At 70.8% G+C, this 55,105-nt stretch carries 62 protein-coding genes and 1 pseudogene (1 of these 63 cut by a window edge); 25 read left to right on the top strand and 38 right to left on the bottom strand.

Features of this window, described 5'->3' with window-relative positions:
- A partial coding sequence (locus Vse01_RS18140; protein WP_204019254.1) for a glycoside hydrolase occupies positions 1 to 1,282 on the top strand: 1,282 nt, incomplete at its 5' end.
- A gap of 87 nt (positions 1,283 to 1,369) precedes the next feature.
- On the opposite strand, the gene Vse01_RS18145 is transcribed toward Vse01_RS18140, so the two are convergent.
- The 3 genes from Vse01_RS18145 to Vse01_RS18155 all read right to left on the bottom strand — a co-directional run bounded on the left by Vse01_RS18145 (position 1,370) and on the right by Vse01_RS18155 (position 4,966).
- Entirely contained in the window at positions 1,370 to 1,864 is a 495-nt protein-coding gene (locus Vse01_RS18145; protein ID WP_093408627.1) for a YcxB family protein, read from the bottom strand.
- 37 nt (positions 1,865 to 1,901) lie between these two features.
- Positions 1,902 to 4,220 (bottom strand): ABC transporter permease, encoded by a 2,319-nt coding sequence (locus Vse01_RS18150; RefSeq protein WP_170863559.1) that lies wholly within the window; start codon positions 4,218 to 4,220, stop codon positions 1,902 to 1,904.
- A gap of 62 nt (positions 4,221 to 4,282) precedes the next feature.
- Positions 4,283 to 4,966 (bottom strand): ABC transporter ATP-binding protein, encoded by a 684-nt coding sequence (locus Vse01_RS18155; protein ID WP_198413231.1) that lies wholly within the window; start codon positions 4,964 to 4,966, stop codon positions 4,283 to 4,285.
- A gap of 205 nt (positions 4,967 to 5,171) precedes the next feature.
- Here Vse01_RS18155 and Vse01_RS18160 point away from each other — a divergent pair, with 205 nt between their 5' ends.
- From Vse01_RS18160 to Vse01_RS18190, 7 genes are all read left to right on the top strand, one after another.
- Positions 5,172 to 6,152, top strand: a complete 981-nt coding sequence (locus tag Vse01_RS18160; RefSeq protein WP_093408632.1) for a threonine ammonia-lyase — start codon at positions 5,172 to 5,174, stop codon at positions 6,150 to 6,152.
- Positions 6,153 to 6,267: 115 nt separating this feature from the next.
- Positions 6,268 to 6,714: a DUF305 domain-containing protein gene (locus tag Vse01_RS18165; RefSeq protein WP_093408634.1), complete on the top strand. Its 447-nt coding sequence runs from the start codon at positions 6,268 to 6,270 to the stop codon at positions 6,712 to 6,714.
- A 205-nt stretch (positions 6,715 to 6,919) separates the two neighbouring features.
- Positions 6,920 to 7,696: a cytochrome bc1 complex diheme cytochrome c subunit gene (qcrC, locus tag Vse01_RS18170; protein WP_093408637.1), complete on the top strand. Its 777-nt coding sequence runs from the start codon at positions 6,920 to 6,922 to the stop codon at positions 7,694 to 7,696.
- Complete coding sequence (gene qcrA / locus Vse01_RS18175) at positions 7,693 to 8,781, top strand: cytochrome bc1 complex Rieske iron-sulfur subunit (protein ID WP_093408639.1); 1,089 nt, start codon at positions 7,693 to 7,695, stop codon at positions 8,779 to 8,781. Before qcrC ends, qcrA begins: the two co-directional genes overlap by 4 nt.
- Positions 8,782 to 8,984: 203 nt before the next feature.
- Complete coding sequence (locus Vse01_RS18180) at positions 8,985 to 9,674, top strand: hypothetical protein (protein ID WP_093408642.1); 690 nt, start codon at positions 8,985 to 8,987, stop codon at positions 9,672 to 9,674.
- Positions 9,675 to 9,850: 176 nt separating this feature from the next.
- Positions 9,851 to 10,729 carry a mechanosensitive ion channel domain-containing protein gene (locus Vse01_RS18185; RefSeq protein WP_170863560.1) on the top strand — a complete coding sequence of 293 codons (879 nt, stop codon included), beginning with the start codon at positions 9,851 to 9,853 and terminating at the stop codon, positions 10,727 to 10,729.
- A gap of 93 nt (positions 10,730 to 10,822) precedes the next feature.
- Positions 10,823 to 11,194 (top strand): DUF1330 domain-containing protein, encoded by a 372-nt coding sequence (locus Vse01_RS18190; protein ID WP_093408647.1) that lies wholly within the window; start codon positions 10,823 to 10,825, stop codon positions 11,192 to 11,194.
- Positions 11,195 to 11,200: 6 nt separating this feature from the next.
- Here the strand turns inward: Vse01_RS18190 and Vse01_RS18195 are convergent, their stop codons facing one another.
- From Vse01_RS18195 to Vse01_RS18205, 3 genes are all read right to left on the bottom strand, one after another.
- Positions 11,201 to 11,980 (bottom strand): formate/nitrite transporter family protein, encoded by a 780-nt coding sequence (locus tag Vse01_RS18195; RefSeq protein WP_093408650.1) that lies wholly within the window; start codon positions 11,978 to 11,980, stop codon positions 11,201 to 11,203.
- 120 nt (positions 11,981 to 12,100) lie between these two features.
- Positions 12,101 to 12,325, bottom strand: coding sequence for a hypothetical protein (locus tag Vse01_RS18200; protein WP_093408652.1), 225 nt, complete (start codon positions 12,323 to 12,325; stop codon positions 12,101 to 12,103).
- Positions 12,298 to 12,933, bottom strand: a complete 636-nt coding sequence (locus tag Vse01_RS18205) for a low temperature requirement protein A (RefSeq protein WP_170863561.1) — start codon at positions 12,931 to 12,933, stop codon at positions 12,298 to 12,300. The genes Vse01_RS18200 and Vse01_RS18205 overlap by 28 nt, the downstream gene beginning before the upstream one ends.
- A 159-nt stretch (positions 12,934 to 13,092) precedes the next feature.
- Here Vse01_RS18205 and Vse01_RS18210 point away from each other — a divergent pair, with 159 nt between their 5' ends.
- On the top strand, positions 13,093 to 13,644 hold the full coding sequence (locus tag Vse01_RS18210; protein ID WP_170863562.1) for a hypothetical protein: 552 nt from the start codon (positions 13,093 to 13,095) through the stop codon (positions 13,642 to 13,644).
- 56 nt (positions 13,645 to 13,700) lie between these two features.
- Here Vse01_RS18210 and Vse01_RS18215 read toward each other — a convergent pair whose 3' ends face one another.
- The 13 genes from Vse01_RS18215 to Vse01_RS18275 form a co-directional block, all read right to left on the bottom strand.
- Complete coding sequence (locus Vse01_RS18215; protein ID WP_170863563.1) at positions 13,701 to 14,897, bottom strand: MFS transporter; 1,197 nt, start codon at positions 14,895 to 14,897, stop codon at positions 13,701 to 13,703.
- A gap of 229 nt (positions 14,898 to 15,126) precedes the next feature.
- Positions 15,127 to 15,564 carry a RidA family protein gene (locus tag Vse01_RS18220; protein ID WP_198413232.1) on the bottom strand — a complete coding sequence of 146 codons (438 nt, stop codon included), beginning with the start codon at positions 15,562 to 15,564 and terminating at the stop codon, positions 15,127 to 15,129.
- Complete coding sequence (locus tag Vse01_RS18225) at positions 15,561 to 16,292, bottom strand: 2-keto-4-pentenoate hydratase (protein ID WP_093408661.1); 732 nt, start codon at positions 16,290 to 16,292, stop codon at positions 15,561 to 15,563. The genes Vse01_RS18220 and Vse01_RS18225 overlap by 4 nt, the downstream gene beginning before the upstream one ends.
- A complete protein-coding gene (dmpG, locus tag Vse01_RS18230) occupies positions 16,289 to 17,320 on the bottom strand; it encodes a 4-hydroxy-2-oxovalerate aldolase (protein ID WP_093408664.1) in 1,032 nt (343 codons plus the stop codon). The genes Vse01_RS18225 and dmpG overlap by 4 nt, the downstream gene beginning before the upstream one ends.
- A complete protein-coding gene (locus Vse01_RS18235) occupies positions 17,317 to 18,252 on the bottom strand; it encodes an acetaldehyde dehydrogenase (acetylating) (RefSeq protein ID WP_093408666.1) in 936 nt (311 codons plus the stop codon). The genes dmpG and Vse01_RS18235 overlap by 4 nt, the downstream gene beginning before the upstream one ends.
- Positions 18,249 to 19,043, bottom strand: a complete 795-nt coding sequence (locus tag Vse01_RS18240) for a 2-keto-4-pentenoate hydratase (RefSeq protein ID WP_093408669.1) — start codon at positions 19,041 to 19,043, stop codon at positions 18,249 to 18,251. The genes Vse01_RS18235 and Vse01_RS18240 overlap by 4 nt, the downstream gene beginning before the upstream one ends.
- Entirely contained in the window at positions 19,040 to 20,551 is a 1,512-nt protein-coding gene (locus Vse01_RS18245) for a 2-hydroxymuconic semialdehyde dehydrogenase (protein ID WP_093408671.1), read from the bottom strand. Before Vse01_RS18245 ends, Vse01_RS18240 begins: the two co-directional genes overlap by 4 nt.
- A gap of 16 nt (positions 20,552 to 20,567) precedes the next feature.
- A complete protein-coding gene (locus tag Vse01_RS18250) occupies positions 20,568 to 20,843 on the bottom strand; it encodes a EutN/CcmL family microcompartment protein (protein ID WP_093408674.1) in 276 nt (91 codons plus the stop codon).
- The gene (locus tag Vse01_RS18255; RefSeq protein WP_093408676.1) at positions 20,843 to 21,169 is read right to left on the bottom strand and encodes a BMC domain-containing protein; all 327 of its coding nucleotides are present in this window, start codon (positions 21,167 to 21,169) and stop codon (positions 20,843 to 20,845) included. Before Vse01_RS18255 ends, Vse01_RS18250 begins: the two co-directional genes overlap by 1 nt.
- Positions 21,170 to 21,193: 24 nt before the next feature.
- Positions 21,194 to 21,484 (bottom strand): BMC domain-containing protein, encoded by a 291-nt coding sequence (locus Vse01_RS18260; RefSeq protein ID WP_093408679.1) that lies wholly within the window; start codon positions 21,482 to 21,484, stop codon positions 21,194 to 21,196.
- 10 nt (positions 21,485 to 21,494) lie between these two features.
- A complete protein-coding gene (locus Vse01_RS18265; RefSeq protein WP_093408681.1) occupies positions 21,495 to 22,334 on the bottom strand; it encodes a DODA-type extradiol aromatic ring-opening family dioxygenase in 840 nt (279 codons plus the stop codon).
- Complete coding sequence (locus Vse01_RS18270; protein WP_093409051.1) at positions 22,327 to 23,307, bottom strand: DODA-type extradiol aromatic ring-opening family dioxygenase; 981 nt, start codon at positions 23,305 to 23,307, stop codon at positions 22,327 to 22,329. The genes Vse01_RS18265 and Vse01_RS18270 overlap by 8 nt, the downstream gene beginning before the upstream one ends.
- Entirely contained in the window at positions 23,304 to 25,322 is a 2,019-nt protein-coding gene (locus tag Vse01_RS18275; RefSeq protein ID WP_093408684.1) for a hydantoinase B/oxoprolinase family protein, read from the bottom strand. Before Vse01_RS18275 ends, Vse01_RS18270 begins: the two co-directional genes overlap by 4 nt.
- Before the next feature lie 105 nt (positions 25,323 to 25,427).
- On the opposite strand from Vse01_RS18275, the gene Vse01_RS18280 reads away from it, so the two are divergent.
- Positions 25,428 to 26,252 (top strand): IclR family transcriptional regulator, encoded by an 825-nt coding sequence (locus Vse01_RS18280; RefSeq protein ID WP_232511381.1) that lies wholly within the window; start codon positions 25,428 to 25,430, stop codon positions 26,250 to 26,252.
- 5 nt (positions 26,253 to 26,257) lie between these two features.
- Here Vse01_RS18280 and Vse01_RS18285 read toward each other — a convergent pair whose 3' ends face one another.
- From Vse01_RS18285 to Vse01_RS18320, 8 genes are all read right to left on the bottom strand, one after another.
- On the bottom strand, positions 26,258 to 27,877 hold the full coding sequence (locus Vse01_RS18285; protein ID WP_093408689.1) for a thiamine pyrophosphate-binding protein: 1,620 nt from the start codon (positions 27,875 to 27,877) through the stop codon (positions 26,258 to 26,260).
- Entirely contained in the window at positions 27,874 to 28,623 is a 750-nt protein-coding gene (locus Vse01_RS18290) for an enoyl-CoA hydratase/isomerase family protein (RefSeq protein WP_232511382.1), read from the bottom strand. Before Vse01_RS18290 ends, Vse01_RS18285 begins: the two co-directional genes overlap by 4 nt.
- Complete coding sequence (purB, locus tag Vse01_RS18295) at positions 28,620 to 29,978, bottom strand: adenylosuccinate lyase (protein WP_093408692.1); 1,359 nt, start codon at positions 29,976 to 29,978, stop codon at positions 28,620 to 28,622. The genes Vse01_RS18290 and purB overlap by 4 nt, the downstream gene beginning before the upstream one ends.
- A complete protein-coding gene (locus Vse01_RS18300) occupies positions 29,978 to 31,540 on the bottom strand; it encodes a class I adenylate-forming enzyme family protein (protein ID WP_093408694.1) in 1,563 nt (520 codons plus the stop codon). The genes purB and Vse01_RS18300 overlap by 1 nt, the downstream gene beginning before the upstream one ends.
- A gap of 4 nt (positions 31,541 to 31,544) precedes the next feature.
- Complete coding sequence (locus Vse01_RS18305; protein ID WP_093408697.1) at positions 31,545 to 33,554, bottom strand: hydantoinase/oxoprolinase family protein; 2,010 nt, start codon at positions 33,552 to 33,554, stop codon at positions 31,545 to 31,547.
- Between the two features lie 74 nt (positions 33,555 to 33,628).
- The gene (locus Vse01_RS18310; protein WP_093408699.1) at positions 33,629 to 34,459 is read right to left on the bottom strand and encodes an ABC transporter permease; all 831 of its coding nucleotides are present in this window, start codon (positions 34,457 to 34,459) and stop codon (positions 33,629 to 33,631) included.
- On the bottom strand, positions 34,456 to 35,313 hold the full coding sequence (locus Vse01_RS18315) for an ABC transporter ATP-binding protein (RefSeq protein WP_093408702.1): 858 nt from the start codon (positions 35,311 to 35,313) through the stop codon (positions 34,456 to 34,458). The genes Vse01_RS18310 and Vse01_RS18315 overlap by 4 nt, the downstream gene beginning before the upstream one ends.
- Entirely contained in the window at positions 35,310 to 36,269 is a 960-nt protein-coding gene (locus tag Vse01_RS18320) for an ABC transporter substrate-binding protein (protein ID WP_093408704.1), read from the bottom strand. Before Vse01_RS18320 ends, Vse01_RS18315 begins: the two co-directional genes overlap by 4 nt.
- Before the next feature lie 271 nt (positions 36,270 to 36,540).
- On the opposite strand from Vse01_RS18320, the gene Vse01_RS18325 reads away from it, so the two are divergent.
- Entirely contained in the window at positions 36,541 to 37,386 is an 846-nt protein-coding gene (locus Vse01_RS18325; RefSeq protein WP_093408707.1) for a MaoC/PaaZ C-terminal domain-containing protein, read from the top strand.
- 36 nt (positions 37,387 to 37,422) lie between these two features.
- Here Vse01_RS18325 and Vse01_RS18330 read toward each other — a convergent pair whose 3' ends face one another.
- Positions 37,423 to 38,466: a zinc-binding dehydrogenase gene (locus Vse01_RS18330; RefSeq protein ID WP_232511383.1), complete on the bottom strand. Its 1,044-nt coding sequence runs from the start codon at positions 38,464 to 38,466 to the stop codon at positions 37,423 to 37,425.
- A gap of 83 nt (positions 38,467 to 38,549) precedes the next feature.
- Between Vse01_RS18330 and Vse01_RS18335 the strand changes: the two genes are divergently transcribed.
- Positions 38,550 to 39,143, top strand: coding sequence for a TetR/AcrR family transcriptional regulator (locus Vse01_RS18335; protein ID WP_093408712.1), 594 nt, complete (start codon positions 38,550 to 38,552; stop codon positions 39,141 to 39,143).
- Positions 39,140 to 39,895, top strand: a complete 756-nt coding sequence (locus Vse01_RS18340) for an alpha/beta fold hydrolase (protein WP_093408715.1) — start codon at positions 39,140 to 39,142, stop codon at positions 39,893 to 39,895. Before Vse01_RS18335 ends, Vse01_RS18340 begins: the two co-directional genes overlap by 4 nt.
- Before the next feature lie 8 nt (positions 39,896 to 39,903).
- Here Vse01_RS18340 and Vse01_RS18345 read toward each other — a convergent pair whose 3' ends face one another.
- The 3 genes from Vse01_RS18345 to Vse01_RS18355 form a co-directional block, all read right to left on the bottom strand.
- Positions 39,904 to 40,194, bottom strand: coding sequence for a DUF427 domain-containing protein (locus tag Vse01_RS18345; RefSeq protein ID WP_093408718.1), 291 nt, complete (start codon positions 40,192 to 40,194; stop codon positions 39,904 to 39,906).
- Between the two features lie 30 nt (positions 40,195 to 40,224).
- Positions 40,225 to 40,728 (bottom strand): metallophosphoesterase family protein, encoded by a 504-nt coding sequence (locus tag Vse01_RS18350; RefSeq protein WP_093408720.1) that lies wholly within the window; start codon positions 40,726 to 40,728, stop codon positions 40,225 to 40,227.
- 64 nt (positions 40,729 to 40,792) lie between these two features.
- Positions 40,793 to 41,374: a TetR/AcrR family transcriptional regulator gene (locus tag Vse01_RS18355; RefSeq protein WP_093408723.1), complete on the bottom strand. Its 582-nt coding sequence runs from the start codon at positions 41,372 to 41,374 to the stop codon at positions 40,793 to 40,795.
- Positions 41,375 to 41,439: 65 nt separating this feature from the next.
- Here Vse01_RS18355 and Vse01_RS18360 point away from each other — a divergent pair, with 65 nt between their 5' ends.
- The 4 genes from Vse01_RS18360 (at position 41,440) to Vse01_RS18375 (ending at position 45,409) form a co-directional block, all read left to right on the top strand.
- Positions 41,440 to 42,453: a glycoside hydrolase family 113 protein gene (locus Vse01_RS18360; protein WP_093408725.1), complete on the top strand. Its 1,014-nt coding sequence runs from the start codon at positions 41,440 to 41,442 to the stop codon at positions 42,451 to 42,453.
- 60 nt (positions 42,454 to 42,513) lie between these two features.
- Positions 42,514 to 43,629, top strand: coding sequence for a MerR family transcriptional regulator (locus Vse01_RS18365; RefSeq protein ID WP_093408728.1), 1,116 nt, complete (start codon positions 42,514 to 42,516; stop codon positions 43,627 to 43,629).
- Positions 43,630 to 43,709: 80 nt separating this feature from the next.
- Complete coding sequence (locus Vse01_RS18370) at positions 43,710 to 44,804, top strand: winged helix DNA-binding domain-containing protein (protein WP_093408730.1); 1,095 nt, start codon at positions 43,710 to 43,712, stop codon at positions 44,802 to 44,804.
- A gap of 197 nt (positions 44,805 to 45,001) precedes the next feature.
- Positions 45,002 to 45,409 (top strand): nitroreductase family deazaflavin-dependent oxidoreductase, encoded by a 408-nt coding sequence (locus Vse01_RS18375; RefSeq protein WP_093408733.1) that lies wholly within the window; start codon positions 45,002 to 45,004, stop codon positions 45,407 to 45,409.
- 58 nt (positions 45,410 to 45,467) lie between these two features.
- Here the strand turns inward: Vse01_RS18375 and Vse01_RS18380 are convergent, their stop codons facing one another.
- From Vse01_RS18380 to Vse01_RS18390, 3 genes are read right to left on the bottom strand one after another with little or no spacing between them, the layout of a single operon-like run.
- Positions 45,468 to 45,980, bottom strand: coding sequence for a hypothetical protein (locus Vse01_RS18380; protein ID WP_093408735.1), 513 nt, complete (start codon positions 45,978 to 45,980; stop codon positions 45,468 to 45,470).
- Between the two features lie 60 nt (positions 45,981 to 46,040).
- The gene (locus tag Vse01_RS18385) at positions 46,041 to 46,571 is read right to left on the bottom strand and encodes a GNAT family N-acetyltransferase (protein ID WP_093408738.1); all 531 of its coding nucleotides are present in this window, start codon (positions 46,569 to 46,571) and stop codon (positions 46,041 to 46,043) included.
- Between the two features lie 50 nt (positions 46,572 to 46,621).
- Entirely contained in the window at positions 46,622 to 47,572 is a 951-nt protein-coding gene (locus Vse01_RS18390; RefSeq protein WP_093408740.1) for an aminoglycoside phosphotransferase family protein, read from the bottom strand.
- 125 nt (positions 47,573 to 47,697) lie between these two features.
- On the opposite strand from Vse01_RS18390, the gene Vse01_RS18395 reads away from it, so the two are divergent.
- Positions 47,698 to 47,850 carry a hypothetical protein gene (locus tag Vse01_RS18395; RefSeq protein ID WP_170863564.1) on the top strand — a complete coding sequence of 51 codons (153 nt, stop codon included), beginning with the start codon at positions 47,698 to 47,700 and terminating at the stop codon, positions 47,848 to 47,850.
- A 25-nt stretch (positions 47,851 to 47,875) separates the two neighbouring features.
- On the top strand, positions 47,876 to 48,268 hold the full coding sequence (locus Vse01_RS18400) for a VOC family protein (protein WP_373870684.1): 393 nt from the start codon (positions 47,876 to 47,878) through the stop codon (positions 48,266 to 48,268).
- A gap of 70 nt (positions 48,269 to 48,338) precedes the next feature.
- Here Vse01_RS18400 and Vse01_RS18405 read toward each other — a convergent pair whose 3' ends face one another.
- Both Vse01_RS18405 and Vse01_RS18410 read right to left on the bottom strand, forming a co-directional pair.
- Positions 48,339 to 48,566: a hypothetical protein gene (locus Vse01_RS18405; RefSeq protein WP_093408745.1), complete on the bottom strand. Its 228-nt coding sequence runs from the start codon at positions 48,564 to 48,566 to the stop codon at positions 48,339 to 48,341.
- A gap of 115 nt (positions 48,567 to 48,681) precedes the next feature.
- Positions 48,682 to 49,113, bottom strand: a complete 432-nt coding sequence (locus Vse01_RS18410; protein ID WP_232511384.1) for a GNAT family N-acetyltransferase — start codon at positions 49,111 to 49,113, stop codon at positions 48,682 to 48,684.
- A 59-nt stretch (positions 49,114 to 49,172) separates the two neighbouring features.
- On the opposite strand from Vse01_RS18410, the gene Vse01_RS18415 reads away from it, so the two are divergent.
- The 5 genes from Vse01_RS18415 to Vse01_RS18435 all read left to right on the top strand — a co-directional run bounded on the left by Vse01_RS18415 (position 49,173) and on the right by Vse01_RS18435 (position 53,813).
- The gene (locus tag Vse01_RS18415; protein ID WP_093408750.1) at positions 49,173 to 49,670 is read left to right on the top strand and encodes a DinB family protein; all 498 of its coding nucleotides are present in this window, start codon (positions 49,173 to 49,175) and stop codon (positions 49,668 to 49,670) included.
- An 86-nt stretch (positions 49,671 to 49,756) separates the two neighbouring features.
- Positions 49,757 to 51,334, top strand: coding sequence for a phenylacetate--CoA ligase family protein (locus Vse01_RS18420; protein WP_093408753.1), 1,578 nt, complete (start codon positions 49,757 to 49,759; stop codon positions 51,332 to 51,334).
- Positions 51,335 to 51,336: 2 nt separating this feature from the next.
- Positions 51,337 to 51,777, top strand: a complete 441-nt coding sequence (locus Vse01_RS18425; protein WP_093408755.1) for a DUF4188 domain-containing protein — start codon at positions 51,337 to 51,339, stop codon at positions 51,775 to 51,777.
- The gene (locus Vse01_RS18430; protein WP_093408758.1) at positions 51,774 to 52,847 is read left to right on the top strand and encodes a GNAT family N-acetyltransferase; all 1,074 of its coding nucleotides are present in this window, start codon (positions 51,774 to 51,776) and stop codon (positions 52,845 to 52,847) included. Before Vse01_RS18425 ends, Vse01_RS18430 begins: the two co-directional genes overlap by 4 nt.
- Positions 52,848 to 53,813, top strand: a complete 966-nt coding sequence (locus tag Vse01_RS18435) for a nitroreductase family protein (RefSeq protein ID WP_093408760.1) — start codon at positions 52,848 to 52,850, stop codon at positions 53,811 to 53,813.
- 6 nt (positions 53,814 to 53,819) lie between these two features.
- Here the strand turns inward: Vse01_RS18435 and Vse01_RS29710 are convergent.
- Positions 53,820 to 53,936: pseudogene (locus tag Vse01_RS29710) on the bottom strand (DUF8817 family protein); the annotation flags it as partial.
- A gap of 20 nt (positions 53,937 to 53,956) precedes the next feature.
- Between Vse01_RS29710 and Vse01_RS18440 the strand changes: the two are divergent.
- Positions 53,957 to 54,523, top strand: coding sequence for a histidine phosphatase family protein (locus tag Vse01_RS18440; RefSeq protein ID WP_093408762.1), 567 nt, complete (start codon positions 53,957 to 53,959; stop codon positions 54,521 to 54,523).
- A 96-nt stretch (positions 54,524 to 54,619) separates the two neighbouring features.
- Here the strand turns inward: Vse01_RS18440 and Vse01_RS18445 are convergent, their stop codons facing one another.
- Positions 54,620 to 55,105, bottom strand: the 3' portion of a protein-coding gene (locus Vse01_RS18445; RefSeq protein WP_093409058.1) for an S-methyl-5'-thioadenosine phosphorylase. The gene runs 318 nt beyond the window's last position; only the last 486 of its 804 coding nucleotides appear in the window; its start codon lies off the right edge, out of view; it ends in the stop codon at positions 54,620 to 54,622.

Below are 55,105 nucleotides of genomic sequence, written 5' to 3' on the forward strand. Positions count from 1 at the left end.
GCCACCCACCACCACCCCACCGCCGTCGCCGACCACGCCGCCGCCGACCGGGCCGGCGGACATCACGGTAAACACCGCCACCCGCCACCAGACGATCGACGGATTCGGGGCCGCCACCTCGATCTGGGGCAACGGCACCTGGTCGACGGCCGAGACCCAGACGCTTGTCGGGTTGGGCCCCAACCAGCTGGGCCTGTCGATCGTCCGTACCGGCATCTCGCCGGAGTCCGGCGAGTGGCCGGTCCACGTGAACGCCTTGCGGACAGCCAAGTCGTACGGATCCGATGTGAAGATCCTCGCCTCGCCGTGGACCGCACCGGCGGCATGGAAGACGAACAACAGCCGGACCAACGGCGGCAAGCTGAGAACCGACTACTACGACGACTACGCGAACCATCTGAACAGCTACGTCCAGTCGATGCGCAACCAGGGCATCACGATCGACGTCACCTCGGTGCAGAACGAGCCGGACTGGCACCCCGACTACGACTCGATGGACTGGAGCGGCACCGAGCTGCGCAACTTCGTACGCGACCACGGGACGCGGGTGCAGAACACCAGGCTGATGGTCGCTGAGGCGGTGAACCTGAACTACACCTACACCGATCCGACCCTCAACGACGCGACCGCCCGCAACAACATCGGCTACATCGGTGGCCACCTGTACGGCACCGAAGCGTCCGGTCGGCTGCGCTCCTACCCCCTGGCCGACCAGCACAACAAGCCGGTGTGGATGACCGAGTGGAACCTGCACGAGGCCGACGGCAACGGTTCCAACATCTGGGGCAACCCCAGTAACCAGACGGTCTGGAACGAGACCCTCGACGACATCATGCGTACGGTGCACAGGTCGATGGAAGCCAACTGGTCCGCCTACGTGTGGTGGTACGGCAAGCGCTACTACTCCTTCATCGGCGACGGCGAGTCCGCGTTCGGCACCACCGCCGGTGCCCCGCTCAAGCGCGGGTACGCCTTCTCGCAGTACGCCAAGTACGTCCGTCCCGGCTACCAGCGGGTCGCCCTCACGAAGAGCAGCAAGGCCGCGCCGCTGGAGGTCACCGCCTACACCGGTGGTGGAAAGACCACGCTGGTGATCCTGAACCGCTCGACCAGCGCGGTCAACAATGCGGTGATCCAGGTGCCGCAGAACGTCTCCCGGGCCGAGCACTACCTGACCTCGCAGAACGCCAACGCGGCCAGTCAGCCGGTGACCGTCAACGGCGGGCAGGTCTCCGTCAACGTCGGCGCCCGCAGCATCTCCACGGTCGTGCTCACCCCCTGACAGTGCTGAACCTGCCCGGGGCGTGCGGAGATGGCGCGCGCCCCGGGCGGCCACCCGGCCCGGTCGCCCGCGACCCCACAGATCAGGTCACGTCCGAAGCAGCCCACGTCCGGCCATGTAGGCGCGCAGTGTCTCCGCGTCCTCGGCGGACATCAGGCGGCGCGGGATCACCGTCGCCGGCATCCGCCCCACGTACACGATCCAGAACTCAGGGGTGGCCCGCACCTGGGTCACCCCGTCCCAGGCGATGCCGCCGGACTCCGACCCACTGCGCATCATGATGTTGTCATCGGTGATGTCGTAACCGCCCTCGACGGCATAGCCGCTGGAGCGACGGCGGGCCCGCCACCGCAGCCACGGCCAGTACAGCATCGCCAGCAGACCACCCAAACCCAGCGTCATCCACACCGACAGCGTCTGCGCGCCCCACCCGAACCCCCGCGAGACGACAAAACCAATCACACCGACCGCCACCAGCACCGCGCCGATCAGGCGGTACCTCCGCGCCTGAGCACCGCTGAGCGCAGCGGCCACCCGGCCCGGATAGGCGGGATCGGCGGGTACGTCGAAACGGATCTGCACGCCAGCACGATAGTGCCTTCGCCGGTCCGGCACCGGTTCACTGGTAGGTGAGCGTCTCCCGCACGGTGAGCCGAGCCGCTCGGTGCGCCGCGACCAGCGACGCGGCGGCCGCTGCAACGATGGAGAGCAACAGCCAGCCGACGAGTCCGCCCGGTGAGAGTCGCAGCGGCAACGGCAGCCCGAAGGAGATCCGGCCGAGCAGTTCGCCCACCAGGATGGACAGCGGCACTCCAAGGGAGATGGCCACGAGCGAGCCGAGCAGACCGGTGACAGTGCCTTCGAGGACGACCATGCGGCGGATGACTGTGGGACGGGCACCGATGGCCTGCATGATGCCGTACTCGCGGGTGCGTTGGGTGACGGTGATGCTCATCGTGGCGGCCAGCCCGAGGATGCCGACGGCCGCCATCAGCGCGGCGAGTGCGAGCAGGGTGCCGATGAAGATGGCCACGTGCTCGTCGATCGCCGTGCGCAGGTCCTCGGTGAGCATCGACTCGCCGACCGTCAGCCCCGCGCTGGTGAGCGCCCCTTCCACCGCGCCGGTGACCGCCGCGGTGTCTCCGGCGGTGACGATGTGCAGCATGTTGGCGGTCCCCGGGTCCACGAACCGGGTGACGCTCTGCGGGCTCGTGTACGCCGTGGCGGGTCCGCCGGCCTCCGCGACAGTGCCGACGAGCCGCCACCGCCCGACCACTCCGTCGACGGCCAGGTGCACCTCGTCGCCGACGCGCGGATCGCCGAGCCGAGACACGGCGCTCTGGTTCAGCACGACGCCGTCGGTGTCTGCTGCCTGTAGCCAGCGACCGGCGGTGACCTCGAAGTCCACCATGCGGGTGGGCACCGGCAGCGCGGCGAGCAGGAACCGGCCGTGTCCGTCGTCGGGGTAGGTGCGCTCCACCTCGATCTGCCCGTCCGCGCTGGCCGGAGTCGCCGGTAGTGACACGAACGGTTCGACCGCGATCACGCCGTCGACGACGCTCGCGGCCCTGGTGATGGTGTCGACCGACGCCGGTGCGGCGAGCCGCAGTTGCGCGTCGTACGCACGGCGGGCCATGCCGTCGTCGACCCAGCTCCGCCAGGCGGCAGAACTGTTGAGCCCGCTGGTGAACATCGCCCCGCCCGCGGCCAGCAGTGCCAGGGTCAGCGCCAGCCGGCCTCGGCGGCGCAGCAGATTACGCAGGGCGAGGGCGCTGAGCCGGCCACCGCGCAGCCGGGTCAGCCACCGGTCGCCGCGCCGAGTTCCCACTCTCGTCCCGGCGCCATGCTCGTCGAGTGCGGACCGTACGGTGATCCGGGCCGCCCGGACGAGCGGTACGAGCGCGACCGCCAGCGGCACCACGAGTCCGACGGCAAAGAACGCCGCCGGTGCCCACCACGGCGTCGCCCGGTTGGTGATCTCGACGTTGAGCATCTCGGCCACCAGCCCGGTCAGCCCGTAACCGGCCAGCAGTGCCGGGACGACGGCCAGCACGGTGGCGGTCGCGGCGATCGCGGCAACCGCCCCCAGGTAGACCCGCAGCAGTTGGCCGGTGGTGGCGCCGACGGTCTTCATGATGCCGATCTGACGGGTCTGTGCCGCCAGCATCGCGCCGAGTGTCGCCGCCACCAGGACTCCGGCGAGAACCAGGGCCGCGATGGCGAAGGCCAGGAACATGCCGGTGATCGTCTCGGACTGGCTGTGGTGCGGATGCTGGTACGGAGGTACCTGGATCAGATGCACCTCGCGGCCCTGGTTGGTCAGCCATGCCGCGACGCCGGTCGCGGTCGCCGCCACAGTTGCCTCGTCCCGTTCGGCAGTGACGATACGCAGCTCGTCGGCCGAAGCGGTGAAACCGAGACGAGCCAGCCCAGCCGGGGTGAGGTAGCCGTAGCCGACGCTCTCCTGCCCGGCCGGGGCCAACGCGGCGTCGTACACGGTGCCGGCGATCCGCACCTCCGTCGTCGCGCCGGAGGGTCCGGCAACCGCCAGGCGGTCGCCGACTGCCGCGTCCAGGACCGGCCCCGCGGTACGTTCCATGAGCAGTTCACCGTCGGCTGGCGGCCAGGCACCGGACTCCATGCGCAGCTTCGCCACCCGCATCGGATCGTCCGGCGCGATGACGAACAGCAGCATGCGACGCCACTGGTCACCGACCCGGACCCGGGTCAGGACGGTCTGACGCGCCACGGCGTCCGTGACACCGGGTCGGGCGCGAACCTGGGCGAGCAGGGCGGCATCGACGCCGCCTTCGACCTCCAGAGTCGCGCTCGCCGGGTTGGTGCCGGCATAGACCGCCTCGGCCTCACGGACGATCACCGTACGGGCGATGAGCAGCGCACCCACACCGGACATCGCCACCGTGATCGCCAGAATCATGACCGCTACCCGGCCCCGAGCAGCGGACAGGTCCCGCCACATCTTGACCGTGCGTGGCCGCATCACGCTGAGACCGCCACGTCCTCCGCCACCCGTCCGTCGACGAGCGTGACCAGACGGTCGGCGTACCCGGAAAGGTCGCGCTCGTGGGTGACCATGACGACGGCCTTGCCGGCGCGAGCCAGATCCCGGAACAGTCCGAGCACGGCTTCGGCGGTGGAGCTGTCGAGATTGCCTGTCGGTTCGTCGGCCAGGATGACCGGCGGATCGTTGGCCAGAGCCCGGGCGATCGCGGCCCGCTGCTGCTGCCCGCCGGACAACCCGGCCGGCACCTTGTCGGCGTGGTCGGCGATGCCGACGCGGCTCAACAGCTCCAGCGCGAGCGGCCGGCGGCGGCGCGCCGGTACCGTGCCGCAGAAGTCCATCGGCAGCATCACGTTCTCCGCGACGGTAAGCGTCGGCAGCAACTGGAAGAACTGGAACACCAACCCGACCGCGCGCCCCCGCCAGGCTGCCAACCGGGCCTCGGGTACCTCGTGCAGGGCGATTCCGGCCACCCTGATCTGCCCGGCGGTCGGCCGGTCGATTCCGGCGAGCAGATTCAACAGTGTCGTCTTGCCGCTGCCCGATCGACCTACCACCGCGACGAACTCGCCGGCTTCCACCGAGATGTCCACCCCGGTCAGCGCGGGAAACTCACCACCCGGCATGGGATACGTCTTCGCCAGGTCGTGCACACGGATCACTGGTCCGTCCGCCTGCCGATCCCTGGTCGAGTCGTCCGTTCCGTGACGCGTCAAGGTCAACGCCCACCCTCCACACAGGTAAAGGCCAGCGTCCGCCACTCTGCCGGACCCGTCGGCCCGATACCGCTGCCTGACAGAACCGTGAAAGAAATCCGGCACCCGAGTGCCCCCACGCGGCGGCCGGCCGCCGCTACGCTGATCGGTCGTGCCGAAGACCCGCCTGGACACCGCCCGGATCCGGGCGGCCCGCCGGACCATCGACCCGGTCTTCCTCGACACTCCGCTGTACCGATGCGAGCCGTTGGAGTCCGCACTCGGGTGTGCCGTGAGCATCAAGCTCGAAACAGCGAACCCGGTCCGCAGCTTCAAGGCCCGCGGCACCGAACTGGTCGCGAGTCAGCTCGCAGACGACGGACAACACGCGGTGGTGTGCGCCAGCGCGGGCAACCTCGGCCAGGCCCTCGCCTGGTCCGGTCGCGGTCGAGGACTCGACGTCACCGTCGTGGCCACCCGCCGGGCGACCGTCGCCAAGCTCGATCGCATCCGGGCCCTGGGCGCCAGGCTGGAGTTGGTCGACGGCGACCACGAGCTGGCCCGCGACCGGGCGGCAGCCATCGCCCAGCAGCGCGGCATCCGGCTCCTCGAAGACAGCCTGGACATCGAGACCTGCGACGGTGCGGGAACCATCGGTCTGGAACTGGTGGACACCGCGCCGTCCTTCGACGCTGTGCTGATCGCGCTCGGCGGTGGCGCGCTGGCCACGGGAGTGGGGCACGTCCTGAAGGAACAGGCCCCCCATGTCGAGGTTCTCTGCGTCCAGCCGCTGGGCGCACCGGCGATGACCCGCTCCTGGCACCAGCGGGCGGTCGTGACCACCGAATCGATAAACACGATCGCCGACGGCGTCGCCGGCCGGCGACCCATCCCGGCCGTCCTGGACGACCTGCTCCTGGTCGCCGACGACGCCATCCTCGTCCAGGAAACCTCGATCATCGCCGGTATGCGGATGCTTCTCGACCAGGCCGGCCTGGTCGCCGAACCGTCAGCCGCGCTCGGCGTCGCCGCGATCCTCGAAGATCCTGACCGGTTCGCCGGCCGGCACGTCGCCATCATCGTCTGCGGCAGCAACGTCGACGTCGCCGCCTATCACCGCTGGATCCGCTCGGCCCACGTCCGCCGGGCGTGACCGTCGACCGTCCGGTCCAGCTTGCTCGGCGGCCGGACCAGCCCGCCCGTAAGCGCGTATGGTTGCTTACCACCAGATAGTGGGTGAAACTGCCCGACCGGCTGGCGGAGGGAAAATGAAGCAGAACTACGTTCGGTTCGGGCTGGTCCTAGTGATCAGCCTGGCGGTCATGTTCGTCCTGACGCTGTCCCAGATTCGCGGCTGGTCGGATTTCTACCTGAACCTCAGCAACTTCTACATGTCGCTGATCATGGTGGCCGCCATGGGGCTCATCATGATGGGCGTCATGCACCAGATGTTCGCCGTCAGACGTCTCAACATCGCTCTCTACATCGCGCTGGGCGTGCTTTTCGTGGGCGGATTCGCGGCCGTGCGTACGGAGCCGTTCGTAGGCAACGAAGCCTTCCTCAAATCCATGATCCCCCATCATTCCCGGGCCATCCTCGTGTGCCAGGAGTCCCAGGTCACCGACCCCGAGATCGTACGACTGTGCGACCAGATCGTCCGGTCGCAACAGGAGGAGATCAACCAGATGAAGGAGATCCTCAACGACCGGTACTGAAACGCCTGGGATGACGGAATGACCGAAACGGGCGCACACCCGCTGCTGACTTCTTAGTCTGCGTTGGGGCCGGTCCTGCCCACACGATGATCGGCAGGTCCGTCGCTGCCCCGGCTCACCCTCGGACACGGGAGACGGCGTGGCGACTGATCGTCGGGGCCGATCCGGCCGGCAAAGGCCGAGCAGCCGGATCGTCGTACGTTCGATGAGCAGGGCCCGTCGGCGTCTCGGAGCCACAGCCCGGCTGTTGACCGCGTTGGTGCTGGCCGGCGGGGTGTACGCGACTTTCGCGCCCGCCGCGCGAGCGCAGGAGGAGCCTCGGTTCAGCGGCGCCGCCGCGCAGGGTGAGGCGTTGTTCAACGTCGGTTGCATCACCTGCCACGGGCGCAGCGCCGGTGGTGTCGAGGGGCGCGGGCCCAGCCTGGTGGGGGTGGGCGCGGCGTCGGTCGAGTTTCAGGTCGGTACCGGGCGGATGCCACTGGCGCGGCAGGAGGCGCAGGCGTTGCGCAAGCCACCGCAGTACAGCGACGAGGAGGTCCGTCAGCTGGCGGCCTACATCCAGGAGATCGGCGGAGGCCCGGTGGTGCCAGACAACGTCGAGCAACAGTTGGACGACGCCGATCTGGCCCGGGGCGGAGAATTGTTCCGGATCAACTGCTCGCAGTGTCACGCCTTCGGCGGCGGCGGGGGCGCCCTGTCCTCCGGCAAGTTCGCGCCGAGTCTGTACCCGGCGTCGGATCGGACGATCTACGCGGCGATGCTCAGCGGTCCACAGAACATGCCGGTGTTCGGCGACAGTCAGCTGACCCCTGAGCAGAAGGCCGACATCATCGCCTACATCCAGCAGGTCGTGCAGGACGATCGCGACCCGGGCGGTTTCAACCTCGGTCGCTACGGCCCGTCCACCGAAGGATTGGCGATTTTCCTTGTCGGCATCATCGCCCTGGTGTTCGCCAGCCTGTGGATCGCGGGTAAGTCGTGAACACCGGCACCGAACGACACGACCGCGAGCCGACGGACGTCAACGACTCCGGCTTGGCTCGCTTCGAGGTGGTTCGCGAGGGGGCGCGCCGCGATGACATCGAGATCGTCCACTACGAACCGCAGGTAGCCGCCGGTTCCAAGGCCGAACGGCGACTGGTCCGCACCGTGACCGCTCTCTTCCTGGTCACCGGGCTGTCCGCCACGGCCTTCCTCATCGTCTACATCTGGTGGCCCTGGCGGTATCGACTGGTGGGTGACATCGAGGAGTACTACACCCCGCTGCTCGGTCTGACCCTCGGCGTCGCGCTGCTCGCGCTGGGTTTCGGCATCCTGGTCTGGGGCAAGCGACTGCTGCCGAAAGAGGTGTCGATCCAGGACCGGCACGACGAGCCGGTACCCGCCGCCGATCGGCGCATCACCGGCCAGACCATGTTGTACATGGCCGACGAGCTGGGCGTGAAACGGCGCCCCCTGCTCGGGGTGTCCCTGCTCGCGGGCCTGATCCCGGTCGGGGCGGTCGTCGCCGCTCCCCTGGTCGGCGGCCTCATCAGGGACCCGCACCACAACCGGGAGCTGTTCCGCACCGGGTTCGCCCCCGGCGACGACAACGGCGCCGTCACCAGGATCCGGCTCGTTCGGGAAGATCTGCGGCCCGTCCGGCCGCTGGATCTGCTACCCGGCGGCCAGGTCACCGTGTTCCCAGGCATCCCACACGGCGTCAGCAACCAGTACGCCGACTCGGTCACGCTGCTCATCCGGTTGCGCGCCGAGGACGCTCTCGCCGCACGGGAAAACAACAGTCGGACCGGCAAGCAGGACTGGATGTGGGGCGACTTCATCGCCTACTCCAAGATCTGCACCCATGCTGGCTGCCCCGCCAGCCTCTACGAGCAACAGACCAACCGGTTGCTCTGCCCATGCCATCAGTCCCAGTTTCTGATCACCGACAACGCGCGACCCGTCTTCGGGCCGGCCAGCCGGCCGCTGCCGCAGCTGCCCATCGAGGTCGACGACGAGGGCTTCTTTGTCGCCAGTTCCGACTATCGCCAACCCATCGGTCCGGACTTCTGGGAACGCCCCTGACGCCTGTCCCGTCCCGGCCGGCCACGCCGGATGCCGGCGGGTGGTGCCCCCATTGGCCGGCTGATCGCGGCGAGGCTGGCGGAAGCCGATCCACCTGGATCCGCGCACCGGCCCGATCGGGCGGCATTAGGCTGGGTTTGTCGCCGCGGTCGCGAACGGAACGCGGAGCACCGAGACGGAGTGCGGAACCGCGAGGAGGCACCGTGACGCGACCGACCAGAACGCTCCGGTGGGCGTCGCTGCCCGGCACCGCACTGGTCGTGTTGCTGCTCGGCGGATGCGGCGCGGGGCAGATCGCGGAGACGGCCGAGAAGGAGCCCTCCATCCAGGGTGTCAACCTCATGGCCGACAACGGCGAGTACGCGGTTCGCGGTCTGCTCATCGAGTTTCCGGGCGCTGATGGCTACCGCGCCGGCGAAAACGCGTTGCTCAGCGCCGTCATCTACAACGACTCGAAGGGGCCGGTCACGGTGACCGTCACCTCGCAGGACGCCCGCGAGGTTGTCATCGTCGATGCTGACCGACCCATCCCTCCCCGGTCGGACGCAGCCGCTCCGCGCCCCACCACCGCCAACCCGAACGGATCCCTCTCCCCCGACGGGCTGCCCCAGAGCGGCACGCCGCAACCAGCGACCGGGCCCGCTCGGATCGAACTCCCGCCGCTGAGCTTCGTGCGGTTCAACGAACAAGCCGGCCGGTACTTTCAGCTCCTCGATCTGGACGAATCTCTCCGCTCCGGGCAGAACGCCTCTGTCACCTTCGACTTCGGCAATGGGCAACGCGTCACCGGCCCGGCACCGGTCGCCGCTGCCCTGACCCCCGTGCCACCGCCACCACCAGTCGTCGAGCCCGAGGAGGCCGAGATCCACGACGGAGCTGACCACAGCGACTGACGCCGCACCCCACCGGCACGGATGGTGTGTCGCGCATTCCGCGAATCCCCCGTCGGCGGCTGCCTAAGGTGAAGACGCGACGGACACACATCGGTCGGCCGCCGAGAACGATGGGCAGCACCATGGCGCGCTTCCTGGAAATACTGTGGGACACGAGCAGCGTGAACGGTCGACTCGTGACCAGCGTCGTCCTGGCCCTGCTCGCTGTCGTCGTCGCAGCCCTGGCTGGTCGGCTGGCCACAGTCAAGGTGAAGGACACCACCAACCGCTACTACCTCCGCAAGGCGGTGCACTACCTGACCGTCGTAGCGCTGTTGTTCACGCTGGCGCTGCTGTGGCGGCCGTTCGCCGGCCGGGTCGGTGTGGTCTTCGGTCTACTCGCCGCCGGCCTCGCGTTGGCGCTGCAGGAGGTCCTGGGCGCATTCGCCGGTTGGGTCAGCATCCTCACCGGCCGGCAGTTCCGCGTCGGCGACCGCATCCAGATGTGCGGCGTACGCGGCGACGTCCTGGACATCACCCCACTACGTACCCGGATCCTGGAGAGCGGCTCCTCTTCAGACCCGGAGTCCTGGATCCGCGGCCGCCAGTACACCGGGCGCGTGGTGTCCCTGTCGAACCGTTTCGTGTTCACCGCGCCGGTATTCAACAGCAGCACCGTGCTGGACCATCTGTGGGAGGAACTGACCCTGCCGGTCCCCTACGAGGCGGACTGGCACCTGGCGGAGCGCATCCTGTGCGAAGAGGCGCAGAACATCTCCTCCACCGCCGAGGCGCAGCGCGCCATCGAGCAGATGCGCCACCGCTACCCGGTCGCCGACGCCGAGGTGGATCCTCGGGTCTTCATCCGTGCCACCCCCAACTGGATCGAACTGTCCGCCCGGTTCGTGGTGCCGGTACGCGCAGCCCGACAGGTCAAGGACCAGGTCACCCGGAGAGTGCTTGATCGCTTCACCGAAAACGGCCTCCGGGTCGCCTCCGTCACCCAGGACATCACCGTCCATGCTCCGCCACCAGGAACTGCCCGGCCCACCGCACCAGTACCCGGGCGGCCCTGACACCCGCGTACCCCGGCCAGGCCAGCGGGCGGTTCTCCCGCCACCGGGGTCTGTGGTCTGATGTCGCCACCCGCAACTGAAGGAGACGCGAACATGGCCGTCGACCCGACCGGTCGGGATCTGAAGGAGTTCCTCGCCACCGACCCCGAGGCACCTGTGGTGATGCTCAACCTGCTGCGCTTCGCCGACGGTGGACGGGAGTCGTACGAACGGTACGCCGCCGCGCTGCGCGAGACCTTCCTGCCCCGCCACGGCGGCGAGGTGCTCTACGCCGGTGACGGTGGACCGGCACTGGTCGCCGAGGAGGGCCAGGCATGGGACGCGGTGCTGCTGGTGCGGTACCCGAGCCGGACGGCTTTCAGCCGGATGGTCGCCGATCCCGAATATCAGCAGGTCACAAGGTGGCGAACCGCCGCCCTGCAACAGGCGGTCCTGCAACCCACCACGCCCTGGGGCCGCAGCTGACCGTCCTCAGCCGCTGCCCTTGACCTGGACCGCATGGGTCAGCGTCATCAGGAGCAGGCCGCCCAGGAGGTTCCCGGCACCGGAGAGGACGATGTTGAGCCCAAGATCCGGGTAGGAGACGGGAGCGCCCAGCCAGATACCGAACAAGAGGTGCAGCCCGGAGACCACGACATGATCGAACGGGCCAAGGGCGAGGAAGAACCCCACCACGTAGGCCAGGAGCATCCGACTGCCCACCGATTCGACGGCATGCAGCAGGTAGGACAGCAGGGTCAACAGGGTTCCGGCGGCGATGCCCCGGGTGAAGGTCGCCAGCCCGTCCTTGGCGGCGATCTCCTCGGCGACGAGGGCCAGGGTGTGGTGGGCTCGGCCCGGCAGCGTGCCGGGGACTGTGAACACGGCGGCCATCAGAGCACCGCCGGCGAAGTTCAGGACGAGCACAAGCAGCCACAACCGGGCCAGCGGCCACAGCGCGCCGAGCCGCCGACGGGCCACCGCGGCGGCGACCGGGTCGAAGAAGTTCTCGGTGAACAACTCGGTGCGCCCGACCACCACGAAGACCAGGCCGATACCGAAGGCCAGCGCGCCGACCAGTTGCCCCACGCCGGAAGCGAAGTCGGGTGCGGCCAGTTCCCGAGCCACGCCCAGCGCCACGATGCCGAACACGATTGTGACCCCGGCGATGAACCCGGTGGATGCCTGCTCCAGAGCGCTACTGGACAGGCGCCGCTCGCCCTCGGAGCGGGCGCTGCCGTAGATGTCCTCCGGTGAAGGTGCTCGTGCCATCGCGACCGGGTACCCGCGAGGTCGCGCCCGAATCACCCATCCAACGCCTCGCGCCCGGCCAACGGGAGATGGCAGTGCTCGTCGCCGACGTGGGCACACCGGTGGTTCACCGCCGCCAGGTCAAAGATGCTGGCGGCGCCACTCGCTGGCCGCCACTTCGACCGCCCGTTCCTCCGCGTGGACCGAGGCCTTGATCCGCGCCCGCGCGTCGGCGGCGCTGAAGCGCTGGATCACCACGAGGGCACCGCAGACCGACACCAGCACGGCCAGCGCGACGAGAGGGGTCAGCGCGGCCGCCGGCACCGCCAGCAGACCGCTCAGTGCCCGGCCGAGGCGACGGCCCACCGGGTGTACGGCAGGAACAGGCCGACCGAGTACTCGACCAACAGGGCGGCGGCCCACAACCCGAGACGCACGTCGAGGACGGCTACCGCCGGCACCCACCGGCTTACGGAGGCCGCCAACCCGACGAGCACTGCCGCCAACGCCGCTGGCAGGCTGATCAGCATGAGTTGTCGACGGCTGCGGCCGGCGGCGCTGAGCGCGTACAGGAACGCGGCCAGGGTCAGGGCCCGCAAGACCAGGTAGGCGACGGCGAAGACCACCGGGCCGGTCAGGTCGTCGGGTTGGTTGAGAAACGCCTGCGGGATGGCGATGGCCAGTACGAACGCGGCGGCCATCACGCCGAGCCCGAACATGGGCAGCAGTCCGTAGTCGGCTCGGACCAGGTTGCCCAGCGTGGCGAACGTCGTCCAGCACCACCAGAGCAGAGCCAGCACGACCACGCCGGACAGCACCGCCTGCGTGGTCACCTCGGCCGACACCAGCCCAGCGACGTTGAGGAACGCGAAAACGAAGATCAGGTCGAAGAACAGCTCCAGCCGGGTGACCCGAGAGCCGGGCATGACCGGCCGGAGCCAACGGGACCGGCGCAACGGCGGTGGAGCGCTCACCCGGCCAGTCTGGGCGAAAGAGCGACGACGAGATCTGATTTCCACCGATTGACCAAGTGCGACGTACGCTGTCGTCCCCTCCGCCAGGTCGAGGCTGTTCCGGCCGGTGGAGACGGTCGCACGCTGCACACCGCGCCTCCACGCCGATACGGTCGGCGGGTGGCGTACGACAGTCAGGCCGAGAGTCTGCGTCTGATCAGATCGGGTCTGCCGGACCGCCCGGTGCGGTTGAGCCGGCGTCGCCGATTCGCGCCGGTCGCGGTCGACGTGGACGGCGACATCGCCGCCACCCGGTTTCTCCGTCGCGGCGTCGGCTGCCACTGGGATGAGACACACCTGCTGGCCGTCGACGGCCGCGGCACCTGGCGACAGCTCGGCGGCAGCGCGTCGTCCAGCGGCGAAGACCTGACGGCGGACGAGTTCGAACGCGCCCGCGTCGGCCTCGCGCCGCATGACGTGGTGGTGGAGGGAAGCTCCGGTGCCCTCCGCGACACCCGGCGCCCGCTGCCATGGGGCAGCCGGTGGGTGCACGCGGGGGAGATACTCGTCGGTTCTGGGATCGCGGAATTACGGGTCGCCGACCGTCGGCTGTCCGTCCCGTACCACGGTCATCTGATCGTGGTCTGGGGCTCCCGCCGGCCGCCGACGGTCACCGCACACGACGACGCCGGTCGCACGGTGGCCACCATCGCCCTGCCCCGTGAGCGATGACCCGGCGGTCGGGTCGTCGCTGCCTGCCGGCCCGTTCGACGGTGCCCTTCCGCTGCTCAGGCGCGGGCGGGCTGACGGCCGAAGGCGCGCATCGCCAGCGCGCCGACGAACGGGCCCGGAGCGAGCAGCAGAAACGCCCAACGCCAGCCGACCGCGTCGGCCAGCACGGGCACGAGTTGAATGGTGACCACGGTCAGGGCGAACCCGATGGCCGTCTGCGCGGTGAGCGCGGTTCCGACGTACCGCCTGTCGGCGACCTCGCTCAGGGCGGTCGAGAAGACGCCGGAGTCCGCGATGACCGCGGCACCCCACACCACGCCCAGCAGCACGACGGCGCCGGGCGGCGCGGTGAAGAACAGCGGTGAGGCCAGGCAGCAGGCACCACTGACCACCAGGGCGGTGAACGCGGCCCGGGGTCGCCCGAATCGGTCCGCGGCCCACCCGCCGGCCAGGCATCCGGCGACTCCGGCGAGGCCGATGGCCAGGAACGCGAGCAGGCTGACGTTCACACCGTCGCGGCCGGTCCGGGCGGCCGTACCCGCGATCAGAAAGCTGGGCAGCCAGGTCCAGAGCGCGTACAGCTCCCACATGTGTCCGAAGTAGCCCAGGTTCACCAACCGGGGACCACGCTGGGCGAACATCGCCAGGGCGTACCGGGGGTACGGACGCGGTGGCGTGCCCGGGGCGAACTGCGGACCCTCCCGCACCAGGGTCACGGCCACCACCGCGCCGAGCAGCGCGCAGCCGGCAGCGGTGCCCATCACGCCGCGCCATGGCAGGTCGCCCAGCCCCCCGATCAGGTGCGGCAGCGCCGAGCCGAGGGTCAGCGCGCCGATCATGACGCCGAACGCGAGCCCTCGGCGGGCCGGCGGTGCCCAGGAACCGGTCAGCTTCATGCCGACCGGGTACACCCCGGCCAGGAAGACACCGGTGAGGAAGCGCAGCGGGACGGCCCCGGCCAGCCCGTCGACGGTGAGTGCGAAGACGCCGGTGCAGGCGGCGGCCAACGTCGCGCAGCCGGCCATCAGCAGGTGCGGCCTGATCCGGTCGGCCAGGTTCAGCACGGTGGAAGTGACGGCACCGGCGACGAACCCGAGTTGGACGGACGCGGTCAGCCAGACGGATGCGGCGGCGCTGATCTGCCACGACTCGCGTAGCGCCGGCACCACGGCGGAGGCCGAGAACCACACCGCCAGGCTGAGCACCTGGACGGCAGCGATAAGCGCACGCTGCACCCCGGGTCGTGACATCATCCGCGCTCCTCGACCGCCACCGTAGATCATCTTGGTGCGCAGCGGGCCGGGCGATGCGCCAGTGCCCGTTCGCAGCCGTCGCGGATGCCGGTTGCCGTGCCCCTGCACAACTTCGCGCAGGTGTCCGGGTCTCCGCTACCTGCCGTGACGCCCCCCACAACCGCCAGACCGTCCTAGGACGGTGGTGTCACCGCTCCGCTGGGGGCCTCGGGACGCTGGCGTGGACCGGTCATGGCCGCCGCCGGCCGACCGCCTGGATCTCGATGAGCAGGTGCGGGTGCGGCAACTGGTGTACGGCGACGGTGGTGCGGGTGGGGCCGGTCTCGTCGAAGTACTCGGCGTAGACCTCGTTGTAGCCACCGAAGTCGTTCATGTTGACCAGGTAGGTGGTGAGCTGGACAAGGTCGGTCAGGTCGGCGCCGACCGAGTGCAGGATGTCGCGGATGTTCTCGATGACGGCGCGGGTCTGCGCGCGGATGTCGAGGTCGGTGACGCCCATCGGGTCCACGGCCGCGCCGACGATGGTGTTGTCCGGCCGGCGGCTCGACGTGCCCGAGACGAAGATCAGATCGCCGGAGAGCTTGACGTGCGGGAACCGGCCGCGTGGCGTGGCCATGCCCGGCACGACTCCCCCGTGGCCCATGGCCGCCTCGCTTTCGCCGGTCATGACCCGACCCGCAGCGACGCCGTGCCGAGCTGCTCGACGGTGACCCGCACGTGCGATCCGGCGCGCAGCGGTACGGCGGCCGTCGCCGCACCGGCGAGCAGGACCGAGTTGTCGGCCAGGTCCACACCGTTGGCGTCGGCGAGCCGGACCGCGTCCGACAGCGCCCGGCGCGGATCGCCGAGGATGGCGGCCGTCGAGCCGATCTGGACGGTCCGCCCGTCGACCTCCAGCAGCACGCCGAGGTTGTCGATCCCGTCCGGTATCGGCTGCCAGGCACCGAGCACGAAGCCGCTGGCCGAGGTGTTGTCGGCGATGACCTCGGGCAGCGTGAAGCGGAAGTCGACGTACCGGGAGTCGATGACCTCGATCGCCGGCGCGACCGCCGTGATGGCACCGCCCTCGACGAGGAAGGCGACCTCCGGTTCGGCCTTCGGGTGGATGTGGTCGCCGAGTCTGATGGTGCCGCCGTCCGGGATCCGCATGGCGTCGGTGAGCCGGCCCCAGATGACCTCGTCGACGCCCATCTGCGTCATCTTGGCCCGGCTGGTCAGCCCCAGCTTCAACCCCACGGGACGTTCGCCACGGGACAGCCGGCGGTCCACCACCGCCTGCTGCACCCGGTAGGCGGTGGCCACGTCCAGCCCGGTCCCGGCCCCGGACGACGGGAGCGCGGTGCGGCCCGTCGCCGCGTCGTCGAGGCGTACGGCGAGTTGGTCGACGGTGCTCATCGGTCCCCTCCGGTGTCCGTGGTGGTGGCGTTCACCAGGTCGAGGGCGACGTCGACGATCATGTCCTCCTGCCCGCCGACCATGCCGCGGCGACCCAGTTCGACGAGGATCGAGCGGACGTCGACCCCGTAGCGGTGCGCCGCCCGTTCGGCGTGCCGAAGGAAGCTGGAGTAGACCCCGGCGTAGCCGAGGGTGAGGGTTTCCCGGTCGACGCGGACCGGCCGGTCCTGCACCGGCCGGATCAGGTCGTCGGCGGCGTCCATGAGCGCGAACACGTCACAGCCGTGGTCCCAGCCGTGCAGGTCGGCCACGGCGACGAACACCTCCAGGGGTGCGTTCCCGGCACCCGCGCCGTGTCCGGCCAGGGACGCGTCCACCCGGGTGGTGCCGTGCTCGACCGCGGCGACGCTGTTCGCCACGCCGAGGGACAGGTTGTGATGCGCGTGGATACCGATCTGGGTACCCGGGTCGAGCCGCTGCCGGTACGCGTCGACCCGCTCGGTGACGTCCCGGGTGAGCAGCCGGCCACCGGAGTCGGTGACGTAGACGCAGTGGGCACCGTACGACTCCATCAGCTTCGCCTGCTCGGCAAGGGCCGTCGGGTCGGTCATGTGCGCCATCATCAGGAACCCGGACACGTCCATGCCGTTGTTGCGCGCCCATCCGATGTGCTGGGCGGAGATGTCCGCCTCGGTGCAGTGCGTGGCGATCCGTACGCTTGTCACCCCCAGGTCGCGGGCCGCCTTCAGGTCGGCGATGGTGCCGATGCCGGGCAGCAGCAGGGTGGTCAGCTTCGCGGTGGTGACCGTCTCGGCCGCCGCGGCGATCCAGTCCGCGTCGGAGGCGGCGCCGTGCCCGTAGTTCACGCTCGATCCGGCCAGGCCGTCGCCGTGCGCGACCTCGATCGCCGCGACACCTGCCGCGTCGAGGGCCGCGGCGATCGACCGGACCTGGTCGACGGTGAACTGGTGCCGGACGGCATGCATGCCGTCCCGTAACGTCACGTCCTGGATGTACAGCCCGGTCACGCCGGCACCTCCCGTCCGGCACGTGACGCCACCATCCGCTCCGCGGTGCGCAGCGCCGCCGAGGTCATGATGTCGAGATTCCCGGCGTACGCCGGCAGGTAGTGCCCGGCCCCGGACACCTCCAGGAACACCGACACCTGCACGCCGGTGAACCGGGCACCCAACGCGGGCACGTGGGCGTCGACCTCGTCGAACTGCACCCGCTGCTTTAGCCGGTAGCCGGGCACGTACCCGGCGACGGTGGCGACCATCGCCGCGACCGACGCCGCGACGGCCTCCCGGTCGACGTCCCGGTCCGGGCACAGGCAGTAGACGGTGTCCCGCATGATCATCGGCGGCTCCGCCGGATTCAACACGATGATGGCCTTGCCGCGCTCGGCACCGCCGACGACCTCGATCGCCCGTGCCGTCGTCTCGGTGAACTCGTCGATGTTCGCCCGCGTCCCCGGCCCCGCAGACCTGGACGCGATCGACGCCACGATCTCGGCGTACCGCACCGGCGTCACCCGGCCGACCGCGGCGACGACTGGAACGGTCGCCTGACCACCACAGGTCACCATGTTCACGTTCGGCTCATCCAGATGCTCGTCCAGATTCACCGGCGGCACCACGTACGGGCCGACGGCGGCCGGGGTCAGGTCCACCACCAGCCGGCCGTGTTCCCGCAGCAGCGCGGCGTGCCGGTGGTGCGCCCCCGCCGACGTCGCGTCGAACACCACCCGCACGTCGGCGAACTCCGGCATCGCCAGCAGCCCGTCGATCCCGTCGGCGGTCGTGGCCACCCCGAGCCGACGGGCCCTGGCCAGGCCGTCGGAGTTCGGATCGACCCCGACCATCGCCACCATCCGCAGCGACTCCGACACCCGCAACACCTTGATCATCAGATCGGTGCCGATGTTGCCCGACCCGATCACCGCAACACCCGTGGTCATGTCGTCTCTCCCAGCTCGAAGCAGGCCCGGACCGAGCCCAGGCCAGAAATCCGTGCCTCGTAGGCCGCGCCGGCGGTGACCGGCACCATCGGCCCGAGCGCCCCGGAGAGCACCACGTCGCCGGCGACCAGCGGAGCGCCCGCGACGGCCAGCGTCTGCGCCAACCAGGCCACCGCGTGCACCGGATTGCCGAGGCAGGCGGCGCCGGCCCCCACCGACACCGGCTCTCCCGCGTGTTCGAGCACCATCCCGGCCAGCCGCAGATCCACGTCCGACAGCTTCCGGGGCTGGTTACCGAGCACGAACAGGCCCGAGGAGGCGTTGTCGGCGACCGTGTCCACGATCGAGATGTCCCAACCCGCGATCCTGGAGTCCACGATCTCGATAGCCGGCAACACGTGGTCGGTCGCCCGGATGACGTCGACGGCCGTCACCTGCTCGAACGGCAGATCCGCCCCCAGCACGAACGCCACCTCGGCCTCCACCCGAGGTTGCAGCAGCCGACCACGGGCGACCTCGGCGCCGTCCGCGACGGCCATGTCGGCGAACAACACCCCGAAGTCCGGCTGGAAGACGCCGAACGCCTGCTGCACCGCCGCCGACGTCAGGCCGACCTTGGCTCCGACCCGGCGGCGGCCCGCTGCCTCCCACGCGACGACCTGCGCCTGCTGCACCTGGTACGCCGCGTCGACGTCCCCGGCCGGCAGCAACTCGCCGCGCAGCGGCGGCACGGGTCTCCCGGTCTCGTAGGCGCCTCGGAGCAGGTCCGCGGCCCGGGCAACATCAGTCATGACAGATCCACGCAGACATTCGTCAGCTCCGAGTAGAAGTTCAGCGAGTGGACGCCGCCCTCACGGCCGACGCCCGATGCCTTCACGCCACCGAACGGCGTACGCAGATCCCGCAGGAACCAGGTGTTCACCCAGACGATCCCCGCGTCCAGACGTACGCCGGCCCGGTGCGCCCGGCCCACGTCCCGCGTCCAGACGGTGCCGGCCAATCCGTACTCGCTGTCGTTGGCCAGCGCGAACGCCTCGTCCTCGTCCTCGAACGGCGCCACGTGGCAGACCGGGCCGAAGACCTCCTCCCGGTTGACCCGGGCGTCGGGCGTCAGGCCGGTCAGCACGGTCGGTCGGACGTACGCGCCGCCGTCGCGGGCGTCGTCGAAGCTCGGGACGCCGCCGCCGGCGAGGACCGTGGCGCCCTCGGCCCGGGCCAGGTCGTAGTAGCCCAGCACCTTCTCCCGGTGCTGGTGGGAGATCAGCGGCATGTTCGTCGTCGCCTCGTCGGCGGGCCAGCCGAACGCCAACTCGTCGGCCCGCTTCGCCAGCCGGGTCACGAACTCGTCGAACACCGGCCGCTGCACGAACAACCGCTCCGTGCACAGGCACACCTGCCCACCGTTGGTGAACGACGACCGTACCGAGCCGGCGACCGCGGCATCGAGGTCGGCGTCCGCGAAGACCAGCCCGGCGTTCTTGCCACCCAGTTCGAACGAGACCGCCTTCACCCCGTCAGCCGCGGCCCGCATGATCGCGGCGCCGGTCGCCGACTCGCCCGTGAACGTGACCGCGTCGACCCCCGGATGCCGGGTCAGGAACTCCCCCGCCGAGCCCGGCCCGAACCCGTGCACCACGTTGAAGACGCCGTCGGGCACCCCGGCCGCCGCCATCACCTCCGCCAGCAACGTCGCCGACGACGGCGTCTCCTCCGACGGCTTCACCACCACCGCGTTGCCACAGGCCAGCGCCGGGGCCACCTTCCACGTCAACAGCAGCAGCGGCAGGTTCCACGGCACGATCACCGCCACCACACCGACCGGCTTACGCACCGCATAGTTCAGTGCCCGTCCGCCGCCCGGTGTCACCGTCGTGAACGACTCCGCCGGCGCGGTCGAGACGATCTCCGCGAAGGCCCGGAAGTTCGCCGCGCCGCGCGGGATGTCGAGGGTCCGTGCCTGCGCGATCGACTTGCCGGTGTCACCGACCTCCGCAGCCAGCAGGTCGTCGAACCGACGCTCCAACTCGTCGGCGACCCGGTACAGCACCGCGGCCCGCTCCCGCTCCCCCATCCGACCCCACGGTCCACGCACCGCCGATCGGGCCGCCGCAACCGCGGCGTCCACTGTGGACTTGTCGGCCTCGGCGACGTACCGGATGGTGTCTCCGGTGACCGGGGAGACCTTGGCGAAGTGTGTGCCGGAGGTGTCGAACTCGCCGTTGACGAAGTTCGGCAGCACGGTCGGCTCGCCGGCCGGCCGGCCGGCGAGCAGGCTGGGGGACCAGAGCCCGTCGGTCATCAGGCGTACCTTTCGGTCAGGCGGTGATGGGCGCGGTGTCGGCGGCCTCGGCGGCGCCGGCGTCGGCGACCAGGGCGACGACGGCGGCATCGACGGTGGGCTCACCGGCCACCGCGGCGGCTGCCTCGTCGGTGACGACAAGCACGGTGGTGCCGACGCCGACGTTCAGCGGGTCGACGGCCACCAGGTCGGGGCCGTCCGGCCGGACCCGGATCAGCACCAGCCGCCGGCCCTGCAACGGGGTCAGGATCCGGTCTGCCCACACCTTGCCGACGACCTCGCCGAGCACCATCAGCTCGCTCCGTGCAGGCCGGCCATGACCTCGCGGATCCGGGCGGTTTCCGGGTTGTCGAGCAGCGCCGCGGTGTTCGGGTGCGGCTTGGGATAGACCTGCGAGCTGCGCAGCTCGCCGTGGGCGCGGATGGCGGTCTCGCCAGCGGCGACGGCCTGCCGTACGGCGGCGAGGGTGCCGCGTACCGCGACGGCGAGATAGCCGCTGGTGACCCGTTCGACGCCGACGCACCGTACGTCCGCGGTTTTGATCATGGCTTCGATGCCCGCCGAGAGGGCCACGACTCCGCGGGTCTCGACGATTCCGATCGCGATGTCGGAGGACATGTCTGGTTCTCCTTTGCCGGTGAGTCAGTTGCCGACGAGTTGGGGGTCGGCCGCCAGCGCGCTGACGGCGTCGCAGGGGCTCGCGAAGACGATCGAACGCACCGAGCGGCTCTTGGCCCGGGCGGTCTCCTCGCCGATGTCGACGGCTTCCTCGACGGTCGCCAGGTCACCGCGTACGGCGACGGCCACGATGCCGCCGCCGAGCCGGACCACCTTGGTCACCTCGACCTCGGTGGCCTTCACCATCGCGTCGACGGCGTCGAAGATGGGGGTGAAACCTTCGGCTTCGACGAAGCCCACGGCCATGTTCCGCATGCTCTCTCCTCTAGTGGTGGTCTGGCAGGTTCCAGGACACGACGGCGCCGCCGGTGCCCCAGATCGGGCCGTAGGCGTGCAGTCGGGCCGGGCCGGTGGTTGCTTCGGCGCCGGTGGCGAACGCCAGCGCCCGGAACTGGCTGTCGGCCTGCGCCTGCCGGGCGAAGTCCTCGCGGACGGCGAGGACCTCGTCGACCTTGCCGGCGGTGAGCAGGTCGAGGATCCGGGTGTTCCACTGGTCGTGGCCGGGTGCGCCGATGCGGTCCTGGCCGGGCTCGATCCACTGTTGAATGAGCCCGGAGGACATCCCGGTCACCACGACGACCGCGGCGCGCAGACCGGCGTCGCGGGCGGCGGCGGCACCGGCCCGACCGACGTCGGCGAGGGTGTCGGCGTCGGCGTACAGGTTGCAGGAGACCTGCGCCCAGCGCAGCTTCCGGTCCGGGTCGAGCAGCGCGGAGGTGACGATGGTGCCGGTGTCGATCGGGAACCCGTCGTAACGGGTCCGTCGGGCCTGCAATCCCCCGGCCTGCACCCGCGCCGCCCAACGTTCGGTGAAGTCGACGTCGAACCGCAGGTCGTAGTCGAGCAGACCGTAGTCGTAGGCGTACCAGTTCTCGTCGACGTGCTGGCCGCGCGGGTTGGGGTCGCACTGGAACTGGTGGCCGAGGACGGTGAACCACTGCGTCGACAGCAGCAGCACCACATCGGGTTCGAGGCGGCGCAGCCGGGCGCCCACGTCGCGGGCCGCGTCGGCCAGCGCCGACCAGCTCGGCGCCGCCTGGTCGGCGAGCAGGTGGGGCATGCCGGGCAGCAGCGCCCCGGCGAGGATTCCGGTCCGGTCAGCCATGGTGGCTCCCCTCGGGCAGCCACTCCACCACCGCGTTGCCGGTGCCGATGATCGTGCCGTAGCCGAGCACGTCGCCGCCGACCTTGGGCCAGCCCATCGCGGCGAGCATCCAGGTGAGGCTGCCGGCCTTGGTTTCCGAGGCGGTCGCCTCGATGTGTTCGGGGATGAGTTCGCGCAGCGGCGCGGTGGGTCCACGCCGGATCGCCTCCAGCAGTTTCATGTCCCACCGGTACTGGTGGTTGTTGTACGGGTGTTCCCGCTCCATGTCCTCGGGCAGCTCCGGTTCCTCGTGCCAGTGCAGGTGCGACAGCGAGTTGGAGGCGAGCAGGACGGCCCGCCGGCCGGTGGCCTCGACCGCCCGCCGGGTGGCCTCGCCGAGCACCTCCATCTCCTCCAGCGACGCGTCGGAGTAGAAGTACGGGTTGTTGTTGGCCGACAGCGAGACCACCGGGATGTCCCAGGCCGGGTTCGCCAGGTGCAGGGCGCCGATGGTGGCGTAGTCGACGCGTACCCGGGGATCGCGCAGCGTGCGGGTGACCAGGCCGAGGCCGCTGGCCTCGTCGGCGATCGCCTCCCCCAGTTCGACGTCGGTACGGAAGTCGTAGCGGTAGCGGAACAGGTGCGGGAAGATCGGCTCGACGGAGATGCCGCGCGGGTTCGGCACACAGTTGACGTGGTGACCGACCATCGTGATCCAGTGCGGGGCGTGCACGATGAGCACGTCCGGCTTGTGCACCTCGCGGATGCGGGCGCGCAGCCGCTCGTACGCCCAGCGCAGCGTTTCCCAGCCGCCGGTGGAGCGGGGTTCGTTCTGCGGCGGATTCTCGGCGTAGATCAGGTGTGGTGGGTGTGGACTCAGGCAGCCGGCGACGATGCCGCAGCGTGGCGGCGTGGCGGTCGGCTGCGGTGCCCGCGGGGCGGTGGTGGCGCCGCCCCGGGCCGGCGGCAGCGGCACCCGGAAGACCTTGCTCATGACCATCCTTCCCCGGTGAGCACCCGCACGTAGCTACGGTCGTGCGGGGCGGCGCCGAGAATCTGCAGCCCGTCGTCGTCGAGGGCGAGTTCGTCCGCGGCCAGTGCCGCGTCATGCCGGATCCAGGCCCGCAGCGGGGCCGGGTGTGCGCCGTGCACCTCGACGAGGGTGTCCTCGGCGAGATCGCTGCCGGCGGCGACGTAGGCCAGGCGTCGCTGTCCCCGCTGGCCGGTGTAGGCCGGGTTGGCGGTGACGGTGGTGCGCAGCCAGCGCCGCTCGTCGCGCAGTCGTTGCCGGTGCGCGGCGGTCGCGGTGGCATCGACCCGGCCGGCCCGGTCGATCTCGACGCCGTAGCGCCGCCGGGCCTCGGCAACGGTCAGGTATTCCTGGGCGACGTCCTGGGCGACCTCCTCGGGCAGCCGCTCCAGCGGATCTCCCCAGCCGCCACCGCCGGCCGACTCCATGACCAGTACGTCGCCGGCACGCATCGGGAAGCCGGCGACCTTGCCGGGGGTGGCGAAGTCCACGCGCTCGCCGTCCGCGCGCCGGATGTGGGTCACGGTGGGTGCGCCGGGCCCGCCGTTGCGCAGCCCGTACGGCGGGACGGTGGTGCGGTCGGTCTGCACCGAGTACGCGCCACCACTGGCCAGCAGGCGGGTTTCCCGGCGGCTGCCGAGCCCACCGCGGCGTACCCCGTCGCCGCCGGAGCCGGCCCGCAGCTCGCACGCTTCGACGAGAATGGGTATCTCGGTCTCCAGCCGCTCGACGGACTGGATGGTGGAGATGTCGCCGAGGTCGACGGGGTTCATCGCGCTGGGCCCGTCGGATTCGAGGAATCCGCCGTTGCCACCGGCCGGGTAGTCGTAGTAGAGGTAGGGCCGCCCGGTGTGCTCGTCGACGCCGCCGATGAGGTTCTGGAAGGTGGTGCCGAACTGGTCGGCGGCGATGAGGTCGGGTGCCACCTGGCTGAGGGCGGCCATCACGGCCGAGATGACCCGCTTGCGGACCTCGCTGTGCGCGTTGGCCGGGGCCGGATAGCTGACGTGCACGACGGTGCCGGGTTCGGTGAGCACCCGCAGCGGCCGGAACGCGCCGTGGTTGACCAGGCCGCCGGGGTCCAGTGCCGACTTGACCGCGATGAAGACGCCGGCGACGGTCATCGCCCGCGAGGAGTTCACCACGGCCGCCACCTGGGCCGACGAGCCACGGAAGTCGGCCTCGATCTCGTCACCGTCGACGGTGAGCGCACAGCGGACGATGGCCGCGTCGTAGTGGCCGTCGGTGTAGAGGTCGAGGTAGTCCTCGTAGCGGTAGGTGCCGTCGGGCAGGGCCCGGATCATGGCGCGCAGCCGCTGCTCGGTGCGGTCCATGTTGGCGGCGACGGATTCGCCGATCAGGTCGGTGCCGTGCCGGGCGACAAGTTCCCGCAGCCGGCGCTCGGCGGTGTGGCAGGCGGCGATGCTGGATTCGAGGTCGCCGCGGCGTTCCTCGGCCATCCGCACGTTGGCGAAGACGATGTCGAACGCGGCCCGGTTCGGTCGGCCCTGCTCGATCAGCTTGATCGGCGGGATCCGCAGCCCCTCCTGAAGGATCTCGGTGGCCTGGCCGGAGACGCTGCCCGGGGTCATCCCGCCGATGTCCGCCCAGTGCATGCGTACGCAGGGGAAGAGGAAGAGCTTGCCGTCGACGAAGACCGGGCTGATCAGGGTGACGTCGTTGAGGTGGCTGCCGCCGCGATAGGGGTCGTTGACGATGTAGAGGTCACCGGGACGCATCTCGTCGGCGAAGTCGGCGAAGATCTCCGCGACCGAGGCCGGCATGGCGATGACGTGACCGGGCATGTCCCGGCCCTGGGCGACCATCTGTCCCTGCGGGTCGAACAGCGCGCACGAGAAGTCCTGCGCGTCGGCGATCACCGGCGAGTGCGCCGTACGGAAGATCGTCTGTCGCATCTCCCGGACGATCGAGATGAGACCTTCGGTGACGACTTCCAGGTCGATCGGGTTCACAGTCATGCGGATGCCTCACTGGTTCCGGCTCGATCCCGGTCACGGACTGGACCATATTGTGGTCCTAGAGTTATATTATGAAACCTAGCAACCGAGAAGGTGGGAAGCAAGATGTCGTACGCCACTGACCCCAGCCCGGACGACGGGCCGGCCCCCCGCGAGTCCGGCACGCAGGCGCTGGACCGCGCGCTCAGCGTGCTGCTCGCCTTCCGCGGCACCGACACCGAACGCAAGGTCAGTGACGTCAGCCGCGAGCTGGGGCTGCACAAGTCGACCGCCAGCCGGTTGTTCCGTGCCCTGGCCGACGCCGGCTTCCTGCACCGCAACGAGGAGAACGGGAACTACCGGCTCGGCGTCACCGTCTTCGAACTCGGCGCCCGCTACCTCGCCGGCCTCGATCTGCACGGCGTCGCCCGCCCCCTGGTGCACCGGCTGGCCGAGGAAGAGGGCGAGAGCGTCAACCTGTCGGTCCTGGAGGGCCTCGACGCGATCTCCATCCACGTCGTGCAGGGCACCCGCAACCTGCAGCTCGTCTCCCGGCTCGGCCGGCGCATCCCGCTGTGGTGCAGCGCTGCCGGCAAGGCGCTGCTGATCGACCAGGACGACGCGCAACTGCGGGCCACGCTGGCCACCGCACCGTTCACCGCCCTGACCGGCAACACGATCACCGACCTGGACACGTTCGTCTCCCGGATGGCGACGGTCCGGCAGCAGGGCTGGGCCCTCAACGACCAGGAGAGCGAGGAGGGACTGCGGGTCGTGGCCGCGCCGGTCCGCGACCGCCACGGCCGGGTCACCGGCGCGATAAGCGTATCCGGCCCGATCTTCCGGCTGGACGAGCCACGGGTGGCGGAACTCGCCGCGGCGGCCTGCCGGACCGCCGACGAGTTGTCCCGGCAGCTCGGGTACGGCTTCGGCGACGTCTGGGGCGACTGACCCGGTCAAAACTTGTCCTGCACCACGTCGGGGCGTACCCGAACGTGGAGCACGGCCGGCCCGGTCAGCGGCAGCACCTCGTCGAAGGCAGCCTGCGCGCCCGCGTCGTCGGTGACGGTCCACGCCGGCGCCCCGAGCGCGCGGGCCACCGCGGCGAGATCCCGTTCGGGGAACCGGGCCAGCTCCGGGTCGACCCCCCGAGGGGCGAGCTTGCGCACCTCCGCGCCGTACGCGGCGTCGTCGAGCAGCACCAGCAGCACCGGCGCGCCGACCCGGGCCAGAGTGTCCAGCTCACCGAGCCCGGTGAGCAGGCTGCCGTCCCCCTCGAAGGCGACCACCGGCCGGTCGGGACGGCCCACGGCGGCACCCACCGCGAACGGCAGCCCCACGCCGATGCTGCCGAACTCCCACGGCGCGACGAAGGACCGGTCGGTGGCGGCCGAGTCGAGCAGCAGGTTGGGCCAGCCGCCGAAGTGACCGACGCCGACCACCGTGGTCCGCTCGCGCGGCAGCCGGCCGGCGCAGATCCGGATGAACGCGCGTGGATCGATGCGGTCCGCCGTGGATGCGACGGCCAGCCCGGCGAACGGGTCGGCGACCGCCAGCTCGGCTGACAGGTCGGAGCTGCGCCAGTGCGGCCGGCGTACCGGCGCCAGCACCGCCGACACCGCCCGGGCCGTCTCACCCGCGTCGCCGAGCACCCCGGCGGTCACCGGCCAGCGGGCCCCGATCGCCGCCGGGTCGACGTCCACGCTCACCACCACCGCGTCCGGGAAGAGGGCACCGTGGTCGGCGGTCCACCTGTTGAGCCCGGCCCCGAAGGTGACCACCAGGTCCGCCCCGGCCAGCACCCGCCGGGTCAGCGGCCGGGACAGCCCGCCGGCCACCCCCAGGTCGTACGGGTGCCCGGCGAACAGGCCGGCGGCCATCAGCGTGGTGGCGAGCAGGGCCCCACTGCGGTCGGCGAGTTCCCGGATCGCGGCGGCCGCCGACTCGGCGCCCCGGCCGGCGAGCAGCACCGGACGCTGCGCCGTACGCAGCCGTCGGGCCAGCGCGTCGACGTCGGCGGGATCCGGCACGAGCGGTCGCGGCGCCCGAGGCGGCACCGGCGCCGGCCCGACCGGGCCGGGCGGCACCGCCTCGTCCGCGAGATCGATCGGCACGTTCAGCACCACCGGGCCGGGCAGCTCGCGGGCCGCCCGGAACGCCAGCCCGACATCGCGTACGGCGGTCCCGGCGGCGGCGACCGGCACGAAGGTGCCCGCGGTGGCCAGCGCGTACGGCTGCTGGTCGAAATGCTGCACGTGCAGCGGGTCACCGGGCGGAGTGTCGCCGGCGATCAGGACCAGCGGGGTGCGGGCCTGCCGGGCGATGGTCAGGGCCGCCCCGGCCACGGCCAGCCCGGGCCCCTGGGTGACGGTCGCGACCGCGCACCGGCCGGTGGTGCGGGCGTACCCGTCGGCCATCATCACCGCGGCGTTCTCGTTGCGGGCCGCGACGAACCGCACCCCGTGCCGGTGCACCAGGTCGGCGACCAGGAACATGTTGGCGTCGCCGAGCAGCCCGAACACGGTGTCGACGCCGCGCGCGACGACGGCGTCGGCGATCGCCTCGAAGACCTTCATCGTGCTCCCCCGTCCAGATAGCCGCCGGGCGGGCGCAGCGCCACGCTCAGCGCGCCGAGGTAGGAGTCGTTGGCCACCGCGTCGAACCGGGGACCGGCCAGCCGGGCCGCGCGCTTGGTCATCGACCGACCGACCGCCGAGGTGGCGAGCAGCCGGTCGGTGATACCGGTGACGGCGGCCGGCAGTCCGTCGGCGTCGACCACGGCCGTGACCAGACGCAGGGCCAGCATGTCGGCCGGCTCGACCCGCTCGCCGAGCAGCAACCAGCGCTTGGCCAGGTCGGCACCGACCAGATCCGCGAGGATCGCCATGCCGCTCCAGGTCAACGGGATGCCGAAGGTCACCTCGGGAAAGGTGAAGTAGGCGCTGTCGGCGGCCACCCGCAGGTCACTGGCGAGCCCGAGGACCGCGCCCGAGCCGATCGCCGGCCCGTTGAACGCGGCGACCGTGGTCTGCTCCAGCCGGTACCAGCGCTCCACCAGGTCGGCGGTGCGCCGCTGGACGTACATGGTGGTCTCGGCGTCGAGGCCGGCCAGCTCGTGCAGGTCGGTGCCGGCGCAGAACGCCGTACCGTCGCCGGTGAGGACCACCACCTCGACCGTGCGGTCGCGGCCGAGTTCGTGCAGCACGTCCTCGAAGCGGGCGAGCATCCGCAGGTCGAAGCTGTTGCGTCGGGAGGGCCGGTGCAGGGTCACCCGGGCCAACCGGCCCGAGCGGTGCAGCAGCACGGACTGGTCACTTGTCATGTCGACTCCGAGGTCAGCAGGGCTCGATCGACCAGCGCGGCGGCATGGCCGACGTACGACACCGGATCGAGCAACCCGGCCAGTGAGGTGCCGGGCAGCGCGGCGGCCACCTGCGGATCAGCCCGCAGCACCTCGGCGAACGGCCGGTTCTGCTCCAGGCTGTCGCGGACGATCCGCATCACCAGGTGGTGGGCCTGCTCGCGGCCCAGCGGCTCGGCGAGGCGCAGCATCACCGCCTCGGAGAGCACCAGCCCGCCGGTGACGTCCAGGTTGGACCGCATCCGGTCCGGGTTGACGCCGAGGTCACCGAAGACCTCGACCAGCCGTTCCAGGGCGCCGCCGATGAGGATGAAGCACTCCGGCAGCAACTTCCACAACGTCATGCCGACGCCCATGTCGCGGTCGTCCTGGGCGACCATGGTCTGTAGCGCCAGCGGCACCTGGGCGCGCAACGTGCCAGCGGCGGCGATCACCGCCTCGCACCGGATCGGATTGCGCTTGTGCGGCATGGTGCTGCTGCCGACCTGGGTCGCCCGCTGCGGCTCGTACGCCTCGCCGATCTCGGTACGACCGAGGAAGTAGACCTCCCGGGCCAGCTTCTCGGCGCTGGCGGCGACCAGCCCGAGGACCATCAGGCACTCGACGAACCGGTCCGACGTGGCGTGCCACGGGGTGTCCGCGACACCGAGACCGAGTTCGTCGGCCACCGCGCGTTCCAGGGCGAACGCCTGCGACCCGTACCCGGCCATCGTGCCGGCCGCCCCACCCATGCTGGTCACCAGCAGTCGTTCGCGCAGCTGGGCCAGCCGGGCCCGGTGCCGTTGCAGCTCGCTCTGCCACACCGCGCAGCGCAGGCCGAAGGTGGTTGGTAGCGCCTGCTGGCCGTGGGTGCGGGCCGGCATCGGGGTGGCCCGGTGGCGCAGTGCCAGCCGGCGCAGGATCCGCACCAGATCGTCGACCTGACGTTGCACCACGTCCAGACCGGCCCGGGCGCGCAGCACGAAGCCGGTGTCCATCACGTCCTGGGTGGTCGCGCCGAGATGGACGTAGCGGCCGGCGTCACCGGAGCAGGCGTCGGTCAGCGCCCGGACCAGCGGCACGAGCGGGTGCACGGTGTCGGCGGCCCCGGCGGCGAGCACCGCGGTGTCGAGCCGGTCGAGCCGGGCCGCGGCGGTGATCGCCTGGGCCGCCGCCGACGGGATGATGCCGAGGCCGGCCTGGCCACGAGCCAGGGCCGCCTCGACGTCGAGCCAGGACTGCATCAGCTGGCGGTCGTTGAAGATCCCACGCATCTCGGCGTTGCCGAAGAAACTGGTGACGGTCAACGAGTCCAGAAAACACGAGCCGAGCTGCATCAGCGTTCCTCCTCGCCGGTGAGCAGGCCGAGCGCGGCGCGCCGGTCGACCTTGCCGGACGGCAGCAGCGGCAGCCCCGGCACCGTACGGATCAGCGTGGGCACCTTGTGCCGGGCCAGCCGGGCGGCGGCCAGCCCGGTGAGCCGGTCCGGGTCGATCTCGGCGCCCGTGACGGCGACGACGAGGGCGCCGATCTCCTCACCCCAGCGCGGCGACGGCACGCCGAGTACGCACACCTGGGCCACGGCCGGGTCGTCGAGCAACGCCGCCTCCACCTCGGCCGGGCTGACGTTCTCACCGCCCCGGATGATCAGTTCCTTGACCCGGCCGGTGAGGGTGAAGATCCGGTCGGCGCCGAGCGCGCCCAGGTCGCCGGTTCGTAGCCAGCCGTCGGAGGTGACCGTGGCGCGGGTGGCAGCCGGGTCGTCGACGTAGCCGGCGGTCACCGACTCGCCGCGTACCAGCAGCTCACCGGGACGGCCGGTGGGCAGCTCGGTCCGGGTGCCGGGGGCGACGACGACGGCGCACAGGTCCGGCACGATCCGGCCGACGGTGTCGCCGGGACGGCCGCAGCTTCCGTCGCCGGGGTCGACGCTTATCGTCGGTCCGGCCTCGGTCTGCCCGTAGACCACGGCGATGCGGTCCAGCCCGAGCACCCGCCGGGTGCGGGCGAGCAGCGCCGGTGCGCAGGGCGCGCCGCCGAGGAAGCCGACCCGCAGCGAGGACAGGTCGAAGCGGTCCGGGGCGGCCTCGACGGTGTCGGCGAGCATCGTCGCCATCGTCGGCACCGCCTGGAGCACCGTGCACCGGTGCCGGGCGATCTGGGCCAGCACCGGGCCGGACCGGAAGCGGCGTACCGACACCCACAGTGCCCCGGTGACCAGGGCCAGGAGGGCGCCACTGCCGAGACCCGCCGCGTGCGCCAGCGGCAGCGGCGAGGCGATCCGGTCGCCGGTGCCGAGACCGGCGGCGTCGGCAGTCCACCGCGCGTTGACGATCAGGTTGCGGGCACTGAGCGAGACCATCTTGGCCGGACCGGTCGAGCCCGAGGTGAACTGGATGTTCAGGGTGGCGTCCGGGTCCGCGGCCGGGGCCGGCACAGCGTCGGTCCAGCCGGGCAGTCCGACCAGGTCGTCGTCGAACGCGTGCCAGCCGTCGGGGCGGGCGTCGGGCGGCAGCCCGACGACGGCCTGCGCGGCGGTGGCCGGGCCGTCGCGGTCCCGCACCCGGTTGGCGACGAAGAGCCGGCGCGGTCGGCTGCGGGCCAGTGCCGCGGTCAGCTCCGGGGTGCTCAGACCCGGATGCAGCGTCACCAGCGCGGCACCCCGCCAACTCGCGGCGGCCAGCAGGACCAGCCAGCCCAGACTGTTCTCGGCCCACACCGCGATCCGGTCGCCGCGACCGACCCCGAGCGCGGCCAGCGCCGCCGCTGCCCGGCCGGCCAGGTCGGCGAACTCACCCGTCGACACCGGCCGTTCCCGCTCGTCGAAGACGTACAGCGGGCGGTCCGGTTCCCGGGCGGCGCGGTCCAGAACGATGGCGTCGAAGGCGGAGGGGATCACCGGGTCACTCCTTGACGAGCAGCAGGTTTCCGTGGTCGTCGACGGTCGCGGTCCAGCCGACGCCGACCACGGTCGTGCTGCCGTTCTCCCGGATGACCGCCGGACCGGACACCGCGCCGCCGGGGGCCAGCTCGGTACGCCGCCACACGGTGGCGTCGACCCAGCCGTCGGAGCCGTAGATCCGGGTCCGTTCGGGCTGCGACGTGGCGCCGGCCGGGGGCGCGAAGCGTACGGCGGGCCGCGGACCGAACGCGGTCAGCCGGCAGTTGACGATCTCGGTCGGATGCCCGGACCGGGCGTACGCGTACCGCTCGGCGTAGGCGGCGTGGAACATCGCCACCAGCTCCTCGGCGGTCGCCGGCACCTCCTCGACGGGTACGGCGAGGTCGAAGGACTGCCCCCGGAACCGCATGCCGACCGACAGGCCGAACGTGACCTGGTCGGGTTCGACGCCGTCCTCCGCCTTGAGCTGTGCCCGCGCGACGTCACGCAGTTCGGCCACCACGGCGCGTACGGCACCGAGACCCGTCTCGTCGGCGGGCACCAGCACCGTACGCACGTAGTCGTGCCGGGCCTGGGCGGTGACGAAGCCGAGCGCGGAGAAGTTGCCCGGCACCGGTGGCACCAGTACCCGGCGGATGCCCAGTTCGTCGGCGAGCACGGTGGCGTGCATCGGGCCGGCCCCGCCGAAGGGCATCAGCACGAAGTCCCGAGGGTCGTGACCGCAGGCGACCGAGATCTCCTTGATCGCGCTGGTCATCTTGGTGGTGGCGATGGTGATGATGCCGTGGGCCAGTTCCAGGTCGTCGAGACCGAACTCGGCGGCGAGGCGGTGCACGGCGGCACGGGCGGCGGTGACGTCGAGGCGTACCTCGCCGCCGAGGCTCTCCTGCGGATCGAGGTGGCCGACGACCAGGTGCGCGTCGGTGGTCGTCGGCTCGGTGCCGCCCCGACCGTACGCGGCCGGACCGGGGGTCGAGCCGGCACTGCGTGGCCCGATCCGCAGTTCACCGCCCAGGTCCCGCCAGGCGATCGAGCCGCCGCCGGCACCGATCGTGTTGATCTCGACCTGGAAGGTGCGGTTCGGGTAGCCGGCGATCTTCCCGTCGTTCGTCATCAACGGGGTGCCGTTCTTGATCAGACAGACGTCGGTGCTGGTGCCACCGATGTCACAGGTGATCACGTTCGGGTAGCCGGCCAGCCCGGCGACGTGGACGCTGGCGGCGACTCCGCCGGCCGGACCGGACAACGCCAGGTTGATCGGCAGCCGGCCGGCCTCCTCGGTGGAGACGATCCCACCACTGCTGGTCATGATCGACAGAGGGTGGGCGTAGCCGCCGGCCGCGAGCGTGGTGCCGAGCCCGCGCAGGTAGTCCGCCACCGTCGACCGGACGCTGGCATTGAGCACGGTGGTGGTGAACCGCTCGTACTCGCCCTGCTCCGGCACCACGTCGGAGGAGATCGTGCAGACCAGACCGGGGTAGCGCTCGGCCAGCCGGGAGGCCGCCGCCCGCTCGTGCGCCGGGTTGCGGTAGGAGTGCAGCAGGCAGACGGCGACCGCCTTCGGCCCGGCGGCGGCCACCCGCTCCAGCACGGCGTCGAGGTCGGCGCTGTCCAGCGGCTGCACCACGCTGCCGTCGGCGCCGATCCGCTCCCGCAGCACGTGCCGCAGCCGACGCGGGGCCAGCGGCGGACGTCCCGCCTCCTTGACGCTGTAGAGCTGTGGCCGATGCCCCAACCCCATTTCCAGGACGTCCCGGAAGCCCGCCGTGGCCACCACGCTGACCGGCTCACCGGAGCCTTCCAACAGCGCGTTGGTGACCCGGGTGGTGCCGTGGACGAACCGGTCGACCTCGTCGAGGCGTACGCCGAGCTTGGCCAGGCCCTCGAAGATGGCCGCCGCCGGGTCGTCCGGCGTGGAGAGGGTCTTGGCCTCGGCGAGCCGGGCGGTGGCCGGCTCGTACACGATGACGTCGGTGAAGGTGCCACCGATGTCGACGCCGATGCACAGCATGGCGAGCCTTTCGCTAGTGGTGGGCGCGCGGAATGGGGCGCGACGTGGCCGGGCCGCCCGCCGGGGCGGCCTGGTCAGAAGGTGACGCCGTAGCGGCGCAGGGTCCTGCTGCTGACCATGCGCAGGATCCAGTCGAAGAGGTAGCCGAGCATGCCCAGGGCGATGATGCCGACGAAGACCCACTCGGTCTTGGCGTAGTTGCGGGCGGTCCAGATCAGCGAACCCAGGCCGCTCTGCGCCGCCACGATCTCGGCGGAGACGATCGTCAGGAAGGAGTTGCCCATGGCCAGCCGAGCGCCGGTCACGACGTGCGGCACGGTCGAGGGCAGCACCACCGAGACCAGCGTGCGAACCGGACTGGCGCCGAGGGCCCGGGCCGCCCGCAGCCGCAGCTCGTCGACCGACAGGACCCCGGCCAGCGTGTTGAGCGCGACGATGAAGACGGTCGTGTAGAAGATCAGCGCGACCTTCGACGCCTCACCCGGGCCGAGCCAGATGATCGCCAGCGTGACGAAGGCGATCGGCGGCACGAACCGGAAGAACTGGATGTACGGGTCCAGCATCAACCGCAGCCACGGCACGCAGCCCATCAGCAGCCCGACCGGTACGCCGATCACGACGCCCAGTCCCCAACCGGTCAGGATCCGGGTCGACGAGGCGTTCACCGAACTCCACAGCGTGCCGTCCTGGACCAGTTCGACCGCGCCGCGCCAGGTGAGCAACGGCGACGGCAGGAAGAAGGCCGTGTAGTTGCGGCTGACCAGGTCCCAGATGACGATGCCGAGCGCCACCGACAGGACCGACAGCCCGACCCGGGTCAGCCGGGGCCGGTTCCGGCGGCGGCGGGCCGGATTGGGCTCGGTCCGGCCGGTCCGCTCGGCGACGGTACGGACGTCCACGCTCATCGTCGCGTCCTCCTGTCCTCGTCGGCGGGCCGGCCGGCGGCCTGCCTGGCATCCGGCCCGTCGTGCCCGTCGTCGAGGCCCTGGGCGCGCAGGGTCCGGGCCACCTCGGTGCCGATGTCCTCGCGCAGCTGACGGAAGAGCGCGGCGCTCGCCGGGTCGGTCAGGTCGCGGGGCCGGGGCAGGTCGCACGGGTAGACGTTCTTGATCGCCGCCGACGGGCCGGCGGTCATGGTGACGATCCGGTCGCCGAGCAGGATCGCCTCGCCGATGTCGTGGGTGACGAACACGATCGTCGCGCCGGTCTCCCGCCAGATCCGGTCGAGTTCGACCTGCATCACCAGCCGGGTCTGCGCGTCCAACGCGCCGAACGGCTCGTCCATCAGCACGACTGACGGTTCGTTGGCCAGCACCCGGGCCAGCTGCGCACGCTGGCGCATGCCGCCGGAGAGCTGGCCGGGGAACCGGTCGGCGCTGTGACTGAGCCCGACCATGGCCAGGTAGCGGTCCACGGCGCTGGCCCGCTGCGCCTTGCCGACGCCGCGCATCCGCGGGCCGAAGTCGACGTTCTGGCGTACGGTCAGCCACGGGAAGAGGGCCTCGGCGCTCTGGAACACCACCCCGCGCGACACGTCGGGGCCGGTGACCCGCGCACCGGCGCAGGTCACCTCCCCACCGACCGGCTTGACGAACCCGGCGATCGCGTTGAGCAGCGTGGACTTGCCGCAACCGCTGGGGCCGAGCAGGCAGACGAACTCCCCACCGGCGATGTCCAGGTTCGCCTGGCGGACCGCCACGAAGTCGTCGAAGCGGATGTCGACGTCGCGTACGGACACCGGGGAGCCGGAGCGGTTCACACCACTCCCCTGACCATGACCGCCGCCGGGTCGGCCTTCTGATCCACGATCTTGCTGTCCTGCTGGAACTGGGCGATCTCGTTGTAGCGGGCGATGTCCTCGTCGGTGAAGTCCCGGACCTGGCACTGGACACCTTCGAGGAGGGCCTGGGCCTCCGCCGCCGGCACCTTGATCGCCGCCTCGGTGACCGTGCCGGCCTTGGCGGGGTCGGCGGTGAGCTGCTCGCACGCCGTCGCGATGGTGTCGACGACCTTCTTGGCGGTCTCCTTGTTGGCCTCGTACCAGGCGCCGTCGACACCGATGATCAGGTTGTAGACGTAGCCGATGTCCCCGCTTGTCAGCAGCACCGTGCCGCCGTTGGCGACGCCACGCGACGGCCACGGCTCCCACATGATGTAGCCGTCGACGTCGCCGCGCTGCAGCAGTGCCGGCATCTCGGCGGGCGAGGCGTTGACGAACTCGACCGCGTCGCGGCTGATGCCCTCGCTGTCGAGCACCTTGTTGGTGGCGTACTCGTTCACGGTCCCCGGCACGACGCCGTACTTCTTGATGCCGGCGACGTCGGTGATGCCGGACCGGGCGACGAGCTTGATGAAGCTGGGCGACTGGGAGAAGACCGCGAGTCCCTTGATGTCGCCCCGGGTCGCCCGGTTGAGCAGGCTCGACTCGGTGCTGGCGGTGACCTGGCCCTGTTTGGCCAGGATGGCGTCGAGCCCGCCGGTGCCCTCCTGGTACTGGGTGACGGTCACGTTGAGGCCGGCCTGCTCGAAGAGGTTCTCCTGGTTGGCCAGGTAGATCGGCGAGTACGCCGGGTCGACGCCGACGCCGAAGTTGACGGCGGCGGAGGGGGCGGCGCTGTCGCCGTCGGGCTCCCCGGAGGACTGGTTCTCGGAACACCCCGCCACGGCGACGGTCATCAGCAGGGCTGCGGCCGCGGCCCGCACTCGCATTCTCATGGCTACCCCAGACTTCAGCGGCTCATATTGTGGTCTTGGTTGCTTAATATGGGACGCTACTGTGAGGCGGTTTACAACGTCAAGAGTTTCGGCCACTGGGCTCTCGACACAGACAGTAGCCAGATTCCGCCGTACGGCCCCAGTTCGCTTGCCCCGCATCGAGGAGACACCGACCGTGGAGTGCCTGAAAAACCCAGTTGATGCGGCGAATCCGAAATCTCGGCCAGCATCAACGCCGCCGGAGCCGGTAACTGAACGTGTCGGACCCGCGATGGCGTCCCGACTCTGCGCACCGAACTGTTACCCACGAACGACGACCGAGCGGACGTGGACCGTCACCGACACGATCCTCTACGCCCTCGGCGTCGGCGCCGGGCAGGCCGACCCCGCCGACGAACTGCGTTTCACCACCGAGAACTCCATCGGCCATCGGCACGCCGCGCTGCCGACCTTCGCCACCCTGCTCGCCGCCGAACCGCCGTATCTCGGCGAACCGGCCGTCGTCCGGCACGCCGCTGAGACGCTGACCCTGCACCGGCCGTTTCCACCGACTGGTCGGGCCCGCACCACCGCCAGCGTCACCGGCGTGTACGACCAGACCCGCGGGGCCCTGGTCCACCACCGCTCGGAGATCCACGGCGTGGACGGCGCACCGCTGGCCACCGTCGAGCGGGCCATGTTCGTCATCGACGCCGGGCGGTTCGGCGGACAGCGCGCGCCGGTCACCGCCTGGGAGCGGCCGGCGGGGCAGCCCGATCACACCGGCCACCATCAGATCCGCGCCGACCAGGCCCTGCTCTACCGGCTCAGTGGCGACCGCAACCCGCTGCACTCCGATCCGGCCGTGGCCCGCGCCGCCGGGCTACGCCGTCCCGTGCTGCACGGACTGTGTACGTACGGCTTCGCCGCCCGGACGCTGCTGCACTCGGTGGCCGACGGGGATCCCGACCTGATTCACCGGATCACCGCCCGGTTCAGCGCGCCACTGTTTCCCGGCGACACCCTCGCCGTACTGGTGTGGCGGCGGCCGGGTGGTGCGCTCTTCCAGGCGGTCGACGGTCAGGGCCGGCTGGTCCTCGACCGGGGCGTCCTGGAGCTGCACCGCCGACCGGCGTGAAGGACGAACGGCAGGATGTCACCTCCGACGGGGCCGCTACGGGACCAGGACGATCTTTCCCACGTGCTGCCGACGGGCGAGTTCCTCCTGGGCGGCAGCGGCCTGGTGCAGCGGGAAGGTCGCCGCGATGACGGGTGCGATCTCACCTTGCCGGGCCAAGTCCATCAGGAGTTCGAAGTGTGCCGGGCTGTGCATCGCGGAGCCGATCAACTGCGCGTTGTGCAGGTAGAGGCGGCGCACGTCGAAGGCCACCTGGTAGCCGCCGAGCGCACCGGCGATGACCCACCGGCCGCCGTCGCGCAACAGGGGCAGACCCGCGTCCACGAGGTCGCCGGCGACGACGTCGAGCCCCACGTCGATGCCCTCCGGGGCGATGGCGCGGACCTGCTCGACGACGTCCTGCGCGCGGTCCACCACGTCGTGCGCTCCCGCCCCGCGCACCGCGTCGATCTTCTTCCCGCTGCTGATGGCCAGCACCCGCGCGCCGCGCGCCCGCGCGATCTGCACCAGCGCCAGTCCCACACCGCCGGAGGCTCCCGAGACCAGGACGGTCTCCCCGGCCCGCAGCCGGCCCCGCTCGATCATGCCCAGCGCCGTGCCGTACGCCGTCGGCAACGCCGCGAGCTGATCGTCCACGAGCGGCGACTCCGTCATGTCGTGCACCTGCCGCGCCGGTGCGGTCACGTACTCGGCGTAACCACCGTCGCGTTCGCTGCCCATCAGGCCGACCGGGTTCGCGTCCGGCCCGTCGGCGTCGTAGATCGCCGGATCGACCACCACCCTGCGACCGACGAGGCTCGCGTCCACGCCGGACCCCACCGACACGACCCGGCCGGCCACGTCGGCGCCCTGGATGCGAGGGAACTCGATCGGCCCCCGCCAGCCCGACCGCGCCTGCGGGTCCCCCGGGCGACCGTAGGCACCCTCCCTGGTCCACAGGTCTGTGTTGTTCAGCGCCACCGCGCCGACCTTCACCAGCACCTCCCCCGCCGCCAGGGCGGGCACGGTCACCTCCGCCTCGGTCAGCACGTCCGGTCCACCGTGCCGGGTGATCCGCACCGCACGCATGGTCGTCGGCACCGCCATCAGCCTGCCCCCCCCTCGCAAAGTACACTGATCTGTGAACCACCCAGCGTACAGCGATCGGTGAGGAGGAGCCCCAGATGCCGGAAAAGCGGTTCCGCACCCCGGCTGGCCAGCGCATTCTCGCGGCTGCCGAGGAGCTTTTCTACGACCGCGGGATCACCGCCGTCGGCGTGGATCTCATCGCCGAGCACTCGGGTCTGACCAAACGGACCCTGTACAACCAGTTCGGCTCAAAAGACCACCTCGTCTCCGCGTACCTCACCGAGCGCGACCGACGCTGGCGGTCGCTCGTCCACGACACCGTCGACGCGTGCGACGATCCGGTCGCGGCGGTCACCGCGCCGTTCGACGCGCTGCGAGCCTGGAGCAGGACCAACACCCGCGGCTGCGCGTTCATCAACGCGCTGGCCGAACTCCCGGACCCGGCGCATCCCGCCCACCGCATCGCCGCAGACCAGAAGCACTGGCTGCTGAATCTCTTCAGGAAACTCGCCGCCGCGGCCGGCTGCGCACAACCCGCCACCCTTGCCACCCGGCTCCTCGTGCTGCACGAGGGCGCTCTCGCCACCCAACCACTCGCCCTCGACACGCTCCCGGAGAGCACCCGCCTGGCCCGCAGCCTCGTTCGCGCCAGTCTCCGGAACGGCGGACCGGAAGGTACGCACCGATGAAGCTGACCGTCCCGCTTGCCCATGACGTCGATGGCATCGGACCACTCCTCGTCGCGATCCATGGCATGACCGAGGACCGCCATTCCTGGGCTCGGGTGCCGCTGGCCGCGCACTTCCGTACGGTCCGCGTCGACCTGCGCGGCCATGGCACCTCGCCACGAGTGCCGCCGTACGACCCGCTGAGCATGGCCGACGACCTCCACGGACTCGTCCGCGCCCTGGGAATCGAGCAGGATCCGCTGGTCGTGGGGCACTCTTTCGGCGGGGTGGTGGCGACTGCCTACGCCGCCCGTTTCCCGACGCGCGGTGTGGTCACCGTCGATCAGACGCTCGACGTGGAACCGCTGCCGGCACGGGCGGCCAGGGCCTTGCGAGGGGAGGGTTTCGCCGAGTTCATGACGTCGGCGTTGGCCAGGATGTACGGGCAGCTGAACACCGCCGTCGCCGAAGAGATCAGCAAGAACCGAACGCTGCGCCAGGACGTACTGCTCGGAGCATGGGCGCCCCTGCTCGACCTCGAACCGCCGGAACTGGCCGCGTTCATGGCGAACGTGATGGCGATGCGGCAGCCCACACCCTTCCTGTCGCTACACGGCCTACCCGTGGCCGACGATTATCCGGCCTGGCTGGGCAGTCGAATTCCCGGTGCGGTCGTCGAGATGTCGCCCACCGTCACCCACTACCCCCACCTGGCCGACCCGTCCTGGTTCATGCAGCGGCTGACCGCCTTCGACAGCACCCTCGGGCGCTGACATCGACGTCAGTCGTCCCCGACGACCTTGACGTCCTTCCAGAACGCGACCCGGTCCCGGATCATCTCGGCCTCGGGCAGCGGCTGCGGGTAGTACCAGACCGCGTCCACACTGGTCTGCCCGTCGTGCTCCAGCGTGTAGTACGACGCGGTGCCCTTCCACGGGCAGACCGTGTGGGTGTCGGAGTCCCGCAGCAGGTCGTCGCGGAGCGCGGCGCGGGGGAAATAGTGGTTGCCCTCGACCACGACGGTGTCCGGGCTCTCGGCGATGACCAGGTCGTTCCAGATGGCTTTCGGCATGCGTCCAGACTAGGCCGGCCCGCGTCCCGGCTACGGCTGGCGCGGCACCTCGTGCAGGGTGACGGCGTCGAGCCGACCGTCGGCCAGTTCGCAGGTGAGGTACGTCGCGTACGGCTGGCGGCGCCGGTCGGTCGGCGAGCCGGGATTGAGCAACCGCAGGCCGCCGGGCGCCTCGCTGTCCCAGGGGATGTGGGAGTGACCGAAGACGAGCAGGTCGCAGTCGGGGAAGCTCGCCGCGCACCGCCGCTCCCGGCCACTGGCCGGCCCGGTCTCGTGCACCACCGCGATGCGCATCCCGCCGACGTCCACGCGGGCGATCTCCGGCAGCCGGGCACGCAGGTCGGCACCGTCGTTGTTGCCGTGGACGCCGATCAGCCGGGCAGCGCGCCGCTCCAGCTCGTCGAGCAGGGCGGCGTCGACCCAGTCGCCGGCATGGATGACAAGGTCTGCGGCGTCCACGGCGGCCCACAGCCCGGGCGGCAGGTCCCGGGCACGTTTCGGCAGGTGGGTGTCTGCCATGATGACCAACCGCACCCGGTCAGCGTAGCCCCGCCCCGACCCCGGCCAGCCCCGCGTCGGCCCACCGCCGTCGAGTGGGTCAGACGCGACCGCGTACGAGCGGCAGGAAGACCTCGTCGACGATTTCGATCAGGACCTCGTCGGGGACCGACGGTATGCCGCGCATCGCGTACTCGGCTCTCAGCAGCATCATCGGCGCGGCCGCGACCCGCGGATGCACGGCCGTCGGCGGCGCCTCACCGCGGGCGACCGCGCGGGCGAGCATGGCCAGCCAGGCACGGTCCATGGTGTCCGCGCCTGATCGTTCGCGCATCAGGTCGAGCAGCGCCGGGTCGTCCGCCGCCGCGGCCAGCAGGCTGCGCAGGACCGCTCCGTGCGGCGAGGACCACGTCTCGTTCGCCTGCCGCAGCATCTCGAGCGCATCGCCCCGCAGCGTACCGGTGTCGGGGTTCGGCATCGCGACGTCGGAGAGGTGACGGTACGCGGCGACGCCCAACGCCGCCCGATGCGGCCACCGGCGGTAGATGGCGTTCTTGTTGGTTCCGGCCCGGGCGGCGACCCGGTCCATGGTCATCCCCGCATAACCGGACCGGGCCAGTTCCTCCGCCGCCGCCTGCAGGATCGCCCGTTCCAGTTCCTCGCCCCGGCGTCTGGTGCCCATTCATTGCAGGGTACTAGACGTACCCTGTACGGTACTGCGCGTACCCTAAGGGCGAGGAGGTCCCCGTGCGTGTCTTCGGCATGAACTACGACACCGGCTTCGTCAGCGCCGGCTCCACCACCCACGAGCCGTTCGACCCCGAGACCGTCCGGCGCGACCTGCGCGTCATCCGCGAGGAGTTGCACTGCGACGCGGTACGCCTCACCGGCGGTGTCCAGGACCGGCTGGAGTTGGCCGCGCGATTCGCCGTCGAATCGGGGCTCGAGGTGTGGTACTCCCCCTTCACCAATGGCCTCGACCGCGACGGGCTCAAAGCGTTCCTGCTCGACGGCGCCGAGCGGGCCGAGCGGCTCCGCCGCACCGGCGCCTCGGTCGTGTACCTCACCGGCTCCGAGATCTCCCTGTTCACCGATGGATTCCTGCCCGGTCGTGACCTCGTCGAGCGGATGGCACTGTTCGCCGATCCGATGCGCATGCGGGAGGCGGTCCCGATAGCCCGAGCCGCCGTGCACGACTTTTTCGCCGAGGTGATGCCTGCGGTGCGGCAGCGGTTCGGCGGCCTGGTCGGTTACGCCGCGATCCCCCTGGAAGACGTCGACTGGGCGCCGTTCGACATCATCGCCAGCGACGCCGGCTACCGTGACGCGACGAACGCCGCGGCATTTCCGCAGACCCTGGCCGCTGCCGTGGGGCAGGGCAAGCCGTACGCCGTGACCGAGTTCGGCTGCTGCACCTTCCGGGGCGCGGCCGACGTCGCGGGCGCGACGGAGCCGGTGACCTACGACGAGCAGGGCCGTGCCGCGCAGCTCACCACCAGCCTGGAACGGGACGAGGCAGGCCAGTCCCGCTACCTGCTGGATCTGCTACGCGACTACGAGCGTGGCGGTGTGGAGGCAGCGTTCGTCTACACGTTCGCGAACCGGCACCTACCCACCACCGGCGACCCCGCGCACGACTACGACCTGGCCGCGCGCGGCATCGTGCGGGTACTGCCCGACGGCTCGTGGACGCCGAAGGCCGCCTTTCACGCCCTGGCCGAATACGGTCGCGCTCGCGCGCAGACGTTGGCGCGGACCTGAGGAAGATCGGGCGGCGGCGAGCCTTGTTCCTCACGCGGCGTGATGCCCGATAGTCGTGCCATGGCGGAGCATCTGACCGTGGGACGGGTGGCGGAGCTGGCCGGCGTCAGCGTCCGCACCCTGCACCACTACGACGAGATCGGCCTCCTCGAACCGTCCACCCGAACCGCGGCCGGACACCGGGCCTACTCCGCCGACGATGTGGAGCGGCTCCGGGAGGTGCTCGCCTACCGGCGGCTCGGCTTCGGTCTGCGCGAGATCGCGGACCTGGTCGACGATCCGACCACGGACACGGTCGCACATCTGTGCCGGCTGCGGGGCCTGCTGATGGATCAGCGTGATCGCGCTGCCGCCATGGTGACGGCCATCGACCGGGAGCTGGAGGCACGGGCGAGGGGAATCAGGACGACACCGGAGGAGCAGCTGAGAGTGTTCGGGGCACAGTTGTACGACGCCATCGGAGCCGACTATCCCGCGACGCGGCGCACCGAGCCACGGATTGCCGCGCGCATCTGGGATGCGTTGGGTGACGCCCGGACGGTGCTCAACATCGGAGCCGGCACCGGCTCGTACGAGCCGCCCGACCGCGACGTCACCGCGGTGGAGCCGTCGGCGGTCATGCGGGCGCTGCGTCCTCCGGGCGCGGCACCGTGCGTGGCCGCCGCTGCGCAGAGTCTGCCGTTCGAGGACCAGTCGTTCGATGCCGCGATGGCGGTCAGCACGGTGCACCACTGGCCCGACCCCGTCGCCGGGCTGCGCGAGATGCGACGGGTGGCCCGCCGCGTGGTGGTGTTCACGTACGACGCCGACGACACCGGCTGGCGTCAACGATTCTGGCTCACCCGCGATTATCTGCCGGAGTTCGCTGACCTCCTCGTCGGGTGGCCGTCGCTGGCCGATCTGGCCAATGCGATCGGCGGGCGCGCCGAGCCGGTGCTCGTGCCCTGGGACTGCGTCGACGGGTTCTTTGAGGCGTACTGGCGTCGACCTGAGGCGTACCTGGACGAACACGTACGCCGCGCGGTTTCGGTGTGGGCCCGGGTCGGACCGCAGGCCGAGCAGCGGGCGGTCAGCAGACTCCGCGAGGACCTGTCCTCGGGTCGGTGGGCCGAGCGCAACCGCGACCTGGTCGCCCTCGACACGGCGGAGCTCGGTCTCCGCCTGCTCGTAGCCTGACCAGCGTGCGAGGGTAAAGCCGTCGCACACCTGGATCCGCCGAGCAGAAGATGTCCGGGGTGGGCGATAGCGTCGGCGCCATGAGCGTGCTCGACCGTCGTGCCCTCAACCGGGCGCTGCTGGCCCGTCAGCTCCTGATGCAACGGCACGACATGCCGGTCGCTGACACCCTTGAGCACCTGGTGGGGTTGCAGGCGCAGGAGCCGTTGGAGCCCTACGTCGGGTTGTGGAGCCGGCTGGCCGGTTTCCAGCCGGCGGCGCTGGCCGAGCTGCTGCTGAGCCGCCGGGCCGTCCGCACCCTGCTGATGCGCCGCACCCTGCACCTGGTGACCGCCGACGACTGCGTCACGCTGCGGCCGGTGCACCAGACGATGCTGGTCTCACGCATGTGGTCGACGTTGCGCCGGGCGCTGCCCGGCGTCGACCTCGACGAGCTGACGAAACTGGGCAGACCGTTGTTCGAGGAGCGGCCGCGCATGCTCACCGAGGCGGCCCGCGTGATTGCCGACCGTTGGCCGGGTGTGCAGGCGCGCACGTTGGGCGACGCGCTCAGCACGCTCGTGCCGCTCGTGCAGGTGCCACCGCGTGGTGTCTGGGGTGAGCGCGCGGCCGCGTACAACACCACCATCGAGACGTGGTTGGGTCGGCCGTTGGCGTCGACGTCGCCCGCCACCGTCGACGCGCTGGTCCTGCGCTACCTCGCCGCGTACGGCCCGGCGGCCACCGCCGACATCCGAGCCTGGTCCGGGTTGGGCGGGCTGCGGGAGTCCGTCCAACGGTTGCGCCCCTCGTTGCGGACGTTCCGCGACGAGCGCGGCCGCGAGTTGCTCGACGTGCCGGACGGCGCACTGCCCGACCCGCACACCCCCGCGCCGCCGCGGTTCCTGCCGGCGTTCGACAACGCGGTGCTCGGCTACGACGACCGCAGCCGCGTCATCGACGTCGAACATCGCGGGCTGAGCGTCACCGGCGCGCGTTTCCTGTTGGTCGACGGACGGGTCTCGGGCACCTGGGCGGTCACCGCCGACAACGGCGCGGCGACGTTACGGATCACGCCGCTACGTACGCTCACGACGGACGAGCGCGACGCCGTCGTGGCCGAGGGCGAGAGCCTGCTGACCATGTTTCAGCCCGAGCCGAGCAACCCCAACCGCGTCTCGATCATCGACGCTTGACACCAGGATGGACGCGTTGACCCGGGCCGTTGTCCGTCCACTCCTGCCGTTGTCCGCGTCCCACGGGCAGTGACCACCCGCCACGGACGGTCGGTGGAGAAGCTCGCGCGGTGCCCGGTCGCGTCACGGGGTGAGGCGGAGCCGGAACTGTCAGAATCGGACTCAAGAAGCCGGCACGCACTGGTCGAGGGGAAGACATGAGCGACTGGAACGACAAGGTCATCGCCGAGTTTCGCGCCAACGGCGGGCAGGTGGGCGGTCACTTCGCCGGCGAGCCGCTGCTGCTGTTGCACACGGTCGGCGCCAAGAGCGGCCAGCCCCGCGTACACCCGATGATGTACCAGAAGGTGGACGGCGGCTACGCCGTGTTCGCGTCCAAGGCCGGCGCGCCCACCAACCCTGACTGGTATCACAACCTGATCGCGAATCCGCAGACGCGAGCGGAGATCGGCACGGACACGGTCGAGTTGGTCGCCCGGGTGGCCACCGGAGACGAGCGGGAACGGATCTGGAGCGCGCAGAAGGCTGCGTACCCATTCTTCGCCGAATACGAGCGAAAGACCACCCGCCAGATCCCCGTCGTCGTACTCGAACCCGCGCCGTAGCGGGCCAGGGCGGGGCTCGGAACGGTCGACACGTCCCGATGCCGAGGTCAAGGGCCGGTCAGGCCGCTGCGGCGAGCGGATATCCGATCGCGGTGATCTCCTCGTGCAGCCCCGCAGCGGTCACGTCCGGATTCAGAGCCTGCACCACGACGTCAGTGAGCGGGCGGTGCGCGACGATGTGCTCGATGGCCTTCCGGTTCACCTCGATCTCGTAGTAGTCCTCGGCGAACTGCACGTACTGGTCGACGATGTCGTCGAGCAGCGGACGGAACGCCGACGGGATGCCGTCGAGCAGCCCGGGCCACAGCTCGTGGTCCGGATCGCGGTAAGGCGTCATCGCCGATTCGTGGGCGAAGGCGCGGATGAACGCACCATCGGCGGTGAACACGACCGCCCACTCGTCGCCGGTGCCGTTGTTCATCAGTGCCGCCTCGTCGTCGCCCCAGGCGCGGGTGTAGGCGTAGTGGGGCTCGGCACCGTCGACGATGCACTCCAGCACGGCGAGTGCCTTGCAGCGATCCCGCAGCACGTCGATGGGCGGCAGCTTGGCGGCTATGTCGTACACGGTCACCCGGAAAACGTACGTGCAAACACCACGACGCGAAGATGGCTGTCGCGGTCTTTGTGCCGATCAGCCGGCCAGCTTCTCGAAGAGTTCGTTCGTCGTGTCGTAGTACCTCGTCGTCCGGCCGAGGCGCGTCATGCCGAGCCGCCGGCAGACGGCTTGGGAGGCATGGTTGTCGGGGTTCGTGACCGCGATGGCCCTCGTCAGACCTCGTTCGAACGCGTCGTCCAGGACCGCCGCCGCTGCTTCGGTGGCGTAGCCGTGCCCCCAGGCGTCCGGATGCAGGTGCCAGCCGATCTCGACATCGGTCGGGCCGTCAGTAGGTTCGCCGGCCGACAGGGGAATCGGCTTGAGCAGGACGTTGCCCACCAGTTGGCGGTCCGTCGCGGTGGTGATGGCCCAGATCCCGTGGATCGGATCGTCGATGGCGCGTCGGCGTGCGATCGAGGCGAGGGCGTCCTCGCGGCTGTTCAGGAGTGTCGGCCGCGCGCCCAGGAACCGCACCACCTCCCAGCGCGACTCGAGATCCAGAAGGAAGTCGGCGTCCTCCTCGCGCCAGGGACGCAGCAGCAGGCGATCGCTCGCGATGGTGCGCATCTGTCCCAACCTAACGCTCCGGCCGGGGCCGAGGGGTGCCAGGGCGGGTGTCACTGTTGCCGGCGAGGCTTGGTGACAGTGCTGGGCACGTAGTCGGAGAGGATGCCGGCGAGAATGCGGTGCGCGTCCGCGAACTCTGCTGCGTCCTCGGGGGCATCGAAGGTGGAGGCGCAGGTGGCGAGGGTTTTCCAGAGGGCCCAGCCACGGCCGCGCGCCCACGCCGCATCATCCACCGACAGCCGGGCACGGAATTCCTGCCGGCCTTCGGCGGTCAGCAACGTCCAGGCGATCGCCAGATCGCAGGCCGGGTCACCGACGCCGCAGGTCCCGAAGTCGATGACGGCCGCCAGTTGGCCGTCAGCAAGCAGAAGGTTGCCCTGGGCGATGTCCCCGTGGAACCACCGGTCGACACCGTCCCAGCGGGCGTCGAGTGCCGTCGCCCAGATCTCGCGCACCAGCTCGGCATGGACGTGGCCGTCCAACTCCGCAAGCGCCTGCTCAACAAGCTTGTCGTAGGTGCGCAGGGTGCCACCCCGGAACCAGTTGTGGACACCCGGCTGCGGACCGCCAGCGGCGTCGACGGCCCGCAACGCCACCAGGAACTCGGCCAGGTCGATTGCGAATCGCGCCGGGTCGTCGATGCGGTCCAGGCTGGCCGGCTCGCCGTCGAGCCACCTGTAGATCGACCACGGGTAGGGATAACTCGCGTCGGGTCTGCCTTTCGCCACCGGGGTGGGGATGGGCAGCGGCAGCCGGGCAGCGAGGGCCGGCAGCCAACGATGTTCCTTGTCGACCGCCAGGGCGTACTCGGCAGCGCTGGGTAGACGCACCAGCAGGTCGGGACCGAGGTGGAAGGTCCAGTTGTCCCAGCCGCCGTTGGCCACCGGCTCGACCGGGAGGTCGGCCAGGTGCGGGAACTGGTCGGCGACGAGCCGACGCACCTGTTCCGCGTCGACGGTGATGCGCTGCGGCACGGGGCCGAGATCCGGAACATCACTCACTGAGCCGTCCTCGTCTGACTATGGAGGTCTGAGCGCGATCTGGTACGCGAGCGACAGTAGCCCGTCGATCAGTCATCGAACGTGGCGTACGGTGCGATGGCACCCGGTTGTCGGTGGGGGTCGCCATGGATGAGCAGGACTTCTGGGTACGGCTGGAGTTCCGCATCTGCGCGGAGTTCCGGGGCTTCGAGGACCGGCACCTTCGGTGGTACTGGTGCGATGGTCTGGTAGCCGACCTGCGAGGCAGGACCATGCTGGTAAGCCCTCCGGTCGGCTAGCCCTGTGCGACAGTGGTGCATGCCGTTGAGCAGGTACGACCTCAGAGTGTCGATCGCGGTGTCCGACATCCAACTGGCGATCGCGTTCTACGAAGGCAAGCTCGGCCTCCAGGCATTACAGTCCGGCCCCAGCGCCCAGATCGCCGACGGCAGCCGCATCTATGGTTGCGGTGGCAGGATGGCGCTGAACGTCTACCAGTCGGTCACTGCCGGGAAAAGCCCGGCGACCCTGGCGACCTGGTACGTCGACGACATCGACCAGATCGTCGACGAACTCGTCTCGTCCGGCGTCGACATCATCCGGTACGACCAGTTGGACCATGACGCCAGGGGAATCACCGCTCGGGCCGGCGGTGGACGCATCGCGTGGTTCCAGGATCCCGACGGCAACACCTTCGCCCTCGAAACCGACACCTGACGGCCCGACTACAGGCTGCCGGAATCCGGCCACAGCTGGACCGGGGGAGGTGTCGGCACACCGACGTGGGCTACCGGTGGCGGTTGCGGGGGTGTTTCTTGGCCGTCCGCTCGTTGCCGTGTTTGTAGTTGCCGGTGATGCGCGCCATCAACTCCTGAGGATCTTCGGTGTTGACGTCGATCAGGAACCGGGCCGCAGCGGAACCCCGAAGCACGCCGGCCGGCCGGCTGTGATGGAGCAGTTCGACGTCACCGTTCTTGCGGAGGCGGTAGGTGAATCCCTCGGGTGCACCGGGCATCGCCGTATCGTCCCCGCCGGCCGCACCGCACGCGACCGATTTACGCCGCCGAGCCAGGCCCGGGCAGGCCCGGGTCGGGCAGGGTGGGTCGCAGCAAGCGAACGGCCGCGTACGGTCACGACGGCGGCCGGTGCGTCGGCTCCCAGAGCAGGATCTGGCGATGCTGGGTGAAGCCGTTGCGCAGGTAGAAGTCGACCGCGCGGCGGCCGGAGTGGACGGTCACGTGCAGCAGCCCCCGGGCGCGGGCCTCGGCCAGGATCGCGGCCATCAGTGCGCCGCCGATGCCGCGGTTGCGGTACTCCGCGCGGACCTCGACCGACTGGATGTCGCCGTACCAGCGCTCAAGCGCTCCGTTACCTGGCACCCGTTGCGCGACATGGAGCCAGGCGGCACCCACCACCAGTCCGTCGATCTCAGCGACGAACGGCAGGTGCGTCTGCGCGTGGGCGGCCACCCAGTCGGCGTACGCCCGGAGCGTGTTCCCGTCGATGCCGCGTAGTTCCGCGAGCGCCGCCACGTCTGCCACGCCAGCCCTGCGTACGATCACCCGACGGAGTCTAGGAGCGGTGTGGCCGCTGCTGAGTGGCGGTCTGAGATGCTACGTCCATGCCTTCCTACCCACCCACCTTCGCCGACCAGGTCGTCGCACAGCCGGCCAAGGCCCAGTTCGAGGCGTTCATCGACGAGCACCGCAGGGCGCTCACCAGCTGCCTGGACGGGCTGACCGAGGAGCAGGCACGCCGCTCGTTGGTGGTTTCCCGAACCACGCTGCTGGGGCTGGTGAAGCATGCGACCTTCGTGGAGAAGGTCTGGTTCGACGAAGCCGTCACGTGCCGGTCGCGCGCTGAGATCGGCATTCCGGCGACGCCGGACGACTCGTTCGTCCTCGACGACGGCGACACGATCGCCAGCGTCCAGCAGGCGCACCGCGAGGCCTGCGAGGCGTCACGCCAGGCGACGTCGTCCCTGGATCTGGACGACACACTGCGCGGCAACCGACGGGGCCCGCTGCCACTACGGTGGGTGTACCTGCACGTGCTGCGCGAACTCGCCCAGCACTGTGGGCACGCCGACATCCTCCGCGAGCAGCTGCTCAACGAGTAACACGTGAAGCCGGCTGGGTAGGGATACTCAGCGGGGACCGTGCGTGGGCTCAGGTGTCGACGCCGCGGCGTCGACAGGATGTCGTCATGGCCGAACTGCCACACCGACACCCTGCCCTGCGTACCGCCGATTCCCCCTTGCCGGTCGTGGCCGCGCGTGCCCGGCAGGTCGTCCTGGCGACCCTCGGCCGGCTGGTCGCCGCGCTGAGCCGGCTCGCCGGCCGCCACCCCGCCGGGTGGCGGTGGCTGGCGCGGCGGCACCACCCGTTCCTGGACCGGCTGGCCGCGGCGAACGCGGCGGCGATCTGCGTACGAGCCGCCCGGCAGGTACCCGCCTACCGGGCCTTCCTGCGGGCCCGCCCCGCCGGTAACCGCCGCCGACTCGACGACTTTCCGGAGACCGACAAGCTCCGCTACGTCACGGCCTACGACGCCGCCGCGCGCTGCTGGCGGGGACGGCTACCCACTCGTGGGGTGGTGGTCGACGAGTCGGCCGGCTCGTCCGGGCAGCCGTTCAACTGGCCCCGCGCGGAGCGGGAACTGCGCGCGGTGCACCGCGACATCGCCGGCTACACCGGGCTGGTGTTTCCGATGCGCCGACCGTTCGTCATCAACGCCTACTCGATGGGCGCCTGGGCGACCGGGACGACGACCGGCGCCGCGATGGCCCGCATCGCCGTGGTGAAGAACACCGGCCCGGACCTCGGGAAGATCGTCGACACGCTCCGTGAATTCGGTTCCGACTTCGACTACCTGGTGACCGCGTATCCGCCGTTCCTGAAACACCTGCGCGACCGGCTCGACGCCGAGGGCTTCCCGTGGTCGCGGTACCGCATCTTCGCCAGCTGCGGCGGCGAGGGAATGACCGAGGCGCTGCGCGACTACCTGGAGCAGCGGTTCGCGCTTGTGCGTTCGGCGTACGGTGCGTCGGACCTGACCATCGGCATCGGTGCGGAGACCCGGCTCACGGTGTGGCTGCGACGGCGGTTGCAGACCGACCGCGCCCTACGGACCGCGCTGCTCGGCGCCGACGAGCAGCGGCTGCCGATGGTGTTCCAGTACAACCCGTTCAGCACCTACCTGGAGACCAACGAGCGGCGGGAGTTGGTCTGCACGGTCACCACCGACGTGCTGCAACCCCGGTTGCGCTACAACATCGGGGACGAGGCGCTGCTGGTGCCGTACCGGCGGATCGTCGAGCTGGCGCAGGCCGACCCGGTACGCGGGGCCGAGTTCCGCACCGCCGTCTCCGCCGAGCGGATGACCCTGCCGGTGTTGCTGCTGTTCGGACGGCGCGATTCCACTGTCTCCTACCTGGGGGCCAACCTCTACCCCCAGGACGTCGAGTACGGCCTCTACACCGGCAATCCGCACGCCGCCGAGATCAACCGCTTCTGTCTGGCGTTGGTCGAGGACGCGACGCTGGAGACCCGGCCGGTGATCCACGTCGAACTGCGCCGCCCGCTGGCCGCCGCGCAGCGCGACGCGCTCGCCGCCGCGTGCCGCAGCGGCGTACGCCGCCATCTCACCTCGGTCTCCCGGGACTTCGCCCAGTCCCTCGTGGAGGACCCGACCGCCGGTGACCTGCGAGTGGAGTTGCACGAACCCGGCGGTGGCCCGTTCGCCGGGCAGCAGAAGATCAAGAACGTCTACCTGGTGAGGTGACCATGCGTACTCGCGACTTCTCCCGCGCTCCCGCCCAGGCCCGCGCCGGTGCCATGTTCATCGGTGGGACCCGGTACGCCAATCCCCTGGTGCTGCTGCGACTGGCGCCGGCCTGGTTCCGGATGGTCCGGGACATGCGCCGGATGTCCGGCTACTGCTGGCACACGGTCTACTGGCAGTTTCCGTTGACCCTCGGCACCATCGCGTTCTTCACCGACCGCGACGCGATGCTGCGCTTCGCCCGTACCCGCCATCACCGCCGGCTGATGGTCTGGTTGACCGACGGCACCCGCAATGCCACCGCCGGGTTCATCCGGCTCTACAGCGCCGCTCCGGACGGGTACTCCAACGGCGCATGGCGGGCCGAAAGCCCGGAGATGGGACACATCGCGACCTTCACCCCGCTGGGCGCGGAGACGACCGGTCCGGCGGTCCGGCGGTGAGCAGCCACCGGTTCGACCGCGTCACCACCCGCCGGGACCTGCGGCAGTTCCTGGCGTTCACCGACCGGCTGTACGCCGACGAACCGCGTCACGTACCCGTTCCCCGGCAGCAGATCCGGCGGTGGTGGCGCGACGGCGTACCGCTGTACCTGCTGCGCGACGCCGCCGGCACGGTGGTCGGACGCACCACCCTGCACACCGATCCGGCGTTCGACACGAAAATCGGCCGTCGGTGCCAGCTGTTCGGGCTGACCGAGTTCACCGCGCCGGCCGCCGGGCCGCTGTTCGACGCGATTGCCGCGCATGCCGACGCCGACCGGGACCTGCTGTTCGGCCCGGCGGCGCTGCTACCCAACCAGGCCGGCGGGGTGATCACCTCCGGCTACGCCGAGCGGGGCTTCGTCGACAGCGCCTGGAACCCGCCGCGCTACGTGGCCGCATACGAGGCGTACGGGTTCCACCGCCGGTTCGAGTCCGACACCTGGATCTGCCCGGTGCCCGCCCCGGCGCAGCCGGCTCGCAGTGCGCCCGACGACGCCCGGCTGGAGCTGCACCGTGGTGATGTCCGGCGGCTCGACGACCAGCTCGACCTGCTGCGCGGGATGCTTAACGCCTCCTTCGCCCAGCTCGGCTACTACACGCCGATCTCCGCTGGACAGCTACGGCGGCAGACCGACGGTCTGGCGTACCTGCTCGACGAGTCACTGCTGCTCTACCTGACCCGCAACGGGCAGCCCGTGGCGTTCGTGCTCTGCGTACCGGACATCAGCGAGTTCCTGGTCGCCGTCCGCGGTGACCTGCACCCGGTCAACCAGGTGCGGTTGCTGGCCACGCGTCGCCGCTACCGGCGGGAGGCGGTACTGATCGTCAAGGGCGTGCTGCCGCAGTACCAGGGGCGCGGCTACCAGCGGCTGCTCTCCACGCACCTGCACCGCAACCTGCACGCCGCCGGCTACACGACGCTGCGCAGCACCTACGTCGGGCGGGACAATCCGGCGTCGGCCGCCCAGTACCGGCGGCTCGGCGGTCGCCCGCTGCACGGGTACACCTTCTACGCGAAGGAGCGGTAGGTGGACCTCGCCGCGTTCCGCGCGCTGGAGCCGTTCTGCTGGCGGGCGCCGAGCGCGCACAACACCCAGCCGTGGCGGCTGCGCTACGAATCCGGGGCTATCCACGTCGGCTGGCACGCGGCCCACACGTTGCCAGCGGCCGACCCCACCGGCCGGGACCTGCGCCTGTCCCTCGGCGCGTTCGTCGAAACCTGCCTGATCGTCGCCGCCGACGCCGGCCTGCGGCTGGAGTTCATCGCCAGTTTCGACGAACAGCACCGGCAGGTGGGCCGGCTGCGGCCGGCCCGGCACCGTTACCCGACGCCGTTTCGCACCACCGACGTGTGGCAGCGCCGCACCGACCGGGGCCGCTTCGCCGCCGGTCCGGAGCAGCAGACCCTCGACGCGGTCGACTCGGTCGCCCGGCAGGCGGGCGGCGGCCTCCTCGCCGTACCGTACCCGGATCGGCTCGGTGCCCTGCTACGCGCCGCCGACCGGCGGCTGTACGCGGACCCGGCGGTCGTCACCGAGCTGCGCCGCTGGCTACGGCTCGATCCGACGCATCCGAGCTACCACGCCGACGGGCTCAACGACCGCTGCCTCGCGTTGTCGCGGCCGGCCGCGACCGGGCTGCGCGCGGCGTTGGCCGCGTACCCGCTGCTGCGGCGGCTGGGGTTGCCGAGGCTGCTCGCCGCCGCCGACGAACCGCTCGCGCGCGGCGGCGCGGTGCTGGTCCTCGTCGGCCCGGCGGACCTCGACCGGCCTGGTCAGGTCGAGTTCGGCCGGGTGCTGCTGCGGGTCTGGCTGACCCTGCACACCGCCGGGCTGGCAGCGCATCCGCTGAGCCAGCTGATCGACGTCGATGCCACCCGGACGGCGCTCGGTGCGCTGCTGGACGTCGCACCGGACCGGCTGTTACACGTCGCCCGGGTGGGCCGGCCCACGCGTCCGGCGCCCCGCTCGGCACGCCGGCTCGGCACTGTCTGACAACGGCCGGAGCGCCACGTACGGGTTGGGTTTGCGCTGCTGGTACGTCGGGTGGAAGCCCAGCACCTGATAGAAGGCGACGATGTCGTCGATGGATGGACACGGCAGCAGGGGTACGGTCACGGAGACAGCGGAGGTCTCTGATGCCGACCGAGATCGTGCTGGTCCGGCACGCCCGGTCCGTCCCGCCGACCGCCGACGGTCCGGACGACTTCACCCGCCCGCTGACCAGGGACGGGCTGCGGCAGGCGCACGAGCTGGTGCCCGCGCTCACCGAGCCACGCCCTGCGGCGGTCTGGTCCAGCCCGTACCGGCGCGCGATTCAGACCGTCCAACCGACCGCCGACGCGCTCGGCCTGCCCGTACGCACCCGGACCGAGCTGCGCGAGTGGGACGACGGCCTTGCCTTCACCGAGGTCTGGGAGCGGCATTACGTCAGGAGTTGGACGGACCTCTGCTACGCACGCCCGGGCGGGGAGAGCCTCGATCAGCTCAGCATCCGTGCCGTCGAGGCCGTGCGGGCACTCGCCCGGCACCACGCCGGCCGGGTGGTTCTCGTCGGCAGCCACGGCACCTTCATCTGCCGGGCGTTGGCCGGCTTCGGCGTGCCGGTCAGCTGGGCCACGGTGCGGCAGATGCCGATGCCCGCGCTCTACCGACTTCGCTTCACCGACCCGAGCACCAGTCCCGAGATGTTCGAACGGAGCTGATCGCCTCGGTCGGAGCGGCCCGGTCACCGGCTCAGCCGGCCTCCACCAGGTAGGAGAAGGCCAGCTGAGCCGGGCGAACGAGGTTCCGGCCGCGGGTCAGGGCAGCTCGATCGGGAGGGTGATGCCGTCCAGGCTGTGCGGACAGGGACAGTCCCGCTCGACCGGAAGCGCGGCGACCGCGTCGAGCAGCAGCCCGCGCAGCCGCTCGGTGTTCTCGCCGAAGACCCGGAACACCTCCTGCTGGGTCACCCCGTGACCGCTCTCCACGCCGGCGTCCAGATCGGTCACCAGGGCGATCGAGCTGTAGCAGAGAGTCAACTCCCGGGCGAGAACCGCCTCCGGGTGGCCGGTCATGTTGATGACCGCGCCGCCGACCGCCGCGTACCACCGGGATTCGGCGCGGGTGGAGAAGCGCGGCCCCTCGACCACCACCATGGTCCCTCCGTCGTGCGCGGGCACCGACCGGCCGGTGGCAGCCGTCAGCAGGGTACGCCGACCGACCGGGCAGTACGGGTCGGCGAAGGAGACGTGCACCGCGCCCTGCTCGTAGTACGTCTGAGCCCGGCCGCTGGTCCGGTCGAT

Origin of the sequence: Micromonospora sediminimaris (genome assembly GCF_016863575.1) — a bacterium.
Classification (GTDB): Bacteria; Actinomycetota; Actinomycetes; order Mycobacteriales; family Micromonosporaceae; genus Micromonospora; species Micromonospora sediminimaris.

Bases quoted from the DNA above. Each gene is read 5' to 3' on its own strand.
- Vse01_RS18150 (WP_170863559.1), bottom strand. From the start codon at position 4,220: ATGATTCTGGCGATCACGGTGGCGATGTCCGGTGTGGGTGCGCTGCTC.
- Vse01_RS18165 (WP_093408634.1), top strand. From the start codon at position 6,268: ATGAAGCAGAACTACGTTCGGTTCGGGCTGGTCCTAGTGATCAGCCTG.
- qcrC (WP_093408637.1), top strand. From the start codon at position 6,920: ATGAGCAGGGCCCGTCGGCGTCTCGGAGCCACAGCCCGGCTGTTGACC.
- Vse01_RS18190 (WP_093408647.1), top strand. From the start codon at position 10,823: ATGGCCGTCGACCCGACCGGTCGGGATCTGAAGGAGTTCCTCGCCACC.
- Vse01_RS18195 (WP_093408650.1), bottom strand. From the start codon at position 11,980: ATGGCACGAGCACCTTCACCGGAGGACATCTACGGCAGCGCCCGCTCC.
- Vse01_RS18215 (WP_170863563.1), bottom strand. From the start codon at position 14,897: ATGATGTCACGACCCGGGGTGCAGCGTGCGCTTATCGCTGCCGTCCAG.
- Vse01_RS18220 (WP_198413232.1), bottom strand. From the start codon at position 15,564: ATGACCGGCGAAAGCGAGGCGGCCATGGGCCACGGGGGAGTCGTGCCG.
- Vse01_RS18225 (WP_093408661.1), bottom strand. From the start codon at position 16,292: ATGAGCACCGTCGACCAACTCGCCGTACGCCTCGACGACGCGGCGACG.
- Vse01_RS18235 (WP_093408666.1), bottom strand. From the start codon at position 18,252: ATGACCACGGGTGTTGCGGTGATCGGGTCGGGCAACATCGGCACCGAT.
- Vse01_RS18240 (WP_093408669.1), bottom strand. From the start codon at position 19,043: ATGACTGATGTTGCCCGGGCCGCGGACCTGCTCCGAGGCGCCTACGAG.
- Vse01_RS18245 (WP_093408671.1), bottom strand. From the start codon at position 20,551: ATGACCGACGGGCTCTGGTCCCCCAGCCTGCTCGCCGGCCGGCCGGCC.
- Vse01_RS18250 (WP_093408674.1), bottom strand. From the start codon at position 20,843: ATGGTGCTCGGCGAGGTCGTCGGCAAGGTGTGGGCAGACCGGATCCTG.
- Vse01_RS18255 (WP_093408676.1), bottom strand. From the start codon at position 21,169: ATGTCCTCCGACATCGCGATCGGAATCGTCGAGACCCGCGGAGTCGTG.
- Vse01_RS18260 (WP_093408679.1), bottom strand. From the start codon at position 21,484: ATGCGGAACATGGCCGTGGGCTTCGTCGAAGCCGAAGGTTTCACCCCC.
- Vse01_RS18265 (WP_093408681.1), bottom strand. From the start codon at position 22,334: ATGGCTGACCGGACCGGAATCCTCGCCGGGGCGCTGCTGCCCGGCATG.
- Vse01_RS18270 (WP_093409051.1), bottom strand. From the start codon at position 23,307: ATGAGCAAGGTCTTCCGGGTGCCGCTGCCGCCGGCCCGGGGCGGCGCC.
- Vse01_RS18275 (WP_093408684.1), bottom strand. From the start codon at position 25,322: ATGACTGTGAACCCGATCGACCTGGAAGTCGTCACCGAAGGTCTCATC.
- Vse01_RS18280 (WP_232511381.1), top strand. From the start codon at position 25,428: ATGTCGTACGCCACTGACCCCAGCCCGGACGACGGGCCGGCCCCCCGC.
- Vse01_RS18285 (WP_093408689.1), bottom strand. From the start codon at position 27,877: ATGAAGGTCTTCGAGGCGATCGCCGACGCCGTCGTCGCGCGCGGCGTC.
- Vse01_RS18290 (WP_232511382.1), bottom strand. From the start codon at position 28,623: ATGACAAGTGACCAGTCCGTGCTGCTGCACCGCTCGGGCCGGTTGGCC.
- purB (WP_093408692.1), bottom strand. From the start codon at position 29,978: ATGCAGCTCGGCTCGTGTTTTCTGGACTCGTTGACCGTCACCAGTTTC.
- Vse01_RS18305 (WP_093408697.1), bottom strand. From the start codon at position 33,554: ATGCTGTGCATCGGCGTCGACATCGGTGGCACCTTCACCGACGTCATC.
- Vse01_RS18310 (WP_093408699.1), bottom strand. From the start codon at position 34,459: ATGAGCGTGGACGTCCGTACCGTCGCCGAGCGGACCGGCCGGACCGAG.
- Vse01_RS18320 (WP_093408704.1), bottom strand. From the start codon at position 36,269: ATGAGAATGCGAGTGCGGGCCGCGGCCGCAGCCCTGCTGATGACCGTC.
- Vse01_RS18325 (WP_093408707.1), top strand. From the start codon at position 36,541: ATGGCGTCCCGACTCTGCGCACCGAACTGTTACCCACGAACGACGACC.
- Vse01_RS18335 (WP_093408712.1), top strand. From the start codon at position 38,550: ATGCCGGAAAAGCGGTTCCGCACCCCGGCTGGCCAGCGCATTCTCGCG.
- Vse01_RS18340 (WP_093408715.1), top strand. From the start codon at position 39,140: ATGAAGCTGACCGTCCCGCTTGCCCATGACGTCGATGGCATCGGACCA.
- Vse01_RS18345 (WP_093408718.1), bottom strand. From the start codon at position 40,194: ATGCCGAAAGCCATCTGGAACGACCTGGTCATCGCCGAGAGCCCGGAC.
- Vse01_RS18355 (WP_093408723.1), bottom strand. From the start codon at position 41,374: ATGGGCACCAGACGCCGGGGCGAGGAACTGGAACGGGCGATCCTGCAG.
- Vse01_RS18365 (WP_093408728.1), top strand. From the start codon at position 42,514: ATGGCGGAGCATCTGACCGTGGGACGGGTGGCGGAGCTGGCCGGCGTC.
- Vse01_RS18370 (WP_093408730.1), top strand. From the start codon at position 43,710: ATGAGCGTGCTCGACCGTCGTGCCCTCAACCGGGCGCTGCTGGCCCGT.
- Vse01_RS18375 (WP_093408733.1), top strand. From the start codon at position 45,002: ATGAGCGACTGGAACGACAAGGTCATCGCCGAGTTTCGCGCCAACGGC.
- Vse01_RS18385 (WP_093408738.1), bottom strand. From the start codon at position 46,571: ATGCGCACCATCGCGAGCGATCGCCTGCTGCTGCGTCCCTGGCGCGAG.
- Vse01_RS18395 (WP_170863564.1), top strand. From the start codon at position 47,698: ATGGATGAGCAGGACTTCTGGGTACGGCTGGAGTTCCGCATCTGCGCG.
- Vse01_RS18405 (WP_093408745.1), bottom strand. From the start codon at position 48,566: ATGCCCGGTGCACCCGAGGGATTCACCTACCGCCTCCGCAAGAACGGT.
- Vse01_RS18415 (WP_093408750.1), top strand. From the start codon at position 49,173: ATGCCTTCCTACCCACCCACCTTCGCCGACCAGGTCGTCGCACAGCCG.
- Vse01_RS18420 (WP_093408753.1), top strand. From the start codon at position 49,757: ATGGCCGAACTGCCACACCGACACCCTGCCCTGCGTACCGCCGATTCC.
- Vse01_RS18425 (WP_093408755.1), top strand. From the start codon at position 51,337: ATGCGTACTCGCGACTTCTCCCGCGCTCCCGCCCAGGCCCGCGCCGGT.
- Vse01_RS18440 (WP_093408762.1), top strand. From the start codon at position 53,957: ATGCCGACCGAGATCGTGCTGGTCCGGCACGCCCGGTCCGTCCCGCCG.